Source organism: Rhizobium sp. CF142, from assembly GCF_000281145.1.
Classification (GTDB): Bacteria; Pseudomonadota; Alphaproteobacteria; order Rhizobiales; family Rhizobiaceae; genus Rhizobium.
In genome coordinates, this window is sequence record NZ_AJWE01000021.1 from 1 (window position 1) to 57,671 (window position 57,671).

The 57,671-nt window shown below is 60.2% G+C and carries 49 protein-coding genes and 2 pseudogenes (1 of these 51 running past the window's edge); 19 read left to right on the forward strand and 32 right to left on the reverse strand.

Annotated elements, in window-relative coordinates:
- The 8 genes from PMI11_RS06340 to PMI11_RS06375 form a co-directional block, all read right to left on the reverse strand.
- Nucleotides 1–498: NAD(P)-binding protein (locus PMI11_RS06340; protein ID WP_007814648.1), on the reverse strand; the 498-nt coding region annotated here is incomplete at its 3' end.
- A 2-nt stretch (nucleotides 499–500) separates the two neighbouring features.
- Nucleotides 501–3,293 carry a c-type cytochrome gene (locus tag PMI11_RS06345; RefSeq protein WP_007814650.1) on the reverse strand — a complete coding sequence of 931 codons (2,793 nt, stop codon included), beginning with the start codon at nucleotides 3,291–3,293 and terminating at the stop codon, nucleotides 501–503.
- A 16-nt stretch (nucleotides 3,294–3,309) separates the two neighbouring features.
- Nucleotides 3,310–4,785, reverse strand: coding sequence for a c-type cytochrome (locus PMI11_RS06350; RefSeq protein ID WP_007814653.1), 1,476 nt, complete (start codon nucleotides 4,783–4,785; stop codon nucleotides 3,310–3,312).
- A complete protein-coding gene (locus PMI11_RS06355) occupies nucleotides 4,782–5,213 on the reverse strand; it encodes a hypothetical protein (protein ID WP_007814655.1) in 432 nt (143 codons plus the stop codon). The genes PMI11_RS06350 and PMI11_RS06355 overlap by 4 nt, the downstream gene beginning before the upstream one ends.
- Nucleotides 5,210–6,736 carry a c-type cytochrome gene (locus tag PMI11_RS06360; RefSeq protein WP_007814656.1) on the reverse strand — a complete coding sequence of 509 codons (1,527 nt, stop codon included), beginning with the start codon at nucleotides 6,734–6,736 and terminating at the stop codon, nucleotides 5,210–5,212. The genes PMI11_RS06355 and PMI11_RS06360 overlap by 4 nt, the downstream gene beginning before the upstream one ends.
- A 34-nt stretch (nucleotides 6,737–6,770) precedes the next feature.
- A complete protein-coding gene (locus PMI11_RS06365; protein ID WP_007814659.1) occupies nucleotides 6,771–8,156 on the reverse strand; it encodes an NADH:flavin oxidoreductase in 1,386 nt (461 codons plus the stop codon).
- 287 nt (nucleotides 8,157–8,443) lie between these two features.
- Nucleotides 8,444–9,592, reverse strand: a complete 1,149-nt coding sequence (gene ugpC / locus PMI11_RS06370; protein WP_007814662.1) for an ABC transporter ATP-binding protein — start codon at nucleotides 9,590–9,592, stop codon at nucleotides 8,444–8,446.
- Nucleotides 9,593–9,940: 348 nt separating this feature from the next.
- Nucleotides 9,941–11,143, reverse strand: a complete 1,203-nt coding sequence (locus tag PMI11_RS06375; protein ID WP_007814664.1) for an ROK family transcriptional regulator — start codon at nucleotides 11,141–11,143, stop codon at nucleotides 9,941–9,943.
- Nucleotides 11,144–11,383: 240 nt separating this feature from the next.
- Here PMI11_RS06375 and PMI11_RS06380 point away from each other — a divergent pair, with 240 nt between their 5' ends.
- Together PMI11_RS06380 and PMI11_RS06385 are read left to right on the forward strand one after the other, a co-directional pair.
- Entirely contained in the window at nucleotides 11,384–12,304 is a 921-nt protein-coding gene (locus tag PMI11_RS06380; protein ID WP_007814665.1) for an ROK family protein, read from the forward strand.
- Complete coding sequence (locus PMI11_RS06385) at nucleotides 12,301–14,043, forward strand: GH116 family glycosyl hydrolase (protein ID WP_007814668.1); 1,743 nt, start codon at nucleotides 12,301–12,303, stop codon at nucleotides 14,041–14,043. The genes PMI11_RS06380 and PMI11_RS06385 overlap by 4 nt, the downstream gene beginning before the upstream one ends.
- Nucleotides 14,044–14,139: 96 nt before the next feature.
- Here the strand turns inward: PMI11_RS06385 and PMI11_RS06390 are convergent, their stop codons facing one another.
- The 3 genes from PMI11_RS06390 to PMI11_RS06400 are packed head-to-tail and all read right to left on the reverse strand — an operon-like array spanning nucleotide 14,140 to nucleotide 17,146.
- The gene (locus PMI11_RS06390; RefSeq protein WP_007814669.1) at nucleotides 14,140–14,958 is read right to left on the reverse strand and encodes a carbohydrate ABC transporter permease; all 819 of its coding nucleotides are present in this window, start codon (nucleotides 14,956–14,958) and stop codon (nucleotides 14,140–14,142) included.
- Nucleotides 14,955–15,908: a carbohydrate ABC transporter permease gene (locus PMI11_RS06395; protein ID WP_007814671.1), complete on the reverse strand. Its 954-nt coding sequence runs from the start codon at nucleotides 15,906–15,908 to the stop codon at nucleotides 14,955–14,957. Before PMI11_RS06395 ends, PMI11_RS06390 begins: the two co-directional genes overlap by 4 nt.
- Nucleotides 15,905–17,146, reverse strand: coding sequence for an ABC transporter substrate-binding protein (locus tag PMI11_RS06400; protein WP_007814674.1), 1,242 nt, complete (start codon nucleotides 17,144–17,146; stop codon nucleotides 15,905–15,907). Before PMI11_RS06400 ends, PMI11_RS06395 begins: the two co-directional genes overlap by 4 nt.
- A 205-nt stretch (nucleotides 17,147–17,351) precedes the next feature.
- Between PMI11_RS06400 and PMI11_RS06405 the strand changes: the two genes are divergently transcribed.
- Entirely contained in the window at nucleotides 17,352–18,650 is a 1,299-nt protein-coding gene (locus PMI11_RS06405; RefSeq protein WP_007814676.1) for a polygalacturonase PglB, read from the forward strand.
- Nucleotides 18,651–18,815: 165 nt separating this feature from the next.
- Here PMI11_RS06405 and PMI11_RS06410 read toward each other — a convergent pair whose 3' ends face one another.
- Nucleotides 18,816–20,021, reverse strand: coding sequence for an MFS transporter (locus PMI11_RS06410; RefSeq protein ID WP_007814677.1), 1,206 nt, complete (start codon nucleotides 20,019–20,021; stop codon nucleotides 18,816–18,818).
- A gap of 106 nt (nucleotides 20,022–20,127) precedes the next feature.
- On the opposite strand from PMI11_RS06410, the gene PMI11_RS06415 reads away from it, so the two are divergent.
- The gene (locus PMI11_RS06415; RefSeq protein WP_007814678.1) at nucleotides 20,128–21,069 is read left to right on the forward strand and encodes an AraC family transcriptional regulator; all 942 of its coding nucleotides are present in this window, start codon (nucleotides 20,128–20,130) and stop codon (nucleotides 21,067–21,069) included.
- A gap of 73 nt (nucleotides 21,070–21,142) precedes the next feature.
- Here PMI11_RS06415 and PMI11_RS37975 read toward each other — a convergent pair.
- A pseudogene (locus tag PMI11_RS37975) lies at nucleotides 21,143–21,262 on the reverse strand (SOS response-associated peptidase); the annotation flags it as partial.
- Nucleotides 21,263–21,384: 122 nt separating this feature from the next.
- Between PMI11_RS37975 and PMI11_RS06420 the strand changes: the two are divergent.
- The 4 genes from PMI11_RS06420 to PMI11_RS06435 are packed head-to-tail and all read left to right on the forward strand — an operon-like array spanning nucleotide 21,385 to nucleotide 24,006.
- The gene (locus tag PMI11_RS06420) at nucleotides 21,385–22,029 is read left to right on the forward strand and encodes a lysophospholipid acyltransferase family protein (protein WP_007814679.1); all 645 of its coding nucleotides are present in this window, start codon (nucleotides 21,385–21,387) and stop codon (nucleotides 22,027–22,029) included.
- A complete protein-coding gene (locus tag PMI11_RS06425; protein WP_007814680.1) occupies nucleotides 22,026–22,973 on the forward strand; it encodes a phosphatidate cytidylyltransferase in 948 nt (315 codons plus the stop codon). The genes PMI11_RS06420 and PMI11_RS06425 overlap by 4 nt, the downstream gene beginning before the upstream one ends.
- Nucleotides 22,973–23,368 (forward strand): hypothetical protein, encoded by a 396-nt coding sequence (locus PMI11_RS06430; RefSeq protein WP_007814681.1) that lies wholly within the window; start codon nucleotides 22,973–22,975, stop codon nucleotides 23,366–23,368. Before PMI11_RS06425 ends, PMI11_RS06430 begins: the two co-directional genes overlap by 1 nt.
- Nucleotides 23,365–24,006 carry a CDP-alcohol phosphatidyltransferase family protein gene (locus PMI11_RS06435; protein ID WP_007814682.1) on the forward strand — a complete coding sequence of 214 codons (642 nt, stop codon included), beginning with the start codon at nucleotides 23,365–23,367 and terminating at the stop codon, nucleotides 24,004–24,006. The genes PMI11_RS06430 and PMI11_RS06435 overlap by 4 nt, the downstream gene beginning before the upstream one ends.
- 110 nt (nucleotides 24,007–24,116) lie before the next feature.
- Here PMI11_RS06435 and PMI11_RS06440 read toward each other — a convergent pair whose 3' ends face one another.
- Nucleotides 24,117–25,442: an acetyl-CoA hydrolase/transferase family protein gene (locus PMI11_RS06440; RefSeq protein WP_007814683.1), complete on the reverse strand. Its 1,326-nt coding sequence runs from the start codon at nucleotides 25,440–25,442 to the stop codon at nucleotides 24,117–24,119.
- Between the two features lie 53 nt (nucleotides 25,443–25,495).
- Nucleotides 25,496–25,834, reverse strand: coding sequence for a hypothetical protein (locus tag PMI11_RS37235; RefSeq protein ID WP_157179595.1), 339 nt, complete (start codon nucleotides 25,832–25,834; stop codon nucleotides 25,496–25,498).
- A 133-nt stretch (nucleotides 25,835–25,967) separates the two neighbouring features.
- Here PMI11_RS37235 and PMI11_RS06445 point away from each other — a divergent pair, with 133 nt between their 5' ends.
- From PMI11_RS06445 to PMI11_RS37985, 7 genes and pseudogenes are all read left to right on the forward strand, one after another.
- On the forward strand, nucleotides 25,968–26,273 hold the full coding sequence (locus tag PMI11_RS06445) for a hypothetical protein (RefSeq protein WP_037070802.1): 306 nt from the start codon (nucleotides 25,968–25,970) through the stop codon (nucleotides 26,271–26,273).
- A gap of 485 nt (nucleotides 26,274–26,758) precedes the next feature.
- Nucleotides 26,759–28,714, forward strand: a complete 1,956-nt coding sequence (locus PMI11_RS06450) for an SARP family transcriptional regulator (RefSeq protein WP_037070803.1) — start codon at nucleotides 26,759–26,761, stop codon at nucleotides 28,712–28,714.
- Nucleotides 28,715–28,756: 42 nt separating this feature from the next.
- Nucleotides 28,757–29,785, forward strand: coding sequence for a phosphatase PAP2 family protein (locus PMI11_RS06455; protein WP_007814686.1), 1,029 nt, complete (start codon nucleotides 28,757–28,759; stop codon nucleotides 29,783–29,785).
- Nucleotides 29,786–29,818: 33 nt separating this feature from the next.
- Nucleotides 29,819–31,513, forward strand: a complete 1,695-nt coding sequence (locus PMI11_RS06460) for a S8 family serine peptidase (RefSeq protein WP_007814687.1) — start codon at nucleotides 29,819–29,821, stop codon at nucleotides 31,511–31,513.
- A 241-nt stretch (nucleotides 31,514–31,754) separates the two neighbouring features.
- Nucleotides 31,755–33,200: an aKG-HExxH-type peptide beta-hydroxylase gene (locus PMI11_RS06465; protein ID WP_007814688.1), complete on the forward strand. Its 1,446-nt coding sequence runs from the start codon at nucleotides 31,755–31,757 to the stop codon at nucleotides 33,198–33,200.
- Nucleotides 33,200–34,021 (forward strand): annotated as a pseudogene (locus tag PMI11_RS38485) (ThiF family adenylyltransferase); the annotation flags it as partial. The gene PMI11_RS06465 and the pseudogene PMI11_RS38485, both read left to right, overlap by 1 nt.
- A gap of 317 nt (nucleotides 34,022–34,338) precedes the next feature.
- On the forward strand, nucleotides 34,339–34,839 hold the full coding sequence (locus tag PMI11_RS37985) for a DUF982 domain-containing protein (RefSeq protein ID WP_244430538.1): 501 nt from the start codon (nucleotides 34,339–34,341) through the stop codon (nucleotides 34,837–34,839).
- A gap of 29 nt (nucleotides 34,840–34,868) precedes the next feature.
- Here PMI11_RS37985 and PMI11_RS06485 read toward each other — a convergent pair whose 3' ends face one another.
- Entirely contained in the window at nucleotides 34,869–35,729 is an 861-nt protein-coding gene (locus PMI11_RS06485; protein WP_157179596.1) for a helix-turn-helix domain-containing protein, read from the reverse strand.
- A gap of 135 nt (nucleotides 35,730–35,864) precedes the next feature.
- On the opposite strand from PMI11_RS06485, the gene PMI11_RS06490 reads away from it, so the two are divergent.
- Nucleotides 35,865–36,719: an N-acyl homoserine lactonase family protein gene (locus PMI11_RS06490; RefSeq protein ID WP_007814692.1), complete on the forward strand. Its 855-nt coding sequence runs from the start codon at nucleotides 35,865–35,867 to the stop codon at nucleotides 36,717–36,719.
- Nucleotides 36,720–36,949: 230 nt separating this feature from the next.
- Here PMI11_RS06490 and atzF read toward each other — a convergent pair whose 3' ends face one another.
- The 7 genes from atzF to PMI11_RS06525 all read right to left on the reverse strand — a co-directional run bounded on the left by atzF (nucleotide 36,950) and on the right by PMI11_RS06525 (nucleotide 44,416).
- Nucleotides 36,950–38,776 carry an allophanate hydrolase gene (gene atzF / locus PMI11_RS06495; protein ID WP_007814693.1) on the reverse strand — a complete coding sequence of 609 codons (1,827 nt, stop codon included), beginning with the start codon at nucleotides 38,774–38,776 and terminating at the stop codon, nucleotides 36,950–36,952.
- 4 nt (nucleotides 38,777–38,780) lie between these two features.
- Nucleotides 38,781–39,422, reverse strand: a complete 642-nt coding sequence (locus PMI11_RS06500; RefSeq protein WP_007814694.1) for a cysteine hydrolase family protein — start codon at nucleotides 39,420–39,422, stop codon at nucleotides 38,781–38,783.
- Nucleotides 39,415–40,101 (reverse strand): cysteine hydrolase family protein, encoded by a 687-nt coding sequence (locus PMI11_RS06505; protein ID WP_007814695.1) that lies wholly within the window; start codon nucleotides 40,099–40,101, stop codon nucleotides 39,415–39,417. Before PMI11_RS06505 ends, PMI11_RS06500 begins: the two co-directional genes overlap by 8 nt.
- Nucleotides 40,098–41,246: an ABC transporter ATP-binding protein gene (locus tag PMI11_RS06510; protein WP_007814700.1), complete on the reverse strand. Its 1,149-nt coding sequence runs from the start codon at nucleotides 41,244–41,246 to the stop codon at nucleotides 40,098–40,100. The genes PMI11_RS06505 and PMI11_RS06510 overlap by 4 nt, the downstream gene beginning before the upstream one ends.
- A gap of 11 nt (nucleotides 41,247–41,257) precedes the next feature.
- Complete coding sequence (locus tag PMI11_RS06515; RefSeq protein ID WP_007814701.1) at nucleotides 41,258–42,079, reverse strand: carbohydrate ABC transporter permease; 822 nt, start codon at nucleotides 42,077–42,079, stop codon at nucleotides 41,258–41,260.
- 4 nt (nucleotides 42,080–42,083) lie between these two features.
- On the reverse strand, nucleotides 42,084–42,983 hold the full coding sequence (locus PMI11_RS06520) for a carbohydrate ABC transporter permease (RefSeq protein WP_007814702.1): 900 nt from the start codon (nucleotides 42,981–42,983) through the stop codon (nucleotides 42,084–42,086).
- A gap of 137 nt (nucleotides 42,984–43,120) precedes the next feature.
- Nucleotides 43,121–44,416 carry an ABC transporter substrate-binding protein gene (locus PMI11_RS06525; protein ID WP_007814703.1) on the reverse strand — a complete coding sequence of 432 codons (1,296 nt, stop codon included), beginning with the start codon at nucleotides 44,414–44,416 and terminating at the stop codon, nucleotides 43,121–43,123.
- Nucleotides 44,417–44,790: 374 nt separating this feature from the next.
- Between PMI11_RS06525 and PMI11_RS06530 the strand changes: the two genes are divergently transcribed.
- Entirely contained in the window at nucleotides 44,791–46,269 is a 1,479-nt protein-coding gene (locus PMI11_RS06530) for an FAD-dependent oxidoreductase (RefSeq protein ID WP_007814704.1), read from the forward strand.
- 49 nt (nucleotides 46,270–46,318) lie between these two features.
- Here the strand turns inward: PMI11_RS06530 and PMI11_RS06535 are convergent, their stop codons facing one another.
- The 5 genes from PMI11_RS06535 to PMI11_RS06555 all read right to left on the reverse strand — a co-directional run bounded on the left by PMI11_RS06535 (nucleotide 46,319) and on the right by PMI11_RS06555 (nucleotide 51,683).
- Nucleotides 46,319–47,413, reverse strand: coding sequence for a questin oxidase family protein (locus PMI11_RS06535; RefSeq protein WP_063826298.1), 1,095 nt, complete (start codon nucleotides 47,411–47,413; stop codon nucleotides 46,319–46,321).
- Nucleotides 47,414–47,683: 270 nt separating this feature from the next.
- Nucleotides 47,684–48,517, reverse strand: a complete 834-nt coding sequence (locus PMI11_RS06540) for a DeoR/GlpR family DNA-binding transcription regulator (RefSeq protein WP_007814708.1) — start codon at nucleotides 48,515–48,517, stop codon at nucleotides 47,684–47,686.
- 162 nt (nucleotides 48,518–48,679) lie between these two features.
- Nucleotides 48,680–49,363, reverse strand: coding sequence for an HAD family hydrolase (locus PMI11_RS06545; RefSeq protein ID WP_007814711.1), 684 nt, complete (start codon nucleotides 49,361–49,363; stop codon nucleotides 48,680–48,682).
- Entirely contained in the window at nucleotides 49,360–50,868 is a 1,509-nt protein-coding gene (locus PMI11_RS06550) for an FGGY-family carbohydrate kinase (protein WP_007814713.1), read from the reverse strand. Before PMI11_RS06550 ends, PMI11_RS06545 begins: the two co-directional genes overlap by 4 nt.
- A gap of 14 nt (nucleotides 50,869–50,882) precedes the next feature.
- Nucleotides 50,883–51,683 (reverse strand): BtpA/SgcQ family protein, encoded by an 801-nt coding sequence (locus tag PMI11_RS06555; RefSeq protein WP_007814715.1) that lies wholly within the window; start codon nucleotides 51,681–51,683, stop codon nucleotides 50,883–50,885.
- A gap of 161 nt (nucleotides 51,684–51,844) precedes the next feature.
- On the opposite strand from PMI11_RS06555, the gene PMI11_RS06560 reads away from it, so the two are divergent.
- Entirely contained in the window at nucleotides 51,845–52,630 is a 786-nt protein-coding gene (locus PMI11_RS06560; RefSeq protein ID WP_007814716.1) for an SDR family NAD(P)-dependent oxidoreductase, read from the forward strand.
- A 653-nt stretch (nucleotides 52,631–53,283) separates the two neighbouring features.
- A complete protein-coding gene (locus tag PMI11_RS06565; protein WP_007814717.1) occupies nucleotides 53,284–53,838 on the forward strand; it encodes a hypothetical protein in 555 nt (184 codons plus the stop codon).
- A 191-nt stretch (nucleotides 53,839–54,029) separates the two neighbouring features.
- On the opposite strand, the gene PMI11_RS06570 is transcribed toward PMI11_RS06565, so the two are convergent.
- The 4 genes in view from PMI11_RS06570 to PMI11_RS06585 are tightly spaced (at most 20 nt apart) and all read right to left on the reverse strand, a layout consistent with a single transcriptional unit that may run on beyond the window.
- Complete coding sequence (locus tag PMI11_RS06570; protein ID WP_007814718.1) at nucleotides 54,030–54,638, reverse strand: alkylhydroperoxidase domain protein; 609 nt, start codon at nucleotides 54,636–54,638, stop codon at nucleotides 54,030–54,032.
- Nucleotides 54,639–54,648: 10 nt separating this feature from the next.
- Nucleotides 54,649–55,293, reverse strand: coding sequence for a CMD domain protein (locus PMI11_RS06575; protein WP_007814719.1), 645 nt, complete (start codon nucleotides 55,291–55,293; stop codon nucleotides 54,649–54,651).
- A gap of 20 nt (nucleotides 55,294–55,313) precedes the next feature.
- The gene (locus tag PMI11_RS06580) at nucleotides 55,314–56,363 is read right to left on the reverse strand and encodes a putative FMN-dependent luciferase-like monooxygenase (protein ID WP_007814720.1); all 1,050 of its coding nucleotides are present in this window, start codon (nucleotides 56,361–56,363) and stop codon (nucleotides 55,314–55,316) included.
- A gap of 1 nt (nucleotide 56,364) precedes the next feature.
- Nucleotides 56,365–57,671, reverse strand: partial view of a dipeptide ABC transporter ATP-binding protein gene (locus tag PMI11_RS06585; RefSeq protein WP_007814721.1) — the 3' portion only. The gene runs 382 nt beyond the window's last position; the window shows 1,307 of its 1,689 coding nt (coding positions 383–1,689); the start codon falls outside the window, past its right edge; it ends in the stop codon at nucleotides 56,365–56,367.

The following is a 57,671-nucleotide window of genomic DNA, read 5'->3' on the forward strand; positions in this document are numbered from 1 at the left end:
GGCGGCGAGCCACCGCCACAGTAAGAAGCGGTAGCGGCAGCGTTCGATGCGCTCGAAATAGCCCTGCATGTGCGAAGCCTTCCAGCTTTCGTCGCCGGTAATCGCAAAGATGTGGTTCCAGTCGCAATGATTGGGCCGCACGATGATCATCGCATGATGGGCGGTGCAGCCGCCGAGCCCGCGCACGCGTGGATAAAGTACGCCGTCCTTTTCTTTGCTGTAGCGCCAGTCGCGCTCCTGCATTTCCTGATTTTCGTAGTGGCGCACCCAATGGTTCTCGGCCATGCCGGGATGTTCCGAGGCAAAGGCATGAAAGGCCGGCACGCGACAGGCATCGGCAAGCGGCATGTCGGAGCCATCGTCGGTCTTGGCCAGCGGATCGCCGCCGGCCTCGATGACGAGCACCGTCCGTCCCTCTTCGGCCAGCCGCGCGGCGAGGACAGCGCCGCCGGCGCCGCTGCCGATTACGATATAATCGTGGGTCGGCCCGCCGGACATCGTCAGAACTGCTTCAGATAGGAGATCAGGGCATTCTTGTCCGATTGCGGGAGATCGGCGCCGAATGTGTGCCCGCCATTGACCACGTAGTCCGGGCATTTGCTCAAGCCCACCAGGCGGTCGATGAGCTTCGTGTCGCGCACCACCTTCTCGGCTTTGGCGAGCACGGCAGGATCTGCGAGTTCCTCCGGCGTGCATTGCCCGCCGAGCTCGGAGAAGGCTCCGATCAGCGCAGGGCCGTTGGCGATCAGGCGCTTGTAATTGGCGAATTTGCTCTCCTCATCATTGTCGGGCAGCAGCTCTGTATTGGTCAGCGCATTGACAGGGAAACCGGCCGGGAACGGGCCGACGGTGATCGAGCCGTCCTTCTTGAAGGCCCAGCCGGCGACCTTGTTCAGCAGGCCGGTGAAGGGTTTCACCTTGTCGGGCACGAAGCCCGCCGGCACGATGAGGCAGGAGGGAGCGCTCGTCCGGTAAATATAACCCGGCACTGGCGCCTCGGTCATCTTATCCATGCGGCGCGTCTGCGGCGAGAGCATCTGGCGGATCGACCGGTCGAAGACCGCAAGCCTGTTTTCAACGCAGGGCAGATAGGGATCGCCGGCATCCGCCGCCGGGCAGGCGGTGCCGCGACCGGCGCCGTAGCCGCCGGCATAGTCCTGATTGTAGTAGTCCGTCCCGTAATAGCTGTCCTCGTGGCCGACGGAATTGTTGAGCAGGAAGGGCGCGGTCGACCACAGGCTGACGAGTGAGGGCGGCCTCAGATAGCCGCGCCCGTTGCCTGCCGCCTGCAGCGGCGTTGCCGCCCCCGAAACCGGATGATTGACCGTCACCTCATGCGGAGGCGGCAGCGACTTGTAGGTGGAAGAGGTGAAATTGTCCCAGATGTCGCCCGAAAGCCCGTTGGTGGCTATCGCACTGCAGGCATTGGTACGCACAACATCCATCGGCACGCGCCGTTCCGTGGAGAGGTAGTTGCCGTCGAGGAAGCTTTTGTTGTCAATCTTCACCCTGTCGGTGACGAGATCGACCATGCCGTGCTTGAAGGCATCCGACTGCGCCCAGGCCCAATAGCGGTCCCAGCATTCGCGATAATGGGGGCCGGACCCGCCGCCCTCGCATATGCCTTGATCGACACCGAGATCCGGCGCGGGCACCGGCTGCTTGCTCGAATGACAGGCGGCGCAGTTTTCGGCAAAGACGATCTTTCCGCGCTCGACCTCGGCCGGATCGCGCGCTTCGAGCACCTTTTCTCCGACCGGCGTATCCTTCAGGTGATCGGCGCGGGCCGCGACCAGGAAGAATATCGCCATGTCAGGCGTCATCGCCTCGGTGGCCTGCCAGTAGACCGAGTTCTTCTCGGCATCGGCGATGCGGATCGGCGAGATCTTCTGCCCGCCGAGGAAGGGGCGGAAGTGCAGCAGCCATTCTTCGCTGAAAAGGCCGATATTGAGATAGACGCGATTGAGCGCACCGAGCGTGCCGACGGAATCGGCGCCGTCCTTCAGGACGCGCATCGAGGCGACCGTGCCGGTCGCCTTGTCGTAGAGGGAACCGAAGGCCGCGGTCTGCGGATAGTCCTGCGCCTGCTTGTTGTCCTTCTCGTCCCCCTTGATGATTTCCTTGCCCGTCTTCGCCCCGATGCGCAGCCGCTCCAGGACGTCGTAGACCGCATTCATCGTGCGGGGGTTGTTCATGTAATCGGTCGAGACCAGCGATGTATCGAGCGAACCCGGCGGGTTCGTATGGAACAGCTGGAAGAGGAAATTCCTCTCGTTCTCGGCCGGTTCCCCAGGCGTCGCGCGCGGTTTGGTGTTCCAGAAGAAAATGCGGTCGACCCAGAAATACTGGGCGCCGGGATTGGACGAGATTTCGGAGAATTCCGGGCTCTCGACATTCTTCGGCGGATTGATCGGATTGGGGCCGACATGGCAGAAGGCGCAGGACATGCCGACGCGATAGGGACGCACGAGATCCTTGTCGTTGTAATAGGAGGGATCGGTGTAATAGCGCAGCGCATCCCAATGTTCGGCGGCCTTGCTGTCGAAATCAGGATTGGGGAAGAGACGCAGGCCCATCACGCCCGTCGGTTCGCCGTAATAAGAGCCGACCGGGATTTTTTTCTCTTCGTCCTTCACCTTGACCGTGGTGCCGCGCGAGCCGATCTGCACGCCGGGATAGCGGGCATCTGCCTCGGCATTGCCGCCGAAACTGTCGGTCGCGCAGTCCTTTTTGCGCTGATCGATCCACAGCCCCCAATGATCGGGATCAGCGCTCTTCGGCGTGTCGAAGCAGGGTTCGTTGACGAGCCCGAGATAGCGGAAGCGGTTGTCGCGGCCGTAGGCCATCGTTGGATGGGACGAGATGGTCTTCAGGAGATCGAAGGAGCCGATCGTTGCGCGGGCGGCGAAATCCCAGAAACGGTCGTTACCACCGGTCCAGACGATCCAGGCGTTCTGTCCACGGATCGCCGCCTTGCGGACGGCCTCCGGATCGAGCCCGGTGGCGGTTGCGACCTCCTTGATCTCGTCGGGATAATCGGCGCCGGCTGCAGGCGGCAGCAGCAAGCCCTTGTCCATTGCCGCGAAGTAAGGCTCGCCGGCCCCGGGAAATTCCTCGACCTTGCGATGGACTGTCTTCGCCTCGTCCTCAACATTGCCGAACTGGCTCGCATCCGGCTCGATCAGCCACCAGACGATGAGCGCAACCGCAGCAATGGCGATGACGGCGAGCGTGACGACGGCTGCCACGATCCAGGCGAGAAACCGCACGATGCGCTGTCTGACGTTTGCCATTGCCCCCTCCTGATGGTCAAAGTGTCTTGAGATAGGAAAGCAGTTGCTCCTTCGCCTCCGACGGCAGATCCGTGCCCCAGAGATGACCGCCATTGCCGTTGCCCGGAAGGCCGGTATCGTAGAGCGTGCCGTACCGCTCCCCCGGCTTATCCGGCATGCTCACGAAGCCGCCATTGTCGGCATCCACAAGATCGGAGCCGCGGTAGAACTGCCCCGGCCGCTCGGCAGGCGGAAGAAGCAGGGCGCGCAATGTCGGGACGCTGCCGTTGTGCAGGTAGGGACCGCGCAGCCACAGGCCGCCGAGACCTGTGGCGACATAACCGTCGGTCTTCTGGAAATTGGCAAAACCCCAGGCATAACGCGGTTCGTAGGCCGCATAACGATCGAGGGCTGCTGATGTCCACATATCGAGGCGATGGCGGTCCGTGCCGAGTTCGACGATCGGGATCGGCATCCGGTAGCGGGCGCCCTTGGCATCGTGGCAGACGGCGCATTGCGCGGTATAGATCACACGGCCGGCGTCGACTGCCGCGGCATCGACATGATAGGGATCGCCTGCCGGCCTGAGGGGAGAAAACGGTGACGGCGGCGGCCCCTGCAGGCGGATGAAATCCATAATGCGGCGAAGACCCTCTTCGCTTCCCCCATAGGATTTGTAGGTCATGCCGTCGCCGATCGCGCCCGAGACCACCGTCTCGTAGAGATCGGTCTGCAATCCGTCCCAATGGAGCGAGAAGCGGCGCGTATTGGTGGCGGCGAGGTCGGCAAGCGACCACAGGGGCATCATGTCGGAATTGCCGATCGTGTGGTCATCGGCAAGTTGGAGGTTCTGGAACTTGACCGGGTTGAAGGGATCGATCCGGCCCGGCCCCCAGTCCGGCCGATCCTTCATCCAGGCAAACTGCCGCCCCTGTTCCTGGAGGGCCGCCCGGGTCGCCGGCACCAGGACGAAGCGATAGAGCGCCCGCTCCCAGACCGGCATGTCGTAGATCCTGCCGATCTCCGCCATCACCCGGTCGGCGGTAAACCGAGGATCGGCGCCGACATCGATCAGGAAACGGATATAGGCCTGCGGATTGACTCGCGTCCCCGGGCCCGCCTCGACCAGCCGCGCCGGCTCGTCGGCACGGAGCCGGTAGCTGCCCTGGTGGCAGAAGGCGCAGTTCGGCGCAACGCGCTCTATGACGCCGAGCGTCTTGACCGACAGACCGACAGGAACCTCGTCGCCAGCGCGCCAGTAGAGGCCGAAGGCGCCATAACCGTCGGCGTTTGCCGGCAGGTGTTCGGGAAAGAGCTGCGGCAGGACCCGCCAGATCCAGTAGGGAATTCCCTGCGCCTCTTCATTGCCGATCGAGCCGTGATTGAAGACATCAGCAAGATCGTTTGTCCTCGGCTGGGCGACCGGCCGGAAGAGCAGGAAGAACAGCGCAAAAGCGCCGACGACAAGCAGGACCAGAACGGCGAAAAGCCATTTCGAGAAGACACGCCTCATGCCTGTCTCCCTTCGGCGATGTTCTGTTCGAGCCGCAGGATGCGCAGGAGACAGAAAAGCGTCGCAATGCCGACCGACCCGTCGAGGAAGACGCCGGCGAGATAGCCGATCGGCTGGTCGAACACGAAGACGGCGAGAAAGAAGAAAACCGTGCCGAGCGTGCGGGAAGGGAAAACCGCGAGCCAGGCGAAGACGCGGTAACGGTCGATATCGAGCGTCGCCGGAATGTAGAAGATCGACAGGATCCCGAGCAGCAATCCGGCAAAGCGCGGCCAGATCAGCTGGTTGACGGTGATGCCGAAGAGGCCGAGGATCCATTCCGGACAGAAGATGAGCGGCAGGACGAAGGCGAAGTTCAAAAGGATGCCGATCCAGACGAGGACCGCATGCCGTGCCTTCCATTTGCTGAGCGATCGCGACTGGGTCATAGCGTCTTCATATATTCGACGAGGGCGTCTTTTGCGGCCGCCGGCAGCTCCGTGCCGTAGCGATATCCTTCGTGGCCGGCATTGCCATTTCCGGGCCGCGTCGTGTCGTAGCGAAAGAGATCGCCGCCGGCAGACTGATCCGAGCGATAGCCCACTTTGGCGAGATCGAATTCGTCGTTGCCGCGAAACCAGACGGACGGTCGCTTGACGCTCGGTTCAAGCAGATCGCGCAAGGTCGGCACCGAGCCGTTGTGCAGATAGGGCGAGCGGGCCCAGATGCCGTCAAGCGGGTGATTGGCATAACCGTCCGTCTTGTGGAAGCGGCTGAAGCGCCAGGGATAGCCGGCATAGAGCAGGTTCTGCTCGGCGGCGAAATTTGCCGTATAGGAGGTCCAGCGTCCCGCATCGGTGCCGATATCGGCGAGCGGAACCGTCTTGCCGAGGCGCGTGAAACGCTGCCTGTCGTAGCTGTAGTCCTTCGCATCCTTGAAGCCGTGGCAATCGGCGCAATAGTGCAGGAACAGCATCTTGCCCTCTGCCGCCTTCGCCTGATCGATCTTGGCAGCAACGGGGAACGGCGGCGAAGGCAGATCCCACATCCAGTCCTCGATGCGCGCGATCGATGCCCGGTCGACCGTCACGGGCGTCACGCCAGCGCCGAGTGCGGCGCTCAGGTTTCGTTCTGCCACGGAATCATTGTTGCCGTCCCAATGGAGGTTCATACCCTCGCGCGGACGCTGGCGCCAGATGGCGGGATAGTCGGACGAGCCGTTCAGCGCAGCATCACTGATATGGGCCTCGTCCATGGGAAAGTTGAACTGCAGCGCCTTGTAGGGGTTGAACGTGTCCACGCGGCCCGGGCCCCAATCCTCCTGGCGCTTGACGAAATCGAGCTGACTGCCGAGATCGAGGAAGGCGTTCTTGACCCGCGGGAAGACCACATAGCGATAGACCAGCCGCTCGAAGAGATTGAGGTCGCCACCGACCTTGGGGCTATCGATCGTCGCGATCAGCGCGTCGGCGGTAAAGCCGGGATCGCGGCCGACATCGATGAAGAAGCGAATGAATTCCTGCAGGCGCAGATTATTGGAAGGTGCGCCGGGGATGAGATGGCGAACCGCGTCGCCGGGAAGATGATAGGTGCCGACATGGCAGACGGAACAGTTGAGCCAGACCCGCTCGACGCCTGAGACCACGCGGCGCGACACCCCGATCGGAAGGTCGTCGCCAGGCTTTTCATAGAGGAAGCCGAAGCGGGCCCAGCCCTCCGGCCCGAGCTTGTCGGCATACATGACCGGCAAGGCCTTGAAGACCCAGTAAGGCGGCCCCGTCGCCGTTTCGCTGCCGATCGAGCCGTGCATGAAATGCTCGCTCTGGCTTTTGAAGGCGACGACATACTGGTTGACGAACACCAGGTAATAGACGAGCGCGAGCAACAGCAGCACGACGATCGCCAACCACCAGCGGCGATGGCGGGCGACGGCGATCTCGACGGGCGTCTTGCGGTCGTTGTCGCTGCTCATGAGTCCACTCCGAATGCGCGGGTGATGGCGCGTGTCAATGGAAGGTCGGCGGCTCGAAAACCGACATTACCTGCTTGATCATCTTGCCGTAGCGATCCTCGAAGCTCGTTCCGTCAAACCGGCTGAGGTCGTAACAGCCGAGCGGGTTTTCGAGATCGTTGAGCAGACACTTGTTGCAGTAGGTGCATTCCTTCTCCGGGCCGTTGGCCTCGGCGAGGATCTTCGGCAGATCGTTGTTGGCGATCAGCGGGCGGGCCATGGTGACGCCGTCGCAGGCTTTCGAGCGGATGGCCTCGGCGATCCTGTCGGCATGCTGGAACCCGCCGGTACAGAGCACCTTGATGTCGGGATCGATCTTGCCGATCGCTTCGGAAACCGCCCGCGCATAATCGAGATTGATGCCTTCGATGACCTTGCCCCTGCGCCAGCGCCAGAGCGCCTGGAAGGCGCGCCCCAGCAGGGGATTGGAAAAGATCGCATAATTCATCGGCGCCCGCGTGCCCTGCGAGAGCATGCCGTCGTACCAGCGATGCAGATCGTTCAGCGGCAGGTCTCCGGCCGGATTGCGCGGATGCGGAAAGGTGGAGCCACTCGAAATATGGAAGGAGTCGACGCCCTTGCCGCCGTCGAGCAGCATCGTGCAGATCTTGACCGTCTCGTCGAGCGTGTTGCCCTTCTTGATCCAGGGATAGAGCCAGTCATTGTGGTCGACGCCGTTGATCTTCATCTGCAAATGGAAGTCCTGGCCGACCTCGCGGCGGATCGCCCTGACGATCTCGAGCACGAAACGCGCCCTGCCCTCCCAGCCGCCGCCATATTCGTCCGTCCGGTCGTTGATGCCGGAACTCAGGAACTGCGTCAGCAGATAGCCGTTGGCACCGTGCAGCTCGACACCGTCGAGCCCCGCCTCCCGGGCGCGCCGCGCCCCTTGCGCGAACTGCTCCACCACTTCCGCGATTTCGGGTTTCGTCATCGCCTGGGCGAGCAGCCCATGGAAGTAATCGCTCTTGTTGGTCGAACTCAGGCCCCTGTTGAACAGGTTTTCGACGCCGCCCATGTCTTGCTGGCGTCCGGAATGGCTGAGCTGCATGATGAACCGACAGTCATGGCTGTGGACACGACGGCCGACCTCCCGCCAGAAGGGGATCTTATCGTCGTCGTCGATCATCGCGTAACGCACGAGGATGCGGCCGCGCACGGAGACCGGAGTAAAGGAGGAAATGATGCAGCCGATCCCGCCGCGCGCGAACTTCTCCTCCCAGTTCAGCCGGGCATTCCCGCCGTGACCGTTATAGTCGTCGAACTGGCCGGATATATTGGATCGAAAAAGACGGTTCTTCACCGTCAGCGATCGAAACTTCAGCTCATCGAAAATGAGCGCCGCATTGTCGGCGTGGATGTACTGACTGTCTGGATGCATGAAGGCCTATCCGATTGACGTGCCGAGGCGACGGAAGAGGAAGTAAAAGCCGATATGCAATGCTAAAGTTATAACTTTCTAGTGTGTTGAAAGCTAATGCAATTTAATGTGGTTTGCAAACGAATTTCGGGAACATGCACCGCTTTACGCGGCAAGTCGCATGCAACCATCAGGGCACAAATCCGCTGATGTTTGCAGTCATCTTGCTGATCGTGCCGGTGAGGATAGAATTACAACGACCCCGACCGGTCGCTTCATCGGCGCAGCCTCAGGAACGGCAGGATGCCTCAGGCCTCGACATCGCCGGCATGAACGACAGTCGCGGCGGTGACAGGCGGTTTTGTGATGGAACTGCCGGTCTTGGCTCGAAAGAGATGAAGGCGCGCGGGCCGGACCGCAAGCTGCAGGATTGCACGGTCCTTGATCGCTACATGATCAGGCAGGTGGACGATCGTTGCAGTCCCGCTGCCCTCCACCACGCCATATACATAGGTATCTGTGCCGATGCTTTCGGCGTAATCGACTTCGAAGCGGATCGGATAACCGTCGGCGCCATTGCCCTTTGCGAGTTCGAAATGGCTCGGCCGGACACCGAGGACCACAGGTTCGCCGACGGTCGCATCCCCCAGTAGCGCCGGAATGTCCAGCCGGCCGAAGCCCGGTACGTCGACAACAACATGACCAGAACCCGTTCCGGCAAGCATTCCATCGAAGAAGTTCATCTGCGGCGAGCCGATGAAGCCCGCGACAAACTTGTTGGCCGGGGCCGCAAACAGCTCCAACGGAGTGCCGACCTGCTCGACGCGTCCGGCATTGAGGACGACGATACGGTCCGCCATCGTCATGGCCTCGACCTGATCATGCGTCACGTAGATCATGGTGGCACCGAGCCGCTTGTGGAGGCGACTGATCTCGCCTCGTGTCTGCACGCGAAGTGCGGCATCCAGATTGGACAGCGGTTCATCGAACAGGAAGAGCTTGGGGTTCCTGACAATCGCACGACCGATCGCCACGCGTTGCCGCTGGCCCCCCGAGAGCTGTTTCGGGCGTCGATCGAGGAGAGGCTCGATCGCGAGCATTCTTGCCGCCTCCATCACACGCCGATCGATTTCAGCCCGGCTCATCGTGAGGTTTTCGAGGCCGAAGGACAGATTTCTAGCAACGGTCATATGCGGGTACAATGCATAGGACTGAAACACCATCGCGATCCCGCGATCCCCGGGAGGCGACGCCGTCACGTCATCGTCGCCAATGATGATCTTTCCCGCGCTCACACTTTCCAGGCCGGCGATCAGGCGAAGCAATGTCGACTTGCCACACCCTGAAGGGCCGACCAACACGACGAATTCGCCCTCACCCACATCGAGATCGACACCATGGAGAATCGAATGATGGCCGAAGCTCTTCCTGACATCGTTCAATTTGAGACCGGCCATGAATCCATTCCTTTGACGTTTCTTCCGGAGGCGGCCGCAGCCACACCGAGGCAATCGGATCTCCTCATATCTCGGCTCAGTCTGCGTGGAAGCAATTAGTTCGTCAAGATGACGAACGTATTTTTCTATTAGCGTCCATCACTTTCCTCCCGCCTGCAGACAGGATTTTCAATAAACTCCGTCCTGGGCTGCTCGCGCCTGCGCAGGTCCTGGCGGTCATTCTTCTCGGCTATCCGGCCTATGGCGATGTGCAGCCACCGTCACCGTCATCGGTGGCGGGACCGTCACTGCGCCTGGCCACTCCGGTACCGCAAACATCGTCGTGTGGCACGGGGATCTGCGTGACAATCAAAGCGGCGGCGGCGGCAAGCGCCGCTGCTCCGGCAAAGTCTGGGGAGAAAAAAGCAGGTTGTGAACGTGGTTCAGTCCAATCGCGAGAGCCCCGACCAACGTTGCCCGACCGCCAAGAACACTCGCCTCGACATCGATGGCACGACGGCTCGCTTTCACGATACCTCGCCGAACGCCTTCGGCAATCAGGGGGTGGCGACCGATACTGCCACCGAGAACAACGATCTTCGGATCGACGATCGCATTGACGGACACGACAAGCAGCGCGGCAATGTCCGACACCTTACCGATCACCTCGACCGCGATCGGGTCGTTCTTTTCGGCAAGTTCCAGGATGTCCCTGACCGAGGTGTCCTTCTCGCCCCCCGAATGCTCGTAGAGCTCACTAATTCCCCGAGCCGCGATCGCGCATTCCAGCGCGCCCCTTTCAAGACTGTCCTTCGTGTATGGATCGGCACCGAACGGCATGTAGGAAATCTCGCCGCCCGCTCCGTTTGCGCCACGCATCAGCTTGCCGTCCTGAAGCACGCCGAGCCCGATACCCGTCCCGAGCGAAATGAACGCCACGGTATCGATTGCGGTCGCGCATCCCTGCCAGGACTCGCCGATAACGGCTGCGTTGACATCGTTTTCCAGGACAACGGGACAGCCAAGCCTCTGGCTGAGCGTCCTGCCGATATCAATGCCGGCGATATCGGCAAGGTTCGGCGCCATCGAGAGCGCACCCGTCACAGGATCGACGACCCCTGGCGTTGCTATCGCCGCCACGAGGACGAACTCCCTGGCAATCCCCAGCTGCAAAAGCATCTTGGAAAGCATAGCCTCGACCTGATCGATCAGATGATAGCCGCCCCGGCGGTCGGACGGATAGTCGATTTCGCCGACAACGCTTCCGACGATATTGCCAAGCACGATGCGCGTCGTCGTTGCGCCCATGTCGATACCGACAGCATAGCCGGCATCGCCATTGACCTCATAGGTAATGGCCGTGCGGCCGATGCGACCGCTCGTGACGCCTTTTTCCCGAACCCACCCACCTTCTTCCAGCGCCCTGATGACCTCGGACATCGTCTGCTTCGAAAGGCCGGTGATCTTTGAAAGCTCGGCTCGCGAGGTAGGTCCAGCATGGAGCAACACGTCCATGACCGCGCGCACGGAGATCTGTCGCAGCACGGGAGGCGCGTTTTCGGTCAATACCATCGTCGAGCTACCCCGCCAGATCTGTCTTCTCGTTGCACCGGTGTTTTTGCTTTTTCCACGAAAGCCCCCCGATTTCAAACAGCTTGTTGACAGTTCGCGGGCGCGGCCATAATAAATTCGTCAACCTGCCGAACAAATATCGCAAAAGGACTGCATTTGTCAAATATTTCAACCATTGCGTCTGGCTTGCGACAGGCGAACAGCGTCCATCGCTCGGACGAAGCGGGTGGATCTCAAGGCATGGTCGCCGGTGTCGACCTTGGCGGTACCAAGGTCCTGGTAGGACTTGCCGATCTGCAGGGGCGTATTGTGGCAAAGGCCGAAGAGCCGACCGAGCATGGCGCGGGAGCCCCTGTATTGCGCCAAATTCCGCGGATGATTTTGTCCCTGGTGCAGGACAATCGCGATCGAGGCCCGTTGCGCAAGGCTGTTGTCGGCGTACCCGGTGCGGTATCGCCCTTGACGGGTCTTGCCTCGCTTTCCCCTCACCTGGCCATTCCTGCCGATCAGCCGCTCGCCGCGCTGCTCGCACGAGCCCTGCCATGCCCCGTCGTGGTCGAGAACGACGTGAATCTCGCAGCTTTCGCCGAGGCCACTCTCGGCAAGGGACAGGATCAGGACTCGCTTGCATTTATCGCTTTCGGAACCGGCGTCGGCATGGGGCTGGTCATCGGTGGAACGCTCTTCCGCGGCCAGCATGGACGGGCAGGCGAACTGGGTTTTCTGCCGCTAGGCCCCAATCCTCATCAGGCGGCGCCGCAGGCCCGCGCTGGTCTCTTCGAGGATCAGGTTGATTCGCCCGCGGTGCGCAGCCTGTATGGCGATGGCACGCTATCGGTCGCCGAGATATTCGCTCGCGCTGCTGCTGGAGACGAGGAAGCCGTCGCGGTCATCGAGACGCTCGCAAAATCGGCGTCGGTCGGCCTGGCCTCCGTGCAAGCCCTCTTCGATCCCGCTCTCATCGTGCTGGGTGGGGGCATCGGGTCGCGCCGCGAGTTTGTCGACGCCGTCAGGCGTCACATGTCGATGCTGCTGCCGTTTGAGACACGGATAGAGGCAACTGGGATCGGCCCTGAAGCTGGTATGCTCGGGGCGCTTATGCTCGGCCTGACCGACCTCGCGGCAATTGATAATGCAGGAAAACAGGAAGCCGTCCGATGAGCGCCGCACCAGCAAAATCGCAAGTTCTGATACCGCTTGATGACGGACAGCTTCGTTCTACGACACCGGTGCTTGTCCCGTTCATGGCTCCGCGCCTGCAGGGCGATTGTCGGTCGGAAGGCAGGATCGAGCTTTCGCTGTGGGGCGCCGGCAAGCTGGTCAATCTGACGTTCACCGGCTGGAGCGCCCCTTTCACCTATGCCCCGAACCGGGTGGAAGTGCATGGCGGAGGGCTTTACGTGGCGCAGTCGGCACCGGCGCTCTTCCTGAAGGGCGCAAAGTTGCGGACTTTCATCCCTGCCCGGCGCTGCGCCTGGTGGGGCACAACGGCGAAGCGCGAACCGATCGAACGGCAAGAGGGTCGCCGCATTGCCCGCACCGGTTGGGGCGTCGCCATCGCGGAGCAGAGGCCGGACGGCATTTTCGTAACCGCCGGCGCGACGATCGAAGAAGCGCTTGCAGCGCTCGAGCTCGACCAGGCGAAACTGATTGCCGAGGCCAATGCCTACGTCACGCGTTGCGATGCGATGCCGGAGGCACCTGCCCTGATGCGCAGCATGATCTCGCAGAGCCTGCATGCCGCTCTTTCCAGCATAAGGCGGGACGAGCATGGCGCCTTTGCCGGCCTCGCCGCCGGCCAGGCATACAGCGCGCCGGCTCGCACCTACTACCGTGACGGCTATTGGACGCTCCAGGCTCTCCTGGATCGGGAACCGGAAGCAGTCCGCGCCCAGATCGATCTTCTTGCGCGGGGTGTGCAGGAAAACGGCGAGGCGCCGAGTGGCGTCATCCTCACCGGGCCAGGGCAGGCCGAGGAATGGGAAAAGGTGCGTCTGACAGATCCACGGATCAAGGAGGAGCACCTTCGACCCGGAGACTGGTGGAGCGACCACTTCGACAGCCCGCTCTTCTTCATTCTGACGATCGGCGACTATGTCAATACGACCGGCGACGGCTCACCGCTGTCCCTGTACTGGGACAAGGTCGTGGCGATCTTCAATCGTTACTGCAGCTTCGACGAGACGGGAACCGGCTTGCCGATCAAGCCGCGGCACGACCGCGATTGGGCCGACAATGTCTACCGCCACGGTTATGTGGCCTATGATCTCGGCCTGTGGATCGGTGCCCTCGACGTCATCGCCCAGCACGGCGCCTCACTCGACAAAGCTGTTGCATCGAAGGCGGCAGCCGTGGCGCAAAAGGCGCGCGCTTCGCTGGACGAGACGCTTCTGCAACCGGGCGGCACCTACGCGGACTACGGGACAAAAGCAGATTTCGTCGAAGACCACCTGACACTCGACAGCCTGACGCTGCTTCGCTTCAAGGCGGTTTCCCCCGAGCGAGCGAAAAGCGTGCTCGCCAAGGTCCAGGAGATCCTGGAAAGTCGCAACAACGACGGCCAGCCCTATGGTGACTGGGGCGTGCTTTGCGCCTATCCGCCGTTCAAGCGCCCCAAGGATACGCGTGAGAAATCCTATTTCGCGTATCGCTACCACAATGGCTCGGACTGGCCCTATCTTTCGGGCCTTTATGCCGAGCAACGGCTTGCCTACGGCCTGGACGGCGCGGACTACCCGCTCCTGCGCTGGTGGAAGACCTGCCTCGAAGAGGGCTGGATGGGTGCCGTCGAATATTTCTCGCCGCCCTGGGGGCGTGGTTCGCTGCTTCAGGGATGGAGCAGCATGCCGGCCGCCGCCGCGCTTGCCTACAAGGATAGGCTGCCGGCCGCAATCCGCTAGAGGTTTCGCGACCGGTCGCCACCGAGGCGGCTTTTGAAAGAGCAAATGCAAAAGGGCCGCCGGAAAGGCGGCCCTTTTGCATGACATGTTGCAGCACTATTCCTTCGTTGCGCCCGCCATCAGGCCGTTCATCAACATGCGCTGCAAGGCTGTAAACATGACGAGCACGGGCAGCACTGAAAGCACCGACATCGACAGCAGCCTGGGCCAGTTGATACCGAAGCGCCCCACCGTATTGGCCAGCGCGACCTGGACTGTCCATTTGTCCTGATCGCTGATGATCAGGAACGGCCAAAGATAGTCGTTCCAGCGCCATACGAGATTGAAGGCGAGCAGCGTGCCGATTGCGGGTATGGCAAGCGGAACGATGATCCGCCACAGGATCCGCCATTCCGGCGTGCCATCGAGACGTGCCGCCTCCAAAAGGCTGTCAGGAATGTTGGTGATGTATTGGCGCATGAGGAAGACCCCGGTCGGGGTTGCCGCCGGCGCGATGATGATGCCTGCCAGCGTATCGAGAAGATTGAGATCCCGCAGCACCAGAAAGACCGGGATCATGATGATCTGAAGCGGCACCATCAATGACGACATGATGAGCAGGAAGAAGAGCGTGTCTCCTTTAAACCGAAACTTCGCAAGCGCGTAGCCAGCCATGACGCTGATGGTGACGGACAGCAGCGCCGAGAGCACGGAGACAATGGCTGAATTGCGGAAGAAGATAAGGAACTTCGCGCGCGACACCGTGTCGATGAAGTTCTGCAACGTCGGTTGTGCCGGCAAAATGGTCGGCGGCCACTGGAAGATTTCCTGTTGTGATTTCAATGACGACAGGAAGAGCCAGATCGGCGGCATCAGGAAGACGAACAGTGTCAGCACGACAAAGGCCAGTCGCCAGGGAGAGTAGATGCGTGTCATTTCTCACTCCGCGATATGCGCAACTGGAAGATCGTGAGGAACAGCAGGATGACGAACAGCACCATGGATTGGGCGGCTGCAACGCCAGCCTGCATCGGTTTCTGGAACGCAGTGTCGTAGATCGTCTGTATGAGGTAGACGGTCGCCTTACCCGGACCGCCGCCCGTCAGGGATACGACGAGTTCGTAGACCTTGAAGGCCTCGATCGAGGACAGGACCAGGACGACGGCGAGCGTCGGCTTGAGGAGCGGCAAGGTGATATGTGTGAACTGCCGCCACTTGCTGGTGCCGTCGATCGAGGCCGCCTCGTAGTAATCTGTGGAAATCGCGGTCAGGCCTGCAATGAAGATCATCATGTTGAAGCCGGCTTGCGCCCACACCCAGGCTATGACGACGGCGATCTGAGCCATCGTGTCCTGTTCCAGCCATGGGATCGGGGCGATGCCGGTCAGCGAGAGCAGGTAATTGACGAGGCCGTTGTTGAGGCCGAACAGCCATCGCCAGGCGACACCGATGATCAGCAGGCTGATCATGGACGGAAAGAAGACAATCGTGCGTACGACGGCAAACAGCCTGGTCTGTGGCGCCAGCAGGAGAGCCAGCGCCAACGAGACGACAATGTTCAGTGGAACCGCGACGATGACGAAAAGGACCGTCTTGAGCAATGAAACCTGAAAATCGGCATTGCTCAGGAGCCCGATAAAATTATCCAGGCCGACATATTGCGGCAAGGTGTTAGGCACCTGCGGAACGACGACCACACCCCGCTTGAAAAAGGCCATGAAGAGGCCCTGGACCAGCGGGTAGAGGGTGAAGGTAACGAGGAGCGCCATTGTCGGCGCCATGAGCAGGTAGGGCCAGCCGAGGCTTGCCAGGCTGCCTCGCAGGCCTTTCGGCACTGGATGGGGACCCAGTGCCGAACGGCTGTCTTCCAGTATGTCCGTCGTCACTTGCCAGCCTCAAGCGAGGCATCGGCAGCCTTCTTGATCTGGGAAATGGCCTCGGCAGAGGAGATCTGACCGGCCACAGCCTGCGTGACGGCGGTCTTCACTGTACCCCAAACGGCCTGCATCTGCGGCCAGGCCTGGTCGGTCGCAGCGTAAGCCGGGCTGGCGTTCAACTCGGCCTGCATTGCCTTGATCGCTTCGGTCGCGGCCGGATTGTCGTACTTGACGGCTGCTGCCTTCAGATTAGCCGGGATCATGCCGAAGGTCTTGGCATACTGTGCCTGGATATCCGGCGAGGTGACCCATTTGATGAAATCAATCGCTTCGGGAAGATGCTGGCTCGTGTTGAAGGCCACGATATAGTCGCCTCCGTAGATCGACGAGGCGACGGTGCCCCGCGGCGTCGGGCCAGCCTGCCACGCAAAATGCGCGTTGTCGGCCAGTCCGGCGATTTGCCAGCTTCCCGACATATAGGCTACGGCCTGACCGGCTGTGAAGATTTCCTTCGGATTGTCCGAGCTCGCGCCGGACCAGAGCCCGGGCGGCATTGCGGCCTTCGTGATGTCGATGAACTTGTCGAGCGCGCTCGTCCACGCTGCCTCGTCCATGACGACCTTCACAGGTTCTTTTTCCGTGTAGATGTGGTTTCCGTACTGATATTCGTGAACGATCCAGCGGCTTGCCGAAACGTCCCAGACAAGCGGATAGCGGGTACCCGACTTTTCGGCGACTTCCTTGATCTTCGGAACGAATTCATCCCAAGTCCAACCGGTCGCGTGGTCCGGGATGGCAATGCCGGCCTTCTTGAAGGCATCGACGTTCAGGAAGACGCCTGTGGAGGTTACGCGTAGCGGCGCGGCGATGACCTTGTCGTCGAGCTTGGCGCCATCGCCCCAGCCCTTGACGAAGTCGTTGATCCATTCGGGGCCGATCTCCTTGTTGAGATCGACGAGGAACGGACGGATGACCGGCTCCATCGACGAAGTGAGCGACAAATCCGGCATGATGCCGGAGGCCGCATATTGCTGGAATTTCTGGACCATCCCGTCATAAGGGGTGATCTCGAGGTCGAAGGTCGTGTCCGGGTGAAGTTTCGTGTACTGATCGAGCAAGGCGCGTGTGTTCGCCTCTTCCTGATCGTTGTCGACATACCAGACGATCTTCAGTTCGGATGCTGCCGCAAGCGAAATCGTCATCGCCAGGGCGCTTGCCGTCATAATCAATGTCTTGAGCGGTTTCATAGGGTTCCCCTTCTTTGCTCCTCAAACTCTGGCAACAACCGGCCTCCAAATCTCCCTTTGGCCGATCGTTTGTTCGTAACCATGACGAATTAAATACGAGTTTTCGATGGTGTCAACACAAACAAGATTGACCGCATCAATTAGTTCGTCCTGTTGACGAATAAAATGGCGTAGCTTAATCATCCCGAGAGCCAGAGGAGAAGCAATGGATATTTCAGTCGAGCCTGATGGCGCTGAGCTGCAGCAATCTATCGACAGGCTGGTTAGCACCGGCGGAGGAACGCTTCTCCTGCAGGCGGGCAGGCACATTACGGGACCCATCCGCCTGTTCAGCGGTATTACCCTGTCAATCGGCCCGGGCGCCACGCTGGAGTTCGTCCCCGACTACGCGCTCTATGCCGGAAATTCGGTGAGCGTAATCGCCGAGGGATCCGATCGCGCCTATATCGTCGCGCAGGAGGCCCATGACGTCGCGATCGTCGGCGAAGGCAAGATCCTTGCTTCAGGCGGCGCCTTCAGCACCGGCTTCGACGAGACCGTCGGCACCTACACGCCGAGCGAAAAGCGGCCGAGGGTCCTGGTGTTCGAAGACTGCAGCAAGATCAGGCTGGGAGGCTTTGTCATCGAAGATTCGCCGATGTGGACGGTCCACCTCGTGCGCTGCCGTGACGTGATCGTCGAGGGCATAGCGGTATTCAACAACCGACAACTCCCGAATACGGATGGGATCGTCATCGACAGCTGCGCAAAGGTCGCAGTGCGCCGCGTCATCATCAAAACGGCGGACGACGGCGTCTGCCTCAAGACCAGCCGGAGCGAAAAGGGCATCGCACGCTGCGCGGAAATCGAGGTTTCGGACTGCCTCGTCGAGAGCAACAGTTGTGCATTGAAGATCGGCACGGAGAGTTTTGGTGACATCCGCGACGTCGCCTTCACGCGTTGCAAGGTCCAAGATTCCAATCGCGCCCTCGGCATTTTCTCGCGTGACGGCGGAGCGATCGAAGACGTCGCCTTCTCGGACATAGAGATCGATTGCCATGAAACGCCCGATGGTTTCTGGGGCTCGGGTGAGCCGCTCACAATTACCCAGCTCGATCGCAGGCCGGAGATACCGGCTGGCGTCGTCACCAATGTCCGCGTCGAGAACGTGACGGGGCGCTGCCAGGGTCCGATCAATCTCTTTGCGGAACGGAACGGCGGGATTGCCGGAATGAGCCTCAGTAATATTCAGTTGACGATCGAGGAAGGCTTACTGGGAACAGCCAGGCAATATGACCTGCGCCCCACAAGTGCCGATCTCTCCCCGCCCAAGGGCCACGAGGGTCGTGGCAATGCCTGGTTGCGGGGAGCGGACGGAAAAATTGTCGGCCTTATCGATTATCCGGCAGGCATGCCGGCGCTCTTTGCGCACAATATCGCTGGCCTCACGCTCGACAACATCGAAGTCCGGCGTCCGGAGCCTCTGCCAAACGGCTGGAACACCGAAAACCTTTGCATCGAGTGACCGATAAGGGTCAGTCATACTAGGAGCAATTTGGCGCATGATGTGACGGAAGCCGTCCCGGGATCGTCGTCCTTACTGTTCCATCGGTCAGGAGGAACGCCCGTCCCGGGCGGCCCTGATCGTGGCTATTCTCGCACGCGTTGACACGCTTCGCATGATCTTTCCTTAAGGCGCCACCGCTACAGTCCTTCGGCTCAGGATGCCAATCACCAGGGATCCACAAAGCGCGGCAACAGCCGCAAAGCCGAACACCCCAGCCAGCCCCTGCGCCTCGACGATGAGGCCACCGATGGCCGCCCCACTCGAAATGGCGACCTGGAAAGTGGTCAACATCAACGCACCGGCGCTTTCCGCTTCATCGGATGCTGCCTGCGTGACGAAGCTCTGAACGCTTACCGGCAGGGCTCCGAAGGCAAAACCCCACAGCGCGGTCGCGGCAAATGCAACACTTGGAAGACTGCCGGCAAGCGCTAACGCCAATGTTGTCGCAGCAATCCCAACGGCCGCAATGACGATGGACAGCGCCGTGCTGCGCTCGGAAACAAAGCCTCCGAACAGATTGCCCAGAAAACCGCCGATCCCGAAGGCCAGCAGAACCACGGATATCCCCTCGACCCCAAAATGTGGCACAGTTTCGAGAAAGGGCCGAATGAAGGTAAAACCCGCGAAATGGCCGGCGACCACCAGCAAGACGGTCAGAAGGCCCAGTCTGATTGCCGGGCGACGCAGCACCGTGGCCATCGTGCCCAATCCTGCAGCGCCAGTCGACGGCATCGCAGGCAGGGTGAGGAGCTGAGCGATGAAGGCAAGGCCGCCGACTGCAGCCGCTATGACGAATGCAGAACGCCAGCCATAGGCTTCTCCGACCCAGGCGCCGACAGGTGCAGCGCAAACCGTTGCAACGGATACGCCGGTCATGATGATCGCCATCGCCCGCGGCATCAACTGCTCTGGAACGAGCCGCATGGCAAGCGCCAGCGACATGGCCCAGAAGCCACCGAGCGCGATCCCGAGCAAGCCGCGAGCAACGAGAAGCGTCGCGAGCCCATCAGAGAAGGCTGCCAGGAGACTGGAAACAACGAGCAGGGCTGTCAATCCGAGCAAGGTGAGACGACGGTCAAATCGGCTGGTGCCAATGACAATTGCAGGGCCTGCGATCGCGCCGATGACGGCGGTCATCGTGACCGACTGGCCGGCAGCACCGATACTGACGTGGAGATCTTGTGAAATCGGCGTAAGCAGGCTGGCTGGAAGAAATTCAGCCGTCACGAGACCGAAGACGCCAAGCGAGAGCGATACCACGCCTGCCCAGGCCGGCTCGGCCTCCTTCTTGTTCGTGTGGAAGCCATTGGCTTCGGGATTGATGTTCATATGCCATCTCCAAAGATTGTCGTGACAAGGCTAGACGGCTCCCGCTGGTGTTTCTATGCTAGAAAATCCACAAGACATGACCGTTCGTCCAAATGACGAGGACACGATGAGTGACGCACTGACGGAAATGATGCGAGGACTTCGTCTGGATGGCGTCGACTACGGCCGCTGCCAACCGTCTGCCCCATGGGCGACGGCGTTTCCGACCAAGGACGAAGCCCAGTTTCACTTTCTGGCAGCCGGCGAGGCATTTGTGCAGACGCCGGACGGGGAATGGATGGAAATGCGCCCGGGGGATGCTGTCCTGCTGCCGCGGGGCGATGCCCATGTCCTTGCAAGCGCGCCCGGTATAGTGCCCACGCCCGTCGAATTCATCCCGCGCAAGGCTGTCTGCGATGGGATCGTCGATCTGCAATGCCCCTGCGCGGATAGCAAAAACCTGCTGTTCTTCGCGGTCATGCGCTTCAATGTCGACAAGCGGCATCCCTTGCTGCAATTGATGCCCAATGTAATGCGGACAAGCGATCTGGCAGCCAGTGAGCCCTCCATCCCTGCCCTGCTCGATGCGATGATGCACGAGGTCGATATGAACCGCGTCGGCGCTGGCGGTATCCTGGCCCGGCTTGCTGATGTTCTGACCGCGACGATCATCCGCGCTTGGGTGGAGCACGGCTGCGGCGACGCCTCCGGATGGTTGACGGCCGTTCGCAATCCCGAAGTCGGGCGGGTCTTGGCAGCGATCCATCTCGATCCTTCCCATGACTGGACGGTCGAAGAACTCGCTCGCAAGATGGGCGCTTCCCGTTCTGGGTTCGCGGAGCGCTTTGCCAGGGCCGTTGGCGAAACACCTGCTCGCTATGTCGCTCGCATGCGCATGCATCAGGCGCATCAGTGGCTGCGTGAAGGACAGCGCGTGGCCGCGATTGCCGAGCGCCTCGGCTATGAATCGGAGGCGTCATTCAGCCGGGCGTTCAAACGCATCATCGGCGCCCCGCCCATGGCTTTCCGCGGGCGACCGCAGGATGGTCGCGCTTCCGCAACACCGTGATCTGTGAGGCACACAGCTTCGATGCCGGTTTTTGCGACAGCCGCTCGACGACTTTCGACCAGCGGCATCGCGCGATCAGCCCCATCTGATCCGGTTTCATCAGATGGGTCGGTATCAGATTGATCAGGCTTTCTGCGTCATGCGCTCAATTCGAAATCCAGTCCTTGTCTTCCATGCGACAGAGATTGCACATTCGGTCGGAGCCGGCCGGCCTGTCTACGCCTTTCGGCTGAAAACCCGCAAAGCTCCTTCCTTCCGCCGATGATAATGCTAGAGTTTCCGTTAGTGATCCGGCTAACATCAACAGAGCGGTGAATGAAGGCTTTGCCTACAAAGGCCGCGGCGACAGTAATCGTACTGTTCGCACGCGCGGTCACGGCGGTCCGCGCCGTGTGGCCCGAGGGAGGGCTGCCTTCCCGACCCTGCGTTTATTATGCCAACCACTCCAGCCATGGCGATTTCGTTCTAGTCTGGACGGTATTGCCGCCAAGACTGCGCCATCGGGCCCGCCCGGTCGCAGGGGCCGAATACTGGTTGAAGTCCTGGCTCAATCGCTTCATCGGCAGAGATGTCTTCAATGCGGTGCTGATCGCGAGGGACAGGGACAAGCGGACGGAAGATCCCGTCACGCAGATGGCCTCGGCCATCGATGCCGGTTCGTCCCTCATTCTCTTCCCGGAGGGTACACGAAACCAGTCCGATGCAAGGCTCCTCCCGTTCAAAAGCGGCATTTTCCATCTGGCTGTGGCGCGCCCTGATGTCGATCTCGTACCGGTCTGGATCAGCAATCTGAACCGCGTCATGCCAAAGGGGGAGATCGTTCCGATACCACTGATCTGCACAGTTACCTTCGGCAGCGCTTTGCAGATCACGCCGGGCGAAGACAAGGATGCTTTTCTCGAACGGATGCAGGCCGCTCTCCTGGCACTGTCTCCGAACATTGTAGGCGGTGGGGAATGAGTGGCGCGAATTCCGATCTTATGACGCTCGTAGCCGGGATCTTCGGCGTGCTCATCGTTGCGTCAGTCATCGGTTACATATTGCAGCAACGCCTCTCACCGAACGGTTCGAATGCAGCTGTCGAAAACCTCAACGCGCGGATCAAGGCGTGGTGGGTCATGGTCATCCTGATCGGCATTGCTTTCATAGCGGGCCGTATCGGCGTCTTGATCCTGTTTGGCTTTTGTTCATTTGCCGCGCTTCGCGAATTCGTAACCCTCATCAATACAAGAAGGGCGGATCATTGGGCGCTTGCGGCAGCCTTTTTCGTCGTCGTTCCGATCCAATATTTTCTGCTCTGGGCTGAACAATACGGCATCTTTTCGATCTTCATCCCGGTCTATGCCTTCCTGCTGATGCCGATCATCTCGGTACTCCGAGGCGATACGGAGCGCTTTCTCGTTCGCATCGCGGAAGTACAGTGGGCCCTGATGATCTGCGTCTTCTGCGCTTCCCATGTGCCGGCTCTGCTGACCTTGAAGATACCGGGATATGAGGGCCGCAATGTGCTGCTGATCGCCTTTCTAGTGATCGTCGTCCAGCTCAGCGATGTCCTGCAATATGTCTGGGGCAAATTGTTCGGACGCACGAAGATCGCGCCAAGACTGTCGCCATCGAAAACGGTCGAGGGCTTTGTCGGCGGTATCATCAGCGCGACGCTGATTGGAACGGGCCTCTGGTGGATTACACCATTCGCACCGCTTCAGGCAGGGCTGCTCGCCTTGGTCATCACGCTGATGGGCTTCTTCGGTGGCCTGGTGATGTCGGCGATCAAACGCGACCGCGGTGTCAAGGACTGGGGCAATCTCATCGAAGGCCATGGCGGATTGATCGACAGACTGGATTCCGTCGTCTTCTCGGCACCCATCTTCTTCCATCTTACCCGTTACTGGTGGTCGCTCTGATGCCCGTTGTGCTGCAACGTCTTTTACGCAGCGGAGTGATACACGTCCTGTTCGCTTTTCTGGCGATGGGCAGCTGGGCCATCTTCGCCAACCGTGCTCATCTCATGCCGGCGCCGCTCTATGCCGGTCTTGTGCAGGGGACGATATCCGCCTGCCTGACGCTTTTCCTGAAATCGGTGATCGACTGGCTTTCCAGCCGCTTCAGCGGTTCAACACGATTTTGGGCGCCGCCGCTGATTGCCTGCCTTGGCTCGGCCAGCATTCTCGTGGCGATCCACGCGGCGAGCGGCACACCGGAGATACTGCGGACCATCGCGCTGCCGCTGCTGGTGTCGACGACTTATGCAGCGATCTACAATTATTCGATCTCCGCAAGACGAGGTTTCGACACATGATGGAGACAGGAGACAGGAGACCTCTGGCGAGCCGCAATACCCGCTGGGCGGGCGCAATTGCCCGATGGATGGCCGCACGGGCCATCACGCCGAACCAGATCTCGCAAGCCAGCATGCTGGCGGCAGCAATCGCCGGCAGCACCTTCTATCTGGCGGGACAGACGACAGGCCTGCCACGTGCCGGCTACCTGCTGCTGGCTGTTCTATTCTGCCAGGCACGCCTTCTTTGTAATCTGTTCGACGGCATGGTCGCCGTCGAAGGCGGAAAGGGAGAGGCTGACGGTCCTTTCTGGAACGAGTTTCCGGATCGCATCGCCGACCTGATGATATTCGCTGGCGTCGGCTATGGCATCGGTATGCCGGGACTCGGCTGGGCGGCCGGCGCCTTCGCTGTGTTGACAGCCTATGTCCGGGAGCTCGGCCGCGCTACCGGCAATCCCAGCGATTTCTCCGGCCCGATGGCCAAGCAGCACCGGATGGCGACGATCACGGCGGCGGGACTGGCATCGCTTCTCGAGCCATTGTGGGGCGGGCAGAACCAGATTCTGACGATCGGTCTCGGCGTCATAGCGGTGGGAGCAGCCCTCACAACGATCCGCCGCTCGAAGACATTGGTAACGCGCCTCAAGCGTCGCTGACGAAGTCGTCATGGGGTCGACGCCAAGATCCCTACGGGGAGGAAGTAGACGAGAACCACTTCCTCATATGTGGCGACACCGGCCTCGACGGTCGCCGAACGACGTTAGAATTAGCAAAGCCCTGCCCCGCGGGCTGCCCGGTCCAGCTCCCCGCGAAAATCGGGGTGGGCCAGCCCGATCAGCGCCCTTGCCCGCTCGGCCACGGACTTGCCCTTTAGATTCGCCCATCCATACTCCGTAACGACGATATGCGTGTCGTTGCGCGATGTTGTCACTGGTCCGGTCAGCGCGGGAACGATGCGCGAGAGCGTGCCTTTCGCCGCAGTGGAGTGACAGGCGATGATCGATCGTCCCCCGCGCGAGGCATAAGCGCCGCGCACGAAATCAACCTGGCCGCCGGATGCACTGAACTGCCTTCCGTTCACGAACTCGGAATTGCACGCGCCGTTCAAATCGACCTGCAGCGTCGCGTTGACCGACACGACCCGATCATTCTGCGCGATGATGAAGGGATTGTTCACATAATCGACTGGGTAGGCCTCAACTGCCGGGTTGTTATTCAGGAAGTCGTAAAGGGCCTGATCCCCGAGCGCAAAAGTGAAGATAGACCGACCGGCATGGATCTGCTTGCGACTATTGTCGACTACACCCGCTCTGACCAACCTTGCGAGGCCCGGCGTCATCATTTCCGTATGAATGCCGAGGTGGCGATGTCGGGAAAGCCCCGAGCACACCGCATCAGGCAAAGCACCGATACCCATTTGCAGGCAATCGCCATCTTCGACCAGGTCCGCGATGATCGCCCCGATGGCATCATCCACCTCATTGCGCTCAGCGGCGAGCAACACAGGCAGGCTGACATCGTTTTCAACCAGCGCTGTCACGCTTGATACAGGAATCATGCAATCGCCCCGCACATAGGGCATATTGCGGTTGACCTCGAGGATCAGGCGGAGCCCGGGCTTTCGCGATACCCTGAGTGCATAGTCGGTACTGGCACCAAGGCTGAAATTGCCATCGGCGTCCATCGGCGAGACGGTTGCAATCAACGTGTCCACACCGACATGCTCGACCATCGAGCGCGGCACCTGGCTGAAATGACAGGGTACCAGGTCGACCGCGGGCAGCGCCTCCGCCAATCTCCTCTTGTCGAGCGCACGCTCGACGCCTCCATGAAAGTAGCTCATTGGGACGATCAGGTCGCGCAGCTCGTAGTCGAATACACTGGTGCCGGCGACGCCAGTGCAAAGAAGATAATAGAGCCGCACATTCTCGACGGCTCCCGCGCGGGCCCGTTCAGCAAACGCCGCAAGGATAGCGGGTGGCTGACCGGCGGCCAGTGGCATTGCGACCTTCGCCCCGGACGGAACCATGGTGACCGCCGTGTTTGCAGATGTCAGCCTTTCGCGATACAGCCTCTGATGGATCGTGGTCATTGGGCCCTCCTCCCAGTGCACATTTCAGAACAAATCAGCATCTATTTCCATGATCACAACCTTATCGGCAATTGCGACCGTTGCAGGCGCTTTCGTCTGCCACACAACACTCTATAAAAAAGCGCCCAGCGCCTGTTTTTTGCAAGGCTGGGCGCAGTGACGCGGTCGTTGATCGAGCCTTCATCGGTGCTGTTTTGGTCGCAGTTTTCACCAATGCACTGGCGATGCCACTGCCTGAAGTTTGGATAAAGACTCTCGAGCGCACGCAGCGGCACCGTCGCAAAGCCGCGCTTGCTGCCAGAATTCTGAATCAGGTATGCGAGGCGTCCTAGCCGCCCGAGGCGAGGGGCGGCGGTCAATGTCCAATGGAAGCCGAAATTGACGACCGTCACGCCAATGCCGACGACGGGTCAACCATCGCGATCGGTAGTCGATCGAGAGAGGATGGTTTGCATGCAGTTTGAGTTGACCGACCTCGATGGCTAGACGACAGTTGCAACGTGCAGCAAGGCAGGAGGAAATACGATGGACCAGCCAGACCGGTGGCGCCACATGGAAAACGCCCCGAAAGACGGTAGTCGGATCTTGGTCACGATCCGCCCGTCCGAACAGGGGCCGGCAGAAGTTGACCTTGCGTATTGGTCGAACGGCGATCAGTTCGGTGGAGAGGGCTGGCGCGCCTCTGATTCCTCCCCCGGACACATCATCGAATATGCTGAGCCGGAATTGAAGTGTTGGATGCCGATGCCCGCGGCAAACCTCAGTCGCAGCTCGATGCCCTCGCCCTGGGAAGGCGACGACACCGAGCAGCTCGACGGGTCGGGGATTTAAGAACTCGCGATAAACGACAAGGGTTTCTGCCTCCGAGAAGAGGTCCAGATTGCCGTCGACTGCGACAGGGTTTCCGCCCGCGGCTCGCATCGGTCCGACCTCCGAAGGCGCAACGGCAAACCGATGTTAACACGTGCCATTCCCCGCGAAGATTGATGCGCTCCGCTTCGGTGTGTGGCGTCCCGGGTGATCAACCGTTTGTTTCGATCATGTTGAGATGATCGTAGAGCGCAATCGCTCTTCAAATCGCGCACCGCTTCACAAAGCTTCTTGGCCGCTGCCTGCACCTGCGCATCTCAAATCCGACAGAGCTGAGCATAGTCGTATTTTTCCTAAAATCGATCCCGCTATTCTCTGTGAATAGTTGGCAGTCTTTGGCGGCGCCTGCAGAGTGACGTCACCTAAACAACATTCCTTTGACGCTGCTTTGACGGTGGGGTGCTACGGCCATTTTGTGAAGTTATGCAGAGGGATTTCAGCCGGTTATGCTTCAGTTCAACCATCGCCGAAGTATCGATTTGCCTTTTGGAGTTCCGGTTTCCCTTATCGGTTGCTTGCCAGACGCCGAAGTTGTGGCAGACTGGCCTCCGCATGCTAGGTCTTCGAGCTGCCAAACCAGCACATCGGAGGCAACGGGGGCGGGGCCGGTGGATTGCATGGACAAGGAGCAAAATCCGTTTCGGATGTTCCTGCTCGGGCCTTTCGCCCTTGTGGACGCCGGAGGTCGGTCGGTTACTCCGAAATCAAAAAAGGCCCAGGCTCTTCTGGCGATGCTTGCATTGTCCGCCCGTGGGTCGCGCTCGAGAATCTGGCTTAGGGACAAATTGTGGAGCGACCGCTCCGACGACCAGGCAGCAGCTAGTCTGCGCCAGGCTCTTTTCGACATTCATAAGACTCTGGGGCCAGCACGTAATCTCTTGATTACGGATAAGAATACCGTTTGGCTGGATATGGATCGCCTCGTACTCGATACCGACCTCGTGGTTCGGACGGAGCGGCCCGCGGATCAAATCACCGATGAATTGCTCGAAGGTATCGACATCCGCGATCCGGAATTCGAGGACTGGTTAGCACTGGAACGGCAGAACTGGTATCGCCGGCTCGATGAAGGCCAAGTCCATGATGTATTCGAGCCGCGACAGCAGCCAAGCCGCGATATCGCCAAACATTCCGCCCTGCTGCCGCTGACGGGCGCCCCGGATACGCCGAGGCCAGGCAAACCCGTGGAAATCGCCAGTAGCGACCCAAATCCGCGGCGGGCTTCCGGTGACTGGCGATGGGTGATGGCCCTTCAGTCACCCATAGTGGTGGGCGCTGCAGAGGGCGGACAAATTGCTGCGACACGGTTCCAGAATCTCATTGCAAAAGCCGTCATCGACGGGTTGGCCATTGGTGTCACCGACCTCTCCTTCACCCTGCCGGATATTGAAGAGAACGAACAGCAAATCAGCCTTCCGATATGCCTACAGCTTCGCCTGACGTTTGACGGTGACATGGTGCTGATCGAACTGGTGATGAAGCACCTGATCAACAACCGTATTCATTGGCTGGGCAGTCAGCCAATCAACCGCATGCAGTTCGAGCGAGGCGAGTTCGGCACCGCCGCTGCGCTGATCAGCCAGGCCATCGATCAGCTGGCCTATTTCCAGGAGACCCAGGCAAACGACGGCCGATTGTCGCAAGACGGCCTCCTGATCGACGCCGTCAACGCAATCTTTCGGCTGTCGCGCAGTGACCTAGATAACGCCGAGCGGCGCCTGGAAGAACAGATCCAGTATCAACCGCGGTCATCGGCTTTTGCCTGGCTGTCATTCATCCGGACTTTCCAGGTCGGCCAACGTTTCAACGTGCTCGACGCGCATCTGATCGAGGAGGCCCAGGCCTATGCGCGCAAGGCGCTGGAACTCGATCCGCAGAATTCGGTGTCGCTCGCGCTCGTCGGCCACGTCCATTCGTTCCTGTTCTGCGAATATGACTACGCGGCCAACCTGTTCGAAAAATCGATCCGCCTGAACCCGGCCCTGCCGCTCAGTTGGGATCTCTACGCCATGCTTCATTGCTATGCAGGCCAGCCCGACAAGGCTGTGGCCATGGCGCGTTGGGTGCAAGAGCTCGGCGTCTACAGCCCGCACAAATATTACTTCGATACGACCAAATGCATTGCAGCGGCGCTTGCAAGCGATCATGCCACAGCCATAGCTGCAGGCGAAGAAGCCCTGCGGGCACGGCCGAATTTCAACAGCCTGCTACGCTATCTTGCCTCCAGCCATGCCCATTCCGACGATCTCGGCGGCGCGCGCCATTACCTGCAGCGTCTTGAGGCGGCCGAGGGCGGCTTCTCCATCAATGCTTTTCGCGGCAGCGGCTATCCGCTGCTCAACACAGGCGGCGGCCAGATCTTGATCGACGGCCTGCTCAAGGCGGGCGCTAAGCTGCGCTGAGCCCCGGACAATTTCTTCAGAACTTCGCGCAAGGAGGCTGCAATGGAAGCGGACACCACCCCGGAACTACAATCAAAAATTGTTTCATTTCTAAACAGTTATAAATTCAGGATTGAGCCGGATACGGTTCTTCCATGCGAACCAAGGGGCGATGCGAGCGCCGATCCCCTCGCCGGTGCATCGCCGGCTGCGCCTGATGCATCGCCCGAACCTGCGCTTTTCTTCGGCACGGATGAAGATGCATCGCCCATGGCCGGGCCCATGATGGCGACGATGGCGGTAGCCTCGGTCCTCAACAAGAGCGTCGCGAACAAGTCGGTGCTCAACAAGGCGTCGCTGAACAAAAACAAGAATAAAAATAAGAACAAAAACAAGAACAAGTCGACGATGGACGGCGCCAGTCTCGGCGTGTCGCAGCTTATCCCCTCCTTCGAACTGCGCAGGCTGCACCAACAGCCGTCACGCAACGCCTATACCGCGGCGCGGCGCTTCACCTGGGAAATGCTGGATATACTTCCGCCGCCCGGCCCGGATTATACCCGCCTCGAGACGACGGTGCTGCTTTCCATGCAACGCCGCGACCGCGAACGTGCGCGGCGCCTGCCCGACATCGAGATCGAAGCGACGATCTCCGTGGCGGAATTCACTCGCGCACTGCACATCGAGGATCTCGGCGGCTTCGAGCAGACAGAAGGCCTTTTCCAGGCGATCCTGACGGCCTGCGAATATGTCGGGCTGATCTACAAAAGCCAGTTTAACCGGCTGCGGCCAAACCAGTTCGAGCCCATGCTGCGACCGCTACTGGCCGTGCCTGCCCACGAGTCCTATCCCAGCAACCACTCGTTCCAGTGCTTTTCGATCGCCTTCGCGTTCTCGACGATCCTGCCGGAACATCCGGCCACCGACGAGCTTGCCCGCATCGCCCAGAACGTCGCCGAAAACCGTGAATGGGCCGGCCTGCACTATCCGAGCGACACGCAGGCGGGGCGAGATCTCGCCCGACGCTTCGCTCCCTACCTCCACGACGCGTTCGGTCCTCTGTTCCAGGCCGTACACGACGAATGGGTCTGAATTCGCCAGCTGCTGCTCAACAGGATGATAACCATGACGGATCAAACACAAATGCCTGAGCCCGCGCCGATCGACTACTATTATCTCTGGCACCTGACTGCCCTTGGCGTCGTCGACGCAGAATATGGATCGGCTCCGCCTGCTCACCCCGCGCTCGATGCGAGCGCCGCACGCGCGCTCCCAGATCCCCTCATCACCGGCACGGTCTGGGATGCCATCGCTTCCGCCGGCCCGTTGCGACCGGCACGGGTCGCGCTGATCGATGTCGGCGTATCTCCTGACCATCCCAATCTGGCAACCCGGCTTGACCGGGAAGCGTCAATCGATTTGACGACCCATCGTTACGGCGCGCGCGTGCTCGAGATTCTCGATACGACCACGTCCTTTGACCGTGAGGAAAGACATGCCTTCTTTGCCGGGCTCAACATCGCTCCGCTCGGCAATATCGGCCTTTCGAATGACGACCAGGACTATCTCAGTGACCTGGTTGCCGAATACGCCGCGTCGGAGGGGGTTCTCCGGCGGCTCTACAATCCGGAATCGCTGTTCGCATCGCATGGTACCTGCTGCGCGGGTCTGATTGTCGGCGAACCCGCTGTTGTTGCCGAAGAAGGCACACCAAGCCTCCCGCCGGAAGGAGCCTTCTACGGGAATGGTGACGAACTGCGTACGAGCGGCAATCGCAATGTCATCCCCTATTTTGGCGTTGATCCTTTCTCAAGGCTCATCTCGATCAGAACGTCCTTCGAAGACGATGTCAGGCAGTTCATTGCGGCCTTTCTCTATGCCTATCATCAGAGAGTTGACGTGATCGTCATGCCGCGCGGTCTGCCTGACCCCAAACGCAGCATCGTTGATCCGAAGAACGAGCTGAAGGCGGACCTGGAATTATGGAAAAACCAGGATGCCGCCAATCTGTTCACGCGCATTGCCGTTGCTGATCAGGGTGGCCCCGAACTGGAGCCGAAAGCCGCGCAGAAAGGATCCAATCCGGATCGCCCGTGGCATATTCTCAAACAACTCATCCTCGCCATCAGCCGGCACATCCCGATAGTCTGCGCCGCAGGAAACAGTGGCGAAAGCCAGTTGATCTATCCGGCAAGTCTTGCCGCCGATAACAACGGCATCATTGCTGTTGGGGCCGTTACCGTCGAAGGTTTCCGTTCGGGTTACAGCAATTATGGCGAAGGATTGACGGTTGTCTCCCCCTCTGACGACGGTGAGATCTTCAACAGGCATCAGTTGCGCCTCGACCGGCTTTCTCCATTTGCGGCGCAGCACGACTTCGGCGCTTTTCGAACGCGGGAATACCATTATTCGCACTTCTCGCTGCTGACGACGGACCTGTCAGGGATTTTCGGCTATAATCATGGTTCCGATCCGTGGTCTGCCATCGTGCCGTTCGGAATCAATCCGGGCATCGGGGGCGGATACTACACCACTTTCGGGGGCACCTCCGGCGCGTCGGCGCAGGTGGGTGGGCTATGCGCCCTGATACAGCGGGCCTACAAGAGCCGCCACAATCCCGGTGACCGCCTCTCGGGGCCTCACGTGAAGTCAATTCTAAAGGCCGCATCCCGCCTGGACGCCATTGTCGCGCCGGGAACGAGGAAGTTGACGGCGGATTGCATGAATGCCGAAAGCGAGGACGCGCTCGATATGGCCTATTTCTTTGGGTCAGGCCTGCCGAACGCGCGAGCGGCGGTGCAGGCAGCTCTGGCCATCTGAACCTCGACGGTGCGTTTTCCATAATTCGAAGCCTCCTCTATCGAGGGGGCTTTTTCTTTGTTTATGCCCTTTTTACGGATTTTTAACGCGGTGCTGGCGAGCGAATGACGCCCTTGGGCAATAGTGCCTCTCAACAGACGACGCACACCGTTCCAATGCCGGACGAAGCGGTCCCGACCGGGGCATCTTCACCCGAGATGCAACCTTAATCCGCAAGAAGACAAACTCACGGAGGCTGTTGATGTCCGCGACCCACATTCAACAATTGGCAGATGAGGCGCGCCACCTGCTCAAGGGCAATCCCCTGATGGCAAGTACCGTCTCCCTGCAGCGCGTCGCAACTCGCAACCTTTTGAAGCGACGCTTCCAATATGGCCGCACGCTCGCGGCGGCTTCGAAGCTCGCCGATTGTTCGGCCGGGGTAGAGGCGCTGGCGGGCTATTTCCCCGGCCTTGGAGATGGCGGATACAGCCGCCTGCTGGAGCTTTTGCCAGCGGTCGCCGGACCGGTCAGCCTCGACCCTTACCGCTCAGCCGTGCTTGCAGCCTGGACGGGTGGGCTCGCGCGCAGTCTGGAATGGCAGGCGGGCAGCCCCAATGCGCAGATCGTCTGCCGCTATCTGCAGACGGATCTGATCGCATCGGATCTTGAACTCGAACGCCAGCCGGCATGCCGGCTTTCCTGCGGCATTGGCCTCGTCCGCATCGAGAGCCCGACGTGGAGCCATGTTATGCAAGCCCTCCTCCGCCAATGCATGCCGGACTATCCCGGTCCCGACGACCCCATCACGGACGACGCCGAATTGGATCGCATCGCCGACCATCTGGAGAAGGCGTTCGCCTTGATCGCGGAAACGGACGTGTACGGCTATCAGCGTTTAATCGCCGGCCTGCACACGCTTCACGTTGGCGTGCGACGTGAACCGTCGTGTTCCTTCTCAAGTTCGAACGAATTGCCCGGCAGCGCGATGATCGCGCTTTCAAGAGAAAGATTGCGCGACGGCGATCATGCCGCGACTGCGGCCGAACTGCTTCACGAGGCAGGGCATGTCCTGCTGGGGTTTTATACGACCTCGGCGGCGGCATCCCTGCCTGGCGAATTCCGCTATGTTTCCCCATACGAGAACGACCTACAGACGCTCGAGAGCATCCTGCATACGGCCTACGCCATTCCCTGGGAGTGTGCCTTCCGCATGGCATGCCTATCCGCCGAGGTGGATCCTGAGCACCGCGCCCTGAAGACGGCATTCATAATCGCCTATGCTGCGCGGCAAATCCCGCTCATCGATATCGCTCGGAAAGGAATCGAACGTCTCGGCGGCGATGTCCTCCTCGACCTCCCAGACATCGCCGCCATTCCTTCCTGGAGTGGCCGGATCCTGTTCCTCGTGAGCCAGTTGCTTGCCGAAGAGCCCATTGCACACCGCCAGGCTCACCTTGCCGAGCGCCAACGAGTTCTCGATCGCCAAGCCTGGAACATCGGACAGGTGCTCCTGCGCGGCAAGGAGCCGATCGATCCGCGGATGGGTCAGCGAGAGATCGATGACAGCGGCGACAATGTCTGCCTCTGGTACGATGGCAGATTTCACGTGATCACGAAGGCCGCCGACCATGCGATGAGCAAGGATTACGGTCGCTGCGCCGAGACGACCCGTGTAACTGCGCCCAGCGAGATGGAGGCGATGTGATGGTCAATTCTCGGTCTAAACGATTGTCAGCGGCTGCTAGCGCGTCCGTCGATTTCCCGAACCCCTTCGCCCACAGCCTTGGGCGAGGCGGCAGAGGGGCTCTGTTCACCGGCAATAGTGCTGATGCTGTCGAGGAACAGAGCCCCAATGTTACCAGTGCTGCATTCGGCGCGTCGTCGTGGGCATCCGATATGCCGGCGGAGAACGAATATGTCTCCGCAGCAATCGATCACCACGACACCTTCCTAACGCCTCTTTGCCATCAGCAACGCGACTTCGCGCGGTTTCGCGAAATCGACTTCGTCATCATCGGATGCGGCGGCGTTGGCTCGCAGATTGCCATCCAGCTTGCGACCCTCGGCGCGCGCCATTTCCTTCTCGCGGATGCGGATCGTATCGGCGAGAATAACTTAAGCGACCTCCCTTGGGCGGGAAAAGCTGATCTCGGCTGTCTGAAGACAGACAAGCTGGCGACTTATCTGGCTGCACGGTTTTCTGCCAACGTCTTCGCACTGCCGGAAACTGCGGAAGGGGCTGCTGCGCTTCGGTTGATCGCAGACTATGCCCATAACCCGTTCGTCATTCTCGCCGGCGAGGATTCCCCTTCGGTAGGGCAGTTCGTGGCAGCCGGTCGCGCATCGGCAGCCGGCATGCCGCCCTATTTGCAAGTGAGCAGCTACGGAGGCTATCGCACTACCAGTTCCGCTGTCGTGGTGCATGCCATCTCGCAGATCGCTCAACAATGCCTTTCGAAACACTCTGCCTCGCCAGGACGCCGATGGATAGCCGACCTCAAAACCGATCAGGGCGAGCTCCGTTCTCCTTCCAAAAACCTCGCAAGTAGAGGCCCGTTCGTCGCTCCGAGAGACGCCAAGAAGGAACCTGTCGAAATCGCTGATGCCATCAATCCGGCGGCGCCGCATGCACAGATCTGGTCGCTCGCGCCATGTTCGCTCATCTACGATGCTGGCGAAACTGCCGGAATGAATGGTGAGTTGACGATATCAGAAGCTCTTCGCGATCCGCTGATCGCCATGGTGATGCGAGCCGACGGCGTAACCAACGAAGAATTGAAGCAACTCCTGGAGACAGCAGCCCGCAAGGTCGAAACGAATCTGTCTGACGAAATTCAGGAACAATGAGATTCGATATCATGACAAGTTTCCCAATGATAATTCTTGCTTTTGCGGGAGGTAAAGATCGCAAGGTGATCCGTACCGCTCGCGAGGCTGCGCGACTGCTGCTGAATGAATGGCCCACCGACGATGGTGAGGAATTCTTCACGGCGGTGAGAATCTGTTTGGAGGTCCTTACCGGAGATACCGAACCCGAGAACTTGCACGAGGCGATCGTTCGCGCTGCATATGAAGCGGGTATCGCTGCGATCACGACTGATCACCGCCTGGGTATCCTCAGGATCTATCCAGTCACCGAGGACCGCCGCGCATGCGCTCCTTGCAATCCCGCTCCCGTCGAACCGCTTCCGCTATTGCCATCAGGGCGCCGACCGCGGCAGCGAAAATGGTTGGGGCGATCTAAAAGGCATCGATCGGAAATGCATCGGGATGTTTCGAATGAAGGCGAAACTGCCCACGTATCTCTTCGCGACAACCGGAATGAGAAGACCAAGATATTGTGATTTGCCGAAGCTCATCGACCTGCGCGAAGCTATGCCCGCCCTGTTGGGCTCGTCCCAAAACTCTCGCGAAACCGGCGGGAGAAGTGCGAGCGCGACACGTAGCCCGCAGCCTCGGCGGCGGCGATTGCCGTAGCGCCGGATGTGATTGCATGTTGCGCGGCCTTCAGACGCTCGCGCCGCAAGATTGCGCGGAAGGACGTGCCGTCTGCGGCCAATCGACGTCGTAGCGTGGATGCTCCAATTCCAAGTTTTCCTACGACATCAGAAACGTTCCAAGCCTCGGAAGGAGCCGTTGCGATCAGCCAGGCGATATCGTCCGACAGGCTTTGTCTGAAGAGTGGTCGTGCCTCGGCAAGTGGCCGCAATAGCGCCAGAACCTCTGTCAGCCTCAGCCGTTTGATCGTTTCGCCGACGCTGACATCAGCGATCGTGGATGCTGCGTGGCAAATCGTCTCGACGAGATCGATGCTCAGCGGCACGGCGTCGAGATCGACGGCGCTTCGGGCACGCTCCGCAAGGGAGAGCGGTGGAATGCCCTGCGGCAGGAACGGCACGTCGAGCCGCAACGCTGCGTAGACGCCGGTTTTATCGTCCGGAATGTTGACCACGTCCATCGGCACACCACCGGGCAACACGAAGAGCGAGCCGGCCGAAAAGGACCGGATGCGATCGCCAAGCCACACGTCCTTTTGGCCATAGAGCACGACGCAGACCATCGGACAATCAAGTCGAAGAGCTGCCACCCGTTCGCGGTCGAAGCAGCAATAGGCGAAAAGCTGCTCGCCATAAGGATGCATCCCGACATCGAGCTTTCCCGCCACCATGGGGCGGAGTCGATCGAGCAGGCGGTGGGAAAGCTCGGAACGTCGGTCGCGGATCATCATGTTCATAAGCGCAATGTATGAGAAGGCGCGGCAAGAAAAAATACCGCGGGTGAGCGTTTCGGGCCCAAGTGATCACAAATCTGGCGCATGCCGAATGGCGAAGGGCGGCACAAGAAGGGTCTTCAAGACAAGGAGACCTTCATGAAGACCTTCAAATTTGCGCTTGCCATCGGGGCAGCGGTCGCATCGCTGTCTTTCGCTTCCACGCCGACACGCGCTGCTTCAGACCTTGACCTTGAACTCTGGCGTCTCGACTGCGGCGACGTCATCGTCAAGGATTTATCGATGTTTTCGGACACCTTCGCTTTTGCCGGTAAGAAGGGCGCGCTGACGGACAGCTGCTACGTGATCCGCCACGGTGGCGACTACCTGCTTTGGGATACCGGGCTTCCTGCCGGCATCATCGGCAAGGCACCCGATCAGGATGCGCCCATCGGCGTCTCGCTCAAAACCGACATCCCGACCCAGTTGAAACAGATAGGCATCAAACCGGAGCAAATCGCAACCGTCGGCATCAGCCACAACCATTTCGACCATCTCGGGCAGGCTGCGACCTTTTCGAAAGCCACGCTTATGATCGGCGCCGCCGATTGGCAGACTTTTCACGACAATCCTCCGCCCTTCGCGGTCGTACCGGATCTCGTCAAACCCTGGCTCGATGGGAAGGCGAAACTCGACCTCGTGACGGGTGACCGTGACGTTTTCGGCGACGGTTCCGTGATGATGCTGTCGATGCCCGGTCACACGAAAGGGGAAGCCGCCCTCCTGGTAAAGCTTGCAAAGATGGGGCCGGTCCTGCTGTCCGGCGATGTCGTACATTTCGAGGATAATCTGGCCACCCACGGCGTGCCGGGTTTCAATGAAAACCGTGCCGACACGCTTGCATCGATGGAACGCCTCGAAGCGATTGCAGCGGGGCTGAACGCAACGCTCGTCATCCAACACGATCCCACCCATATTTCGCGCCTGCCGACCTTCCCCGAAAGCGCAAGATAGGCGACACGATCGCCATCGGCATATGATCACAAATGCTACCGGCGTTGACATGCCGGTGGCAGCAACAGGTCGGGCTCGCCAAAATCGTTCCCTTGGCAACCGGAGGCTGGCCATCTCTCCTTCACCTGCCGCTCCTTTCGCCCTTTTCATAGGCTTCATCGAAACTCGATGTGCGATGGATCCGAAGTTCGCATCACCATGGACCCGGCGAACAGGTCACTGGATCGTTTTCAGGCGCTTTGCGCGCAATAGGCACGCCAGCCGCCATAACCAGTGATATCCGGCTGGCCGGCGATGGCCGCATTTTCACAGAGAAAGCCGGTCACCTGCGAACCGTCGTCAAGCGTCAGCTTGCCGACCCCGAGCGGCGCGGGAATGCGGCCGATGAAATCGCCGAAACCGGCAACCGGCAGTGCCCAAATCTCGATGGCGACCGGCGCACCACCTTCGGCGCGGATTAGGCCCGGTTTGGCCGGAACAGCTGCGGTCAGCGCGTAGAGCCTGTAGTCGCTGCTGGTGGCCATGGACCGGCGGAAGAAGCCACCGCGCTCGACAAGTTCGTGGTTGAGCGGCATGCCGGAAAGATGGGCGCCGACCACGGCGATCTCCCGATAGCCTTCCGGCAGCGGCTGTTCGACGACTTCCGGATAAGGGTTGTCGAACTTGGCCAGCTTGAGGCCCGTTGCCTTGTGGAAGGCGGCAGCTATGCCGGCTGCGCGCGCCTCCTCAAAACCCGGTGCCAGGAACGTGACGCCGAGCGCCAGTCCGTCCTTTCGGAAGCCGTTTGGAACGGCAATACCGCAAAGCCCCATGAGGTTAACGAAGTTCGTATAGATGCCGAGCTTGCTGTTCAGCTCGATCGGGTTCGCGGCGATCTCCTCCTTTGTGTAGATCGTCGGCGTCGTGGGCACCATCAGAACGGCGATGTCCTTCCATACGGCGCGCGTGTCGCGCTTGAGTTCGGCAATGCGATGGATTGCCGCGAAGGTGTCGATGGCGTTGAAGTTGCCGGATTTCGAGAGGATCTGCCGCGTTACCGGATGGATCGCATCCCGATACTTCTCCAGCACGCTGTCGAGGCTGAGCGCGCGTTCGGAAATCCAGGGGCCGTCATAGAGAATGCGTTGCGTTTCCTCGAACGGCGTGAAATCCACCTCGACCTTCTCGCCGCCCATGGCGATCAGCCGTTCGACAGCTTCGCCGAACAGGCGCTCGGCTTCGGCGTCACCGAAGAAACGAAGCGCATCGCCGGCCGGCACGCCGAAACGGAAGCGCGGCGGCGGCGCGACGGGAGTGAGCTGCACGTCGTCGGCTTCCGGCTTCGAGAAGGGATAGGACGGGTCATAACCTGCCATCAGCTTCAGCACGCTCATGCCGTCCTCGACTGTCAGCGAGAATACGGAGAGCGTTTCGATGGTCTTTACGCAGCCGCCGCCGGAAACACAGGCATTGCTGACCAGACCGGGCGTCGGCTTGATGCCCACGATATTGTTGAAGCCTGCGGGTACGCGCCCCGAGCCGGCGGCATCGTTGGCGATAGAAAAGCTCGAAAGCCCGGCGGCCACGGAAACGCCGGAGCCCGAGCTCGACCCCCCGGAAATATAACGTTCGTCGAAGACGGAGGAGCAGGCGCCATAGGGTGTGCGCATCCCCACCAGACCGATGCCGAACTGATCCATATTGGTCTTGCCGATGAGAAGCGCGCCGGCCTCGAAAAGGCGGTCGAGCGCCTGGCCGGAGGACTGGGCGACATAGGCGCTTTCCTTGAGCGCATTCGTCGTCGGCAGGCCGACGATATCGTTGCAGTCCTTCACCGAGAAGGGGACTCCCCAGAGCGGTCGTCCATCACGGCCGGCGGCCTCCAGCCCGGCTGCAGCCTTGAGCGCGGTCGCGCGCGGCACGAGATAGGTCCAGACGTGGTCGTCGCCGCGCGCTTCGATGCGGTCATAGATGGCGTTGACGACGCGGGTCGGCGTCAGTTCACCGGTAGCATAAGCCTTGCCGAGCGTGGTGAGATCGAGGCTGCCTGTGGCGTCGGACCAGATGAATTCTGACATGATGCTACTCCTGAAATGTCGTTAGTGCCGCCAGGACGCCGGCGGTGGCGGCAACCGTGCCGAAAAGGCCGTTGCCGAATGTTGTGATGCGCAATTGCGCGCTGTGGCGCAGAGGCGAGGTGCCCTTGCAGGCATCTGCCACCGCCAGGCACTCGAAACCCATGTCGTTGGCCGCACGCTGGGTGGCGTGAACGATGCCCTCGGTCGGGAGACCGGTCACGAGCAGGTTCCGCACGCCGCGTTGGCGCAGCTCATCCTCAAGCCCCGTGCGGAAGAATGCGCTGTCGCCACCATGATCGACGAGGATTGCGTCACCGGGCAGCTCCAGCCTGTCGCTCAGCGCCCATTCGGCAGAATGCCTGGCGGGAACATGGTCGCCGAGGAGACGACGGCGAGCCGCCATCGCGCTTTCGGACGGGTCTGCGCCACGGCGGGCGGCAACGACGGTAAGGCCGGCTTTCTTGGCCCCTTCGAGCAGTTCCATGGCGGCTTCGAGCTCCCGCTCGGCCGACAGCGCGGCGATGTTGCCGTTCTGGAAGCCGAGGAGCAGAAGCGCGGTGTCCCTCGCCGACCAGACCCCGTCGAAGGGCCAGGAATAGGGATTGGCGGCGATGGCGGCGAAGTTTTTCATGTCGCGCTCAGCCATCGAGCATCTCCAGCATGGCCTTGAATGCTGCCCGGTCGGAGACGCCGCCCCAGCGCCCGCCGAATGCCCCAAGGATTTCGATCGTCGCTTCGTGATTGGGTGTTTCGACCGCCGCCGTGCAGTCTTCGAGAAGCACGCACTCGATGCCGTATTCGAAACCGTCGCGCATGGTGGATTGCACGCAACAATCCGAGGTGACACCGGTGACGACAAGGCGAGAGATGCCGCGCTTTTTCAGTTCGTCCGCCAGTTCCGTGCGGTGGAATGACGACTTGCCCGGCTTGTCGATCACCAGTTCTCCCTCGACGGGGCTTAGTTCAGGAATGATCTGCCAGCCCGGTTCGCCACGCACCAGGATACGGCCGGTCTTGCCCTTGTCGCCAATGCCTAGCCCGTGGACGCGGGTGCGCCATTGCTTGTTGGCATGCAGGTCCGAAAGATCGGGTCGGTGCCCCTCTCGGGTGTGAATAACGGTGACCTCCGCCGCCCGGGCAGCCTCGAGAACATCGCGGATCGGCGCGATGACGGAGCGGGTGTTGGAGACATCCTCGCCGAGTTGGTCGACCCAACCGCCGGGGGCGCAGAAATCCACCTGCATGTCGATGATGATGAGCGCGATCTCCGCCTTGGAGACGGGACCGCCGAGCGGCCAGAATCCGCCGGTTGCCGGACTCGTCACAAGGTTACTCCCGTTTGCGCATCAAAAACGAGGATGGCCCCCGGATCGATGGCGAAGGACACGTTCTCGTCGCGGCTGATGCGATGGCTGCCGTCGATCATGGCCTTCAGCTTCGGCGACGACTTCATCACATCGCGCTCGTCCTCGATCATGTCGGCATGGCCCATGGCGATCTCGCCAGAATCCAGATGCAGCAGCAGGTCGGCTCCCAGATCCTCGACGAACAGCACCCTGGCGGAGAGGGTTCCGGGTCCCGTCGAGCCCGTGGTCACTTTGAAGGCTTCGGGGCGGATGCCGGCGACAACCTTCCCGCCAATGCGCCCGGCCAGCCGGTCTGCCGAGGCCGGAAGCGGGAGCAGGAAGGGACCGATCTGCAAGGCCGGTGCGCCATCGCGACCGACGAGGGTCGCCTCCATGAAATTGATCGGCGGCGAGCCTATGAAGCTCGCAACGAACATATTCACCGGATTGTCGTAGAGCCTGCGAGGGGCATCGAGCTGCTGCAGCGTTCCCTTGTTCATCACCGCGACGCGATGACCCATCGTCATCGCCTCCACCTGGTCGTGCGTCACATAGACCGTGGTGACCGCCCGCATGCGCTGCAGCCTCGAAATCTCTGTCCGCATCTGGCCACGCAGTCGAGCGTCGAGGTTCGAAAGCGGTTCGTCCATGAGAAAGGCGTTGGGCGAGCGAACCAGCGCCCGCCCCATGGCGACGCGCTGGCGCTGGCCACCAGAAAGGCGCGCCGGCTTCCGGTCGAGGAATTCCGTCAGTTCGAGCAGCGCAGCCGTTTCGCGAACCTTCGCCGCCACCTCCTCGGGCTTGGCGCCGCGAACCTTCAGTCCGAACGCGATGTTTTCGCCGACGGTCAGATGCGGATAGAGCGCGTAGGACTGGAACACCATGGCGATATTGCGCTCGCGCGGGGCAAGATCGTTGGCGACGGTATCGTTGATCCGGAGCGTGCCGCCAGTGATCTCCTCGAGGCCCGCGATCATGCGCAGCGCCGTGGTCTTGCCACAGCCCGACGGACCGACAAGCACCATGAACTCGCCGTCGTTGATCGAGAGGCTGAAGTCCGTCAACGCAGCGGACTTGCCGCCCGCATAGGTCTTGGACACGTTCTGAAACGAAATCTGGGCCATGGATCTGGGTCCTACTGTACGCCGTTCGTAGCGCCCTGAACGAAGTAGCGATTCATGAACAGCGCCATCAGGACAATCGGAATTGTTGAGAAGTGGGCGAGCGCGCCGAGCGTGCCCCAGGTGATGTCCTTGGTACCATAGGCGGTCAGCAACGCGACCGATATCGGCTTGGAATCGAGTGTCGTGAGGAACATCGGATGAAGGAAGTCGTTCCAGGAAAACATCATGCAGAACAGGGCGCAAGCGATCATGCCCGAACGGGTGGTCGGCACAGCGACCTTGAGGAAGGCACCCATCTGCGTGCAGCCATCGGTCAGTGCCGCCTCTTCCATATCTGGAGGCAGCGACTTGAAGTAGGAGAACATCATCCAGGTCACGAAGGCACAGTTGAGCATGGTGTTGAAAACGATGACCGCCCACCAGCTTCCGAGCAGGCCGATGTCCCGCATGAGCAAATAGAAGGGGATCAGGGCGGCGATTGCCGGGATCATGCGGATTGCCAGGAAGAAATAGGCAAAGCCCGCGGCATACCGGGATTTCGATCTTGCCAGAGCATAGCCTGCGGGAGTGCCGAGCAGCAGCGACAGAAGCGTCGTGCCGACGCTGATGACAAGCGATGAGCGCACCAGCGAGAATACGTCGAAAGCCGCAAAGGCCTTGCGGAACTGGTCGAGCGTTGGCTCGAAGAACAACCGCGGCGGCACGGAGAAGATCTGGTTCGAGGGCTTATAGGCCGTGGAAATCAGCCAGCATACCGGCAGCAGGAAGAGCACGGTGATGGTGAGAATGGTAGTCCGCTCGAGAAAGACGCGTCGTTTGGAAACCATGGCCATCGCATTACTTCCCATTGATCCGCACATCGGCGCGGCGCACCACAAGCATCAGCGCGGTCGCCATCAGCGCTATAAACAGCAGTGTGACGTTGCCGACCGCCGACGCATAGCCGACATTGAAGAATTGCAGCCCTTCCTTGACGCCGAGCATCATCAACGTGTTCGTGGCGTCGTCGGGTCCACCCCCGGTCGTGACGAAGACGGAATCGAACACGCGGAAGGCATCCATGCTTCTCAGCGTGAGCGCCAGGAAAACCGATGGCAGCATCAACGGCAGGATGAGCATCCGAAAGCGCTGCCAGGCCGTTGCGCCATCGACCAGCCCCGCCTCCAGCACGTCTGCCGGCAGCGCTTTCAATCCTGCGAGCAGGATCAGCGCCATCAGGGGCGTCCATTCCCAGCAATCGATAAAGATCAGCACCCAAAGCGCCGTGCTGCCGTCCGTCAGCAGGCCGCTGCGCGGCCCGATCCCGGCCTCTGACAGGAAGTAGCCGATCATACCGTAGTCCGCACCGAGCAACGCCTTGAAGATCAGGCCGACCACAAGCGGGGTGATCGTGGCTGGAATGAGCAGGAAGGCAAGGACGATGCGATTAAAGCGACTGTCGCGCCACAGGAGCAGCGCAAGGCAGAAGCCGAAAACCAGCTGCAGCCCGACGCTGAAGATCGTGAACTGAAAGGTATTGAGAATGGCCTTGCGGGCCGACGGATCCGAGAAGATGTCGAAGTAGTTCTGGAGGCCGACGAACTGGGTGCGGGCCGGACGCAGAAGATGGTATTTATAGAAGCTGTACCAGATGCCCTGTCCAAGGGGCCACAATCCTACAGCTGCGACATATATGACGGCGGGCGCGGCCATGAAGAACAGGAAAAACCTGCGGCGGTCTGAGAAGCTGTAGCGCACAGGTCCAACGCTCCACTCTAAATTCGGCAGGCTATCACGGGAACAGCCAGCGCCTGTCATATGGCTCGCAACTTTACTCAGGTTGCATTGAAGGTCGGCCCGCCACCCTTTCCTCGGATGGCGGGCGTCAAAGTCTGTCAGAACAGTTTTTCGGCTGCCGCCTGGGCTTTGTCCAGCGCATCCTTTGGCGTAACCGAGCCAGAGAGAGCCGAGTTCACGGCAGTGCCAAGCAGATCCTGGATTTCCGGATACTGGGGAATGCGCGGGCGGAATTCGCCATTGCCGTGCTCATAAGTTTCCTTGAGAACCGGCAGGAAGTCGAATTTCGCGTTGAGATCAGGGTCGTCGAGCTCGCTCTTGCGGATGAAGCCACCCGCCCCGAGCATGTTGAACTCCTTGTGGACCTTCTTGCTGCTGATCCACTTGATAAATGTCCAGGCAGCGTCCTGCTTGGAGGCGTCGATGTCGGCATTGATCGATAGACCCCAGCCGCCGACGCCGTATTGCGGCGTCATGCCCGTTGCGACCGGAGCGACCGAAATGCCAACCTTGCCGACCACGTTGGAGACCTTCGGATCGGAATAGGACGTCGCACCGACGGACCACGTCTGCATGAAGGCTGCGAGCCCCTGACGGAAACTTTCTTCGCGACCGCCCCAATCGTATTCGATTGCGCCGGGAGGTGCTGCCTCCGTGAAGAGCTGCTTGTAAACCTCGAGGCTCTTGATATTGGCTTCGGAGTTCAGCGCCGGTTTGCCATCCTTGTTGAGAATTGAGCCGCCAAGCTGATTGTTATACTGCATCCAGTCCTGTGCGACCGCAGGCCCCTTCTGGCCATTGGCGACAAAGCCATACTGCTTCTTGGACGGGTCGTTGAGTTTCAGGGCGTCCTGGACAAGCTCTTCCATGTTCGCCGGCGGCTTCAGGCCGGCTGCTTCCAACAAGTCCTTGCGATAGGCCAGAACGTTGGCATAGGCCGCAAGCGGATAGGCAACATATTTGCCGTCATATTGCCCGAGCGATTCAAGGATCACCGGATAGATATCGTCGAGATCGAGCTCCGCCGCATCGCGCTTTACCCTGTCGGTCAGGTCAACCGTATACTTGTTCTCCGCATAGGCGCCCGCCCAAACGATGTCCATGGTGACAAGGTCATAGCCCTTGGTGTCGCCAATGAAGTCGGCGGTCGTCTTGGTCAGCAGCGTGCCATAGTCCATGATCTCGACCTTGACGTCCGCGCCCGTCTCCTCCTTGAAGGCTGGGGCGAGCGCCTGAAGGACGTTCGCGAAGCCGTCGTTCATGGAGGCGATCGTCAGCGTTACGCCATCGAGCGACTTCGCCTCGGCGTAGGCAGCAGAAGCCACGAGCGCGAGCGCCGATACCGCCAGCCTGCCTGCTTTAATGGTCATGCATGGTGAGGATAGTTTCATCATGGATCGCCAACCCCTTCTGTTTTTGAACCGGATGAAGGCAGGTTAGCTATGACCACACTCAAGTCAAACAAAAATTCACATCTATCACAAAAAACATACCGAAGTCCATCTCTCTGATTAATCCTTTTGCAGGATGATCAATGCGTAGCCGCGGTCTGATTTATTTTAAGGCAGTAGCGTCTAGTTTTTCATCTTATTGTTTTCGCAGAGATATTTCTCCATTCTATATTTCCTCGTTTCGTTCTCAGAAGGGAGCGGCCGTTTGCGTTGCGAAGGAGAGTGCGTGTGCGAAAAAAATGAAAACAACACAATCAAACACTTTACAACTTTCCCTCTCTCGATACCTTGGTGTCGTTTCCCGGAGAAATGTCGCCATGCAGCCATCGCCAACGGATGTTTCAGCCTCACACCGCCCCGCATATGGTGCCGCGGCCGTCGCCGCACTTGAAGCGCAGGTTGCGCGCGACCTCGCAACGATAGAAGTCGGCCTGCGCGAGTGGGTGCCGGAACGACGCCGCGCATCCGGCGAGGCGATATCAGATGTCGTCATTGTGGGAGCAGGCCTCTCGGGCCTGTCGGTTGCGTTCGGGCTGAAGCGGCAGGGCGTCCAGCGCGTACTCCTCATCGATGCTGCACCGGAAGGCCGCGAAGGACCCTGGATCACCACGGCGCGCATGCGCACATTGCGTTCGCCCAAGACCCTCACCGGGCCGGATCTCGGAATTCCGTCATTGACCTATCGGGCCTGGCACGAGGCTACATATGGGTCGCAACATTGGGAGACGCTGGACAAGATCGATCGGATCGACTGGATGGCATATCTCAGCTGGTTCAGATCGGTCCTTGCACTCAATGTTTACAACGATACAAAACTGATCCGGATCGAGCCCGACGAAGGGCATCTGCGCCTCCTTGTGGAACGAGAAGGAGTGCTAGGAGAGCTTTCCTGCCGCAAGGTCGTGCTGGCCACCGGCCTCGAAGGGGCGGGCAGCCTGAACGTGCCGGACGCAATCCGTGAAAACCTTCCACGTCAGCACTGGACCCATAGCGGTGACGAGATCGATACCGGCTTCTTTGCCGGCAAACAGATCGGCGTGCTCGGTGCGGCCGCATCCAGCTTCGACTGGGCGGTCGCGGCTCTCGAGGCTGGCGCTGAATCCGTGACGGTTCTGGCGCGCTCGACTGTCCTGCCTCGCACGGAACTGCTCGATTGGTCGAATTTCCCCGGCTTTCTCAACCATTTCGCCGATCTCGATGATCACAGCCGCTACAGATTTACCCGGCGGATGTTTGCCTTCAAGACACCGCCGACCAACGAGATGTTCAACCGCGCCATGGCATACGAGGCGTGCCGGCTGGTGACGGGCGCCTATATGCGGTCGGTCGCCATGGAGGGCGAGAAGATTTGCATAGAAACCGCGGCCGGCGATTTTCGGTTCGATCACCTCCTGCTCGGCACGGGCTATCGCGTCGATCTTTCATCCCGGCCGGAGCTTTCTAACCTGATCGGTTCGGTTGCGACATGGGCGAACCGCTTCATCCCGAACGAGGGGGAGGATGACCGCGATCTCCTGGCCTATCCCTATCTGGGCCCGGCTTTCGAATTCCTGGAGAAGACGCCGGGCTCTTTGCCGATGCTCGCCAACATCCATGTCTTCAACAATGCGGCGATCCCGAGCCTTGGGCCTGTGTGCAACGGCATCACCGGACTGAAATCCGGCGTGCCGAAACTCGTTGCCGGCATCTGCCGCGGCCTCTTCAAGGCCGATATCGAGCATTTCTACCGATCGCTCGACGGCTACGACAAGATCCATTTCCAGCCGGAATATTGCTTCGACGGTGGCGCTGCCTGAGGCACCGGCCCGTCATCTGTCCTCAGGGCGCTAAGAATACGCCCGACGTTCAGCCCGTGACTTGCCCCTGAAGGGCATTCGCATCGAAATCGATTAAGCCCATGCGGCGCGCGGCGACGACCTTGTAGAGCGGATCGCCGGTATCGCGAAACTCCTCGAATGCCGAAAACACCAGCGAATGGTCGTGTTCGTCATTTGAGGCGACGGCAGCGGCGGCAATAATCTCATCCGGCGGCACCCGCACGGTGCGCCATTGGTCGAGAACCTCCGGCGAGGGCAGCGTCGGCATATCAATCTTGGTATAGAGCGCCATGACGACTTCCCAGAAATGCATGGCGAGGCGTTGCGGCTCATCCAGATGGGGACTGACGAGCCGCAGCCAATGGCAGCCGGTGACGGCATGCAGCGCCTCGAAACTCATTGTCGCCGCAAAGAGCGCAAGGGATGCGGGACGCATGCGGCCCAGCAGATCCGGCGACGGCGCCAAACGCCCGAGCCGCTCCCGAAACGCCGGCACCTTGCCCACGGCCTCGATCCATTTCCAAAGCAGATAGGTCGGCGCATCGATATTGCGAAGCCGCGGATCGGCATGCATGTCGAGCAAAAGAGAGACCGGATCGATGGCGTCGCGCCGGCGATCGGCCGGAATGGCGTCGTAAGACAGGTAGGTGGCAGCCCAGTAGCCGAGCGCGACGGCAATCTCGGTATCGTCGCTGCGAAGCACCGCATAGGCGAGCCTCATCAATCCATGGGTGGCGGAAGCGGCAACGCCGGGAAAGAGGCGTGGCAGGTAACGTCGGATGGCTGCGTGCCCGCCTATCTCGCCAACGACCCCCTGGAAGAAGCGCCGCAGGTCGCCCTCATGCTCGCGCTGCCCCAGCACCGTTTCCCAGTTCGAGGCATCGAGCTGTCCGAGCTGCGCCGCCGGAAAGGGAACGGCATGAATGCGCGTGTAATGCTCCGCATATTCTTCCAGCCGCGCGGGTGAAGCGCCGAGCCGTCCCATGGCTTCGAGCACCATGGGAAGATGGTTGGCAAGCAGGACCGGAAACTCGCCGCTGTGGCGGCCGATATCGGCGATCAACGAGGGCAGCCGCTCGCCCGCCGACGGATCGGGATAAATGCCTTTCAAGGAAGTGAACATGATCGCGCGCACCGTTTTTCTGTCCGGAGACTTTTGCCCATTGGAAATGAGCCATAGGGCTCAATTCACGAATAAAGAACAATCTCTAACAAAAAGCAACAAATAGCAACCTGCCCTCCCCCGCTCCGGGGGAATTTCCAGCGCATTATCGTTCGCACGCTCACTGCATGCAATGCGCATTTACGTCTTAAAAGGACAAGCAAGTTCTCAGCAAGCAATCGTGATCCGAATTTAGGGACACTGCGTCGTAGACATGCGGAACTGGTCCGGTCAATTGGCGACGATAATTTCCACGTTTGCGTTGGTCAGCGCCCTGTAGAGATCGCCAGTCGGCATTTCGTCACAGATAAGCGTAGTGAACTCCGTCAACGCCGCCACATACACCAGAGACATGTTGTTGAATTTGGTTGAATCGCACAACACCACACGCCGGGACGCTCGTGAAAGATATATACGCTTCATGTCCGTTTCTTCGAACGAATAGTCGAAGATCCCTTCTGGTGTCAGACCGGAAACACCGACGAAGGCCACGTCGAACCACAGGGATTCGAACTGGTTCACGGCGGAAGAACCGCTCGTGGACATTTCCTCGCCGCGGATTCGACCGCCAGCCAGATAGATCTCCGCTCCTCTTCCGGCCAGATGTGCGGCGCTGCGAATGCTGTTGGTGAAGATCTTCGTGTGCGGACGTACCGCCAGGCTTTCCGATACGAAATAGGTGGTCGTTCCAACGTCGAGCGCGATGCTGCGAGCTCCCGCCGCAAGATCGACGGCGGCAGAAGCAATCCGCCTCTTCAGGTTCTCGTTTCGAACAAGGCGGGTTTCGAAGGCTGGCTCTTCGCTGTCGGCACTTTCACTGACAGGCAGCGCCGGCGCACGATCTGGCTTCACCGCGCCGCCATGAGTGCGAATAAGCTTGCCGTCCTTTTCGAGTTCTACGAGATCGCGGCGGACAGTCATTTCCGACACCGAGAGCTGCTGGGCCAGATCGCTTACGGTCACCGAGCCGAAGCGGCCAATCGCTTCGACAATTGCGGCCTGCCTGACCTGCGCCAGGAATTTGGGCCGTTCATTCGTTTTCAACGCCGACTGTTCCCTCGCCATCTGCCTCTTGTCTTTCGTTTGTCGCCAATGTCCGTTGCGACGAAGATAAAAGCTAGCTTAGCCGAAAGGGAAAGCGTTTCAAACAAAGCTTGTTCGAATCAAACACGCCATGCACAGGCGATTATGATCACCTCTGTGGGGAGTACAGGCTGCACATTTCGCCTAACACGTATGGCTGGTTGCATTGCCTGCAGAAAAGAGCGCGGCGACCCCGGCCAGCGCGTCGATCGTCAGATCTGGCCGCCGGTCCGTGTCCTCTTCCTCGAGACCGCCCTTCTGCATGGTGAAGAGCACAGCATAGAGACCTGCGGCCCTGGCGGAGACGAGACCGGTGAGACTGTCTTCGACAGCCACGATCGATGCAGGAGAAAACCCCAGGCGTTCTGCCGCGTTGCGATACGGCATGGGCGAGGGTTTGCCCTCCGCTACATCATCGAGGCTGATCGAAAAACGGATGCAGGAGGAAATGCCCATGGCATCGAGATTGGCGTCGACGACGGGCCTGCAGGAATTGGAAACGCATACTTGCGGAATGCCGATATCGGCGAGCATCCGGATGGTTTCGACCGCTCCTGGCACGGCCTGCAGGCTGTGCCGGTTTTCGATATAGTGGCAATTGATCGCGTCCAGCCATTCCTGTTCTGCGAGCCCTTGCGGCAGGCGGGACTGCAACAGCCTCCAGACGTCGCCCATGTGGACGCCGCGAAACGCCATATCCGGAAGATCGGACAGGTCGACGCCGAAACCCCGCGATGCCGCCACCAGCGCGCGGTGGTGCAACGGCTCGCTGTCGACCAGCGTTCCGTCGATATCCCACGCAACGGCCAGAAAGCCGGCATCACTCACGAGCCGGCTCTCCAGCGCGACGTGAGCCGTTCGTAGAGGTCACGATAGCGGAGGTAACCTTCCCGGTATGAAGCAAGGTTCTCGGCCTGCGGCTGCAGGACTTCGGAGAAGGTGACGAAGCGGGTCACGCCCCGCCAGTCGTCTTCCAGGCCGACGCCGATCGCTGCCGTCCATGCCGCTCCGATGCAGGAGCCAGGATGACCGGACAGGCGCTGGACCGGCGCATTCAGCACATCCGCAACGATCTGCATCCAGACGGTACTCTGCGATCCGCCATCCGACACGAGGAAGCGCCTGAGATGGTGACCCATATCGACCAGAACCTCGATATGGTGGCGAATTGCATAGGCATAGGCCTCCAGGAGAGCTCGCCAGAGATGGCCGATATCGTGCGAAAGCGTGAGCCCTTCAATGACGCCGCGCGCTGCGGGATCATGGATCGGGGTCTTCTCCCCGAGCAGATATGGCAGAATGGTCAGCCCGTCCGCGCCTGCAGATTTGGCAGAGGCCAGGACATCGAGATGCTGGTGAAGGCTTCGCCCCGCGGCCCGCGCCGCTTCCCGCTCGCCTCCGGCAAATGTATCGACGAACCAGTTGAGGGCTGAACCGCCAGTCGACATGCAGCCGTTCGGCATGAACAGGCCCGGCACGAGATGGTAATCCAAAAACAGGCGCGGATCGGGCTTCACGAGATCGGTTGCCGTGAGAATGTCGACCGCTCCGCCGAATTTCAGGAGCACGTCGCCCGCATCGATGACACCTGCTCCGAGAGCCGAGGCGATCATGTCTGCCGCGCCGCCGACGACCGGCGTGCCGACCGCCAGGCCAGTCTCGCTTGCGCCGCGGGCATCGACCAAGCCCATGATCTCGTGCGAAGCCCGCTTGGGCGGAAGGATGTCGGGCCTGACATGGGCAAGGCGGATCAGGTCCTCGTCGACAAGGCCTGTCGAAATATCCACGAAACCTGCTTCCAGCGCCCAGTTCTGCTCTATGGCCCGGCTGCCAGTCAGGCGATAGTTGATGTAGTCGTAGGAGCCGAACACAGTGGCAATGCGGGAGAAGACTTCCGGCTCATGCCGCTCGATCCAGCGCAGCTTGGCCGTGACGAGTTGCTGGTTGATGCCATTGCCGGCCCGCTTGAGAAAATCGGGCTCGTTCCATTCCTGCCGAAGTTCGGCAACCTCCGCCCCGCAGCGGCCATCGCTCTGCTGGATGCTCGGACGCAGCACGTTTCCCTCGCCGTCAAGCAGCACCACAGCCGGCAACATGCCGGTGACGCCGACGGCCTTAACCTCGGACGCTTCGATACCGCTCGCGTTCAGGAGTTCCGTCACGACGGCGCGCACATTGGCCCACCATTCGCCCGGATCCTCCTCGGCCCATCCGGCGTGGGGGGAAGAAAGCGTGACCGGGCGGGTAGCGGTCGCCAATATGCGGTCGGGTAGCCCGACCAGGATGCCGATGGTCGAGGTCGTCCCGATATCCAGGCCAAGAACAACGGTCATGAAGCGGTTCCGTCTCAGCGCAATGTTTCGACTACGTCCATGAAGCGTTTGACGCGGCCTGCGTCAACCGCATTCCAGGTGTTGCCGTCGACCTTGAAATGGGTGCCGATGACGACACCCTGCGCCATGCCGAGAATATCCCGGACGTTGTCGATGTTGACGCCGGTATTGGCGAAGACCGGGACGTCCTTTATGACATCGCAGACATCGCGCAAGTCCGACTGATTGGCCGGCTGGCCGGTAATCGGGCCCGAAACGAGGATCGCATCGGCAAGCGACGAGAAGACGGCGCTCCGGGCGCGAAGAGCAATCGGGCGCTGGTCGAGAGAATGGGCGAATTCCGCGTTGATGTTGAACAGCATCTTCATGTCCTTGCGGCCGAGAGTGGCGCGCAGGCGCGCGGCGCTGGCGCAATCCGGCTGCCACAGTCCCATGTCCGAGGCGAACAGGCCCGTGAAGATCTCGCGCACGAAGCTTGCGCCGGTGACGGCCCCGATGGCGACGCTGGCCAGCGGATCCCACAGGTAGTTAACGCCGAACGGTACTTTCAGCGACGGCTTGATCGCCTGGACGATAGCCGTCATGGCCGCGATGCCTTCCGGCGAGCCCTTGAATACATACGGGCGGTCGTTTTCATTGCCGAACATGATGGCGTCCACGCCGCCGGCCTGGAGCTTCTCCACATCCGACATTACGCCATCGATCAGTTTCTGGACACCGCCATCGGCATCATAGAGCGGAGAACCCGGCAGCGCCCCTATATGGGCCATGGAGATCACGACTTTCTTGCGGGCTCCAAAGCAGTCAAAAACCATTTCCAGATCCTTTAGCGGCGTCAGACTTTTCCGGGCGAAACTACCCGTCCGGTGTGAGATGTCGAAAGCATAGACAGAGAAACGAACGCAAGCAAACAAAAAAAACATTTGATAAGTTCGATTTTGTTTCTTATCGTGGTGCAGCATAATAAGGAGCAGTCATGACCCATCCGAGTTTCCCAGAACTACGCGAGCGCCGTGCCTTCCTTACCGGAGGCGGTACCGGCATCGGTCTTGCCATCGCAAAGGCGCTCGCCCGGCAGGGCGTAACGATCGCCATTGCGGATATCGATGTGCGATCTGCCGAAAAGGCGGCGCAGGAAATCGGAAACGGCGCGATTGCCCTCGAGGTCGATGTGCGCAAGCGCGCCTCGGTGCAGGCGGCTTTCTCGAGCGCGCTGGAGAAACTGGGCGGCATCGATATCCTGATTGCCAATGCCGGGGTTTCGACCATGCAGAAGGCGCTGGAACTGACCGACGAGGAATGGGATTTCAACTTCGATGTGAACACCCGCGGCATATTCCTGACCAACCAGATCGCCGGGCGCCATTTCTCGGAACAAGGCCGCGGCTGCATCGTCAACACTGCATCGCTGGCCGCCAAGGTCGGCGCGCCGCTTCTGGCGCACTATTCCGCAAGCAAGTTTGCGGTGCTCGGCTGGACGCAGGCGCTGGCGCGCGAGCTTGCTCCCCAGGGGATCAGGGTGAATGCCGTTTGCCCTGGCTTCGTCAAGACCGGCATGCAGAGCCGCGAGATCGAGTGGGAAGCCACCTTGCGAAGCATCACGCCGGAACAGGTTTTCAACGAATATGTCGGGCAAACACCGCTCGGTCGCATCGAAACACCTGAGGATGTCGCCGACGTGGTCGTCTTCCTGTGCTCTGACAGCGCCCGCTTCATGACCGGCCAGGGCATCAACGTTACCGGTGGCGTCTATATGACCTGACGGGCCGGGACGGCAGCGAACCTGAGCGCAAGTGCAAAGAGATGCCGCAAAACGGGGTATTTCGGTTTCAGAGCTTTGCGCAGCTGGGTGTCGACGCACAGTCCGGGGATGTCACGTTGTAATGCTTAACGGGTGCGAGGTCTTCAAGCACGTGGCCTGCGAATATCCACTTGCGTGAGGCGAAGCCGTTCCTCAAATGCGCGTCGGCTGGTAATCGCGATCGTTTCTTCCGTTTTATCTGCGAGCACTCGAGCCAACTGTCCGGCTCTTCTTCGCCGTTTATCGGCAAAATCGATTTTTGCTAGAATGAAGCGCCTATCAATAAAAGATCATTCACCATCGCATACAATCATACGTTGACATCGGCAGAAGGGCGCCTGAAGAAGCTACTTCAGATAACATTCCTCAAGTTGCATTTCATACATGTTACACGCTGATTCTTCACACCAACATCTTTCCCTCTTTCAAACCGGCAAGCTGTCCTTGACCCGTCTCTTTCCAGTGTAGCGGGCTCTGCCGTTTTCAGGCAACCTATTGTTTCTACAAGAAATAATTCGTTTCTGGCAAAAAATGAGCAAGTTAAGAGCGCGTTGGCCGCAAGGCGGCTGGCTGCCTCTTTAGATTTATCACTCCAACGTCCTCAGAGAGTTATCATGCGCCTGTCACGGCTTTTCGCGGTATTTCCTCTTTTTGTCCTCCTAACCTCGTGCGTTACCACGGATCCGAGGCTTGTATCGGCGCTGCGGGAGACCTCCGTTACGCAAATCCGTGTGGAAACCGCCCCCGACGTCAGCATGGGAGGCTTCGATCGCGCGCGACCCGATCCGCAGCTACCAGCGGTCGTCCGTGCGCTCGATAATTCGTTGAACCGTGACGTTAAGGGAGTGCCGGGCGGCAAGACCGCGGGCAGGCTGATTGTCACCCTGCACATTGTCGATGTTTCCAGCAAGGCCGGACGCATCATTGCCGGCAATGACAGCTATATCTCCGGAACGGTTCGCTTGGAGGACGCAAAGACGGGCCGACTGATTGCTGAGGCTCAAAACATTCGCGGCGAAGACAAGGGAATTCGAGGTGACGGGGAAATCGGGATTGTCATAGCCATGGCGATCAACGCCGCGCAGTCTTCCCAGACGGAGGATGCTCTCGCAAAGAGACTATCGGATGCCTTCAGCCGCCACGTGAAGGCCTGGCTGACGCAAAAATAGATCCGGCTTGCAGCGCTCGACGCGGTCGAAATTTGTCGGCTTAATAGAAAAAGGCGACCGTTACGTTTTCAAGGCAATGCAGGAACAAAATTCTATTGTTGGCGATCGCTGGCGGCGCTTATCGTCGGAAAGCCTTCGCAACCGTCGCGGGCGGGACCTTTCGGGTCCCGCCTCAACCTTCGAGATGGATACTACCGGCCCGCGGGTGTCGGCTCACCGAGCGAGAGCATCAGTCGGTTCGCCCAATTGAAGAAGGCTGCCCCGTGAATAACGTCGGCAATCTCCAGGTCCGACAGCCCCTCCTCCCGAAGACCCACAATATCCTCAACGTCGAACTCCGTGGGCGTTGCGGTGATCGCGACCGATGCCGCGACAACCGCGTTCCAGCGAGGGCTGCCGAGATCCACTTCTGTGCCTTCCTTCAGAAGCCGTTCCACGTTTTCGGTGCGCTTGGAGTGATGGGAGGCAAACCGCGAGTGGACGGATGCGCAGAAGATGCAGCCGTTCGTACGCGAGGCGGCCGTTGCGGCAAGTTCCCTTTCCGCACGAGGCAGGCCGGACGTCGTATTATAAAATATGTCCTTGTCCGTCTTCGTGCGCGCCTCCAGCGTGTCCGGATCTCGAACGAGCAGCATGAAGTATGGAGACTTGGACCGCGCAGCATCCACAAGTCCTGCCCAATGCCGGTCCGTAAGATCGGATTCGAAGAGAGGTTCAAGCCAAGGCGTCCAGCCGATTTCATCTTGCGTGAAGATGTTCGGAGAATTTTCGACGTTCGGACGAATAACTGATTCAGTCATATCAAGCTTCCTATTCTGCGGCTGCCGACGAGGCGGCCTGTCCGGCGCCAGCGGCGCCAAGCGCCTTGAGCCCCTTGATCACCCTGATCTGGAACGAGAGAAACGCGACGATCTGCGAGAGCGTGACGATCCCGGTCGTCGACCAGCCTGCATCCAACAGCGTCTGAAGTGCATTCGGGCTGGCATCGCGTGGGCGAAACACCAAGAGATGGGCGTGCTCCAATCCTGCGCTCAGTTTCTCTCCCAACACCGCGCGGCCAATATCGGACACGGCAAAGACAAGCCCTTCCTTGTTTTCGGCGGATAAAGGACCCTCGGGATAAGAACCATAGGGACCGTTGGTCACGCCATTATCCACTTCGGCTCTCACCGCGCCAGAAAGGGAAGATCCTCCGACTAATTCGTTAAGACCAGCATCGTAAAGCCCGCTCGCTTCGTCGGCCTGGTGGAGCCCGGCGATGAAAGTGGCGAGTGCCAGTCGCTCTCCACGGGTAACATCGCCTTCTTCGCGGGGCTCGAACAGAGCCAGATAGCTCTTCTGCGCATTGAGCTTGGTTTCCGGCCGCTCGGCACGAATTCGATCCACGAATGAGCCAGGTTCTATCCCGGCCAGAAGATCGATCACATCTTTTGACGATGACTTTGATGACGGCATGGAATTTCCCTCTAATGAATTCAGGCTGTAGCAGCGTGACGCTGCGGTTGAGAATTGCGCGCGGCGCCCAGCCATCCGAGCGCCGGTGCGACCTCCGTTGCGATCAATTCCAGTGAGCGCAGGATGTAGGAATGAGGCGGATCAACCGAATGGACCTGGAAAACGAGATCGGTGACCCGCGCGAGCGACTGATCGGCCTTTAAAGACGCAACCACGTCATCGGGCGTTCCGACATGGACGTCGAAGGCCTTGATGAGTTCTGCGGTCGTCGATGCGTTGACCTTGTGTCCGTTGGCGATGAAGCGCTCGACGCTGCGGTTGAGACCGATCTCGGCGAAATGAAGTGCCTCTTTGCGATCGTCTGCGACGAACAGGCTTCGAGAGCCCAGGATGCGCGGAGCACGCCCCTCTGGGAGGGCAGCCAGATAAGCGTCGATGATCGGGTTCTGCAACTCCCAAAGTTCAGCTTTCGGCGTTTCGGCCGGCCGTGGTTGTGTGCGTGACAACATCAGACCATCACCATCCCGCCCTGCTCGCTCACCGCCACCCACAGAGAATGTTGCCTGCCAGACACGATCGCCGAGGTCCCCACCCGCGGGATAGAGATAATTATCGCCGGCAAGCGCCCTGCCCGCCCAAGCGTTACGAACCGTCGCCAGATGCCTGGCGTAGACGGATCCACGATCGCTGCTTTCCAGTCCGAACGGCAGGAAGGATTGCGGCGTCCCGCCAGTGCCGAAACCGACCTCAAGACGACCGTTGGAAAGCAGATCGAGAACGGCCGTGTCTTCTGCAACGCGAACCGGGTCTTCCATAGGCAAAGTTATGACGCCTGTGCCCAACCGGATGCGCGAGGTCCTTGCGGCAACATCGGCCAGAAACACCAGAGGGGCTGGCAAACCGCCTTCATCGCCATTGAAATGGTGTTGCGCCACCCAGGCAGTGTCGAAACCGAATGCCTCGGCGTGAATAATCTGCTCTGCCACAAGCCGGTAGCGGGTGGCCGGGTCCGCCTGATCAAGCACTCGGCTGAAGAAGCCGAGCTTTTTCGGGATATCTGTCCGGGTCATGCTATTTTCCTGCATTGGACGTCGTTGGCTGAACGGCGCGGTGAACAAGTTTCTTGCCTGGGATCGCGTCGATCAGTTCGCGCGTATAGGCACTCTTCGGATTGCAGAAGACCTCTTCTACGGCTCCGCTATCGACGACACGTCCGCTGTTCAGGACCGAGACGGTGTCGGCGATCTGCCTGACTACGGCGAGATCATGGGAAACGAAGAGATAGGTCAGGCCGAGATCGCGCTGGAGCTCGTCGAGCAAAGCAAGGATCTGCGCTTGCACGGTCACGTCGAGGGCGGATACGGCTTCGTCGAGCACAAGAATTTCCGGTTTCAGCACCAAGGCGCGGGCAATTGCGACGCGTTGGCGCTGTCCACCCGACAATGCTCGAGGCCGGCGCTGCAGGACGTCGAGGGGCAAGCCAACCCTCTCGATCGCCGTTGCCACACGTCTTGCCCTTTCGTCTTTGGGCAGAGGCTCGAAGTTTAAAAGCGGCTCTTCAACAATACGGAAGATGCTCTGGCGGGGATCGAGGGATCCAAACGGGTTTTGATAAACCAGCTGTATCTTCCTGCGGAACTGTCGCAAGGTCTCCCCGCGCAGAGTGGCAAGGTCGAGACCATCGACAATCACCCTCCCCGATGTCGGCTTCTGAAAGGCCGAGACAATCCGGATCATGGTGGTCTTGCCTGAGCCAGACTCGCCGACAACCGCGTGAGTAGTTCCGCGGCGAACCCGGAAGGAAATGTCGTCAACTGCACGAAAGCTATCGCTCCTGCCGAGACCGAAGTCCTGGACGAGGTTCTCGACGACAAGAACGTCGTCGGTTGCGGGCACGCTCACGCGCCTGGTCTCTGCGCGGCGCGTTTTCAAGTTCAAAGACGGGACATCCGAAAGAAGCTGGCGGGTATAGGCGCTTTTCGGGTTTGCCAGAATGTCTGCGGTGCGGCCCTGTTCCTGAATGCGGCCTTGCTTCAGGACGATGAGCCGGTTCGAACGATCGGCTGCCACACCGAGATCGTGGGTGACCAGAAGCACCGCCGTCCCGAACTCGCTGCGCAATTCGTCGATGAGATCGAGGATATGCTTCTGTACTGTGACATCGAGTGCGCTGGTCGGCTCATCAGCGATGATCAGGGCTGGCTTCAATGCGATCGCGATTGCAATGAGAACGCGTTGTTTCATGCCGCCGGAAAGCTCATGGGGATATTTCTGCGCGCGAAGCCTGGGCTCCGACAAGCCGACCCGTTCCAATAGCTCGATTGCCTGCGAATAGGCGACGGGCCCGGTTGCATGGCCATGAATGGCAAGGATCTCCG

Coding starts and splice junctions, on each gene's coding strand:
- PMI11_RS06345 (WP_007814650.1), bottom strand. CDS start 3,293: ATGGCAAACGTCAGACAGCGCATCGTGCGGTTTCTCGCCTGGATCGTG.
- PMI11_RS06350 (WP_007814653.1), bottom strand. CDS start 4,785: ATGAGGCGTGTCTTCTCGAAATGGCTTTTCGCCGTTCTGGTCCTGCTT.
- PMI11_RS06355 (WP_007814655.1), bottom strand. CDS start 5,213: ATGACCCAGTCGCGATCGCTCAGCAAATGGAAGGCACGGCATGCGGTC.
- PMI11_RS06360 (WP_007814656.1), bottom strand. CDS start 6,736: ATGAGCAGCGACAACGACCGCAAGACGCCCGTCGAGATCGCCGTCGCC.
- PMI11_RS06365 (WP_007814659.1), bottom strand. CDS start 8,156: ATGCATCCAGACAGTCAGTACATCCACGCCGACAATGCGGCGCTCATT.
- ugpC (WP_007814662.1), bottom strand. CDS start 9,592: ATGGCCGGTCTCAAATTGAACGATGTCAGGAAGAGCTTCGGCCATCAT.
- PMI11_RS06375 (WP_007814664.1), bottom strand. CDS start 11,143: ATGGTATTGACCGAAAACGCGCCTCCCGTGCTGCGACAGATCTCCGTG.
- PMI11_RS06380 (WP_007814665.1), top strand. CDS start 11,384: ATGGTCGCCGGTGTCGACCTTGGCGGTACCAAGGTCCTGGTAGGACTT.
- PMI11_RS06385 (WP_007814668.1), top strand. CDS start 12,301: ATGAGCGCCGCACCAGCAAAATCGCAAGTTCTGATACCGCTTGATGAC.
- PMI11_RS06390 (WP_007814669.1), bottom strand. CDS start 14,958: ATGACACGCATCTACTCTCCCTGGCGACTGGCCTTTGTCGTGCTGACA.
- PMI11_RS06400 (WP_007814674.1), bottom strand. CDS start 17,146: ATGAAACCGCTCAAGACATTGATTATGACGGCAAGCGCCCTGGCGATG.
- PMI11_RS06405 (WP_007814676.1), top strand. CDS start 17,352: ATGGATATTTCAGTCGAGCCTGATGGCGCTGAGCTGCAGCAATCTATC.
- PMI11_RS06410 (WP_007814677.1), bottom strand. CDS start 20,021: ATGAACATCAATCCCGAAGCCAATGGCTTCCACACGAACAAGAAGGAG.
- PMI11_RS06415 (WP_007814678.1), top strand. CDS start 20,128: ATGAGTGACGCACTGACGGAAATGATGCGAGGACTTCGTCTGGATGGC.
- PMI11_RS06420 (WP_007814679.1), top strand. CDS start 21,385: ATGAAGGCTTTGCCTACAAAGGCCGCGGCGACAGTAATCGTACTGTTC.
- PMI11_RS06425 (WP_007814680.1), top strand. CDS start 22,026: ATGAGTGGCGCGAATTCCGATCTTATGACGCTCGTAGCCGGGATCTTC.
- PMI11_RS06430 (WP_007814681.1), top strand. CDS start 22,973: ATGCCCGTTGTGCTGCAACGTCTTTTACGCAGCGGAGTGATACACGTC.
- PMI11_RS06435 (WP_007814682.1), top strand. CDS start 23,365: ATGATGGAGACAGGAGACAGGAGACCTCTGGCGAGCCGCAATACCCGC.
- PMI11_RS06440 (WP_007814683.1), bottom strand. CDS start 25,442: ATGACCACGATCCATCAGAGGCTGTATCGCGAAAGGCTGACATCTGCA.
- PMI11_RS06445 (WP_037070802.1), top strand. CDS start 25,968: ATGGACCAGCCAGACCGGTGGCGCCACATGGAAAACGCCCCGAAAGAC.
- PMI11_RS06450 (WP_037070803.1), top strand. CDS start 26,759: ATGCTTCAGTTCAACCATCGCCGAAGTATCGATTTGCCTTTTGGAGTT.
- PMI11_RS06455 (WP_007814686.1), top strand. CDS start 28,757: ATGGAAGCGGACACCACCCCGGAACTACAATCAAAAATTGTTTCATTT.
- PMI11_RS06460 (WP_007814687.1), top strand. CDS start 29,819: ATGACGGATCAAACACAAATGCCTGAGCCCGCGCCGATCGACTACTAT.
- PMI11_RS06465 (WP_007814688.1), top strand. CDS start 31,755: ATGTCCGCGACCCACATTCAACAATTGGCAGATGAGGCGCGCCACCTG.
- PMI11_RS37985 (WP_244430538.1), top strand. CDS start 34,339: ATGAGATTCGATATCATGACAAGTTTCCCAATGATAATTCTTGCTTTT.
- PMI11_RS06485 (WP_157179596.1), bottom strand. CDS start 35,729: ATGAACATGATGATCCGCGACCGACGTTCCGAGCTTTCCCACCGCCTG.
- PMI11_RS06490 (WP_007814692.1), top strand. CDS start 35,865: ATGAAGACCTTCAAATTTGCGCTTGCCATCGGGGCAGCGGTCGCATCG.
- atzF (WP_007814693.1), bottom strand. CDS start 38,776: ATGTCAGAATTCATCTGGTCCGACGCCACAGGCAGCCTCGATCTCACC.
- PMI11_RS06500 (WP_007814694.1), bottom strand. CDS start 39,422: ATGGCTGAGCGCGACATGAAAAACTTCGCCGCCATCGCCGCCAATCCC.
- PMI11_RS06510 (WP_007814700.1), bottom strand. CDS start 41,246: ATGGCCCAGATTTCGTTTCAGAACGTGTCCAAGACCTATGCGGGCGGC.
- PMI11_RS06515 (WP_007814701.1), bottom strand. CDS start 42,079: ATGGCCATGGTTTCCAAACGACGCGTCTTTCTCGAGCGGACTACCATT.
- PMI11_RS06525 (WP_007814703.1), bottom strand. CDS start 44,416: ATGATGAAACTATCCTCACCATGCATGACCATTAAAGCAGGCAGGCTG.
- PMI11_RS06530 (WP_007814704.1), top strand. CDS start 44,791: ATGCAGCCATCGCCAACGGATGTTTCAGCCTCACACCGCCCCGCATAT.
- PMI11_RS06535 (WP_063826298.1), bottom strand. CDS start 47,413: ATGTTCACTTCCTTGAAAGGCATTTATCCCGATCCGTCGGCGGGCGAG.
- PMI11_RS06540 (WP_007814708.1), bottom strand. CDS start 48,517: ATGGCGAGGGAACAGTCGGCGTTGAAAACGAATGAACGGCCCAAATTC.
- PMI11_RS06550 (WP_007814713.1), bottom strand. CDS start 50,868: ATGACCGTTGTTCTTGGCCTGGATATCGGGACGACCTCGACCATCGGC.
- PMI11_RS06555 (WP_007814715.1), bottom strand. CDS start 51,683: ATGGTTTTTGACTGCTTTGGAGCCCGCAAGAAAGTCGTGATCTCCATG.
- PMI11_RS06560 (WP_007814716.1), top strand. CDS start 51,845: ATGACCCATCCGAGTTTCCCAGAACTACGCGAGCGCCGTGCCTTCCTT.
- PMI11_RS06565 (WP_007814717.1), top strand. CDS start 53,284: ATGCGCCTGTCACGGCTTTTCGCGGTATTTCCTCTTTTTGTCCTCCTA.
- PMI11_RS06570 (WP_007814718.1), bottom strand. CDS start 54,638: ATGACTGAATCAGTTATTCGTCCGAACGTCGAAAATTCTCCGAACATC.
- PMI11_RS06575 (WP_007814719.1), bottom strand. CDS start 55,293: ATGCCGTCATCAAAGTCATCGTCAAAAGATGTGATCGATCTTCTGGCC.
- PMI11_RS06580 (WP_007814720.1), bottom strand. CDS start 56,363: ATGACCCGGACAGATATCCCGAAAAAGCTCGGCTTCTTCAGCCGAGTG.